We start from the raw sequence: 46,430 nt of genomic DNA on the forward strand, positions 1-46,430 counted from the left end.
CTGGTTCTAACCGCTTAGATTATTTTTATACGCCGCTATGATTGCAAGTTCAGCTACAAAAACACAGATTTTGAGTTTTCACACAGTCTGGGTCGTTAACCGACATTCTATATTTTAGGAAAAAGCATATATTCAAATATATTTTATTTTGTTCTAATATTTTTCCGTACATTCTCAACTGAAACAGATTATTAATTTAAATTTGATCTAGATATTTTCCCCACTCAGCCATTAATTCACATCGCTTTTCGAACAAATCACTTCTCATGTAAGCTGCTTCTGTTTGATTCGGGATGACATGAGCGAGTGCTGCTTCACATACTTCCCTTGAAAAATTTGTTTTATCTCCACACCAATCTCGGAAAGAACTGCGTAACCCATGTACAGTAGCTTCGGAATAGGAAACATTTTTGAGAGTTTTGCTAACTGCAACATCGCTGAGTGCTTTTACAAACACAAGGCCATAGTTTTCTGGTTTAAATTGATTCAGCATGCTAAGTATCTCGGTGCATTCATCGTTTAGTGGCACACGATGTTTACGGCTTGATTTCATTCTTTCAGATGGAATTGTCCATATTTTGGAAGCAAGATCAACTTCATGCCATGTCATTTGTCGTGCTTCTGAGCTTCTACAAGCTGTCAGTATTATCCATCTAACGCAATATGCACTCATGCTGGTTTTAACACGCAATGCCTTCATTATTTCTGACAATTGAGCATATGGAATAGCATTAAAATGTTTAACAGGCGTTACTTTCTTTGGGGCAGCAAAAATATGATCTAAGCATCCTTTCCATCGAGCGGGGTTGCTTTTATCAATGCCTTCATGAAGCAATGCATAATCAATCACAACTTCAATTCGCTGTCTTACCCGTGATGCCGTTTCCGTCTTACCTTGCCAAATAGGATTAAGCACTGCTTTGAGATCATTAATGCCAATATCTGTTATAGGTTTATTACCAATAAACGGAAATGCGTATTGCCTTAAGGTGTTTGTCCATTGACTGGCATGTTTTTTATTTCGCCATCCAGGTTTTTTATATTCAATACACTCGAGAGCGTACTCAGAAAATGTTTTATTTGGCTTTTCTTTTTGTAAAATTTCTTTAGGAGAGTGGCCTCGAGAAATTGCTCGACGCATATCGCTTGCAATTTCACGTGCTTCGGCTAATGATCTGTTGTAAGTTGATCCTAAACCGATTTCGGTTGCACGTCCGTCATGCTTATATCGGAATACCCAACTTCTTGAGCCTGATTCACGCACACGCAATAATAGATTGCCACCGTCGGAGTATGTACCTTTCGGTAGTGTATTAATCTGGATTGCTTTTAGCTTTTTGACTTCCCTTGCCACTTCGTCTTGCCATTCGTCTTTCCCAAAATGATGGATGACAGTATATTTTATAAGACATTGCTGGACAAGAATAAATATTATTTTATTGTTTTATAACAATATTTAAATATTATTGGATATTTGTGGACAATATGTTGGCGGAGAGAGAGGGATTCGAACCCTCGATAAGCGTTTTGCGCCTATACTCCCTTAGCAGGGGAGCGCCTTCGACCACTCGGCCATCTCTCCGATTAAGACAATACAATGTATTAACGGGTGTGTTGATGATGCACTGCAGCAAGCAAGTTAATCTTGCTGGTGTGCTATTGTATAGAAATTACAGCACTTGTTCCAGGCCAAATGCCTTATGTAATACGCGCACGGCAAGTTCCATATATTTTTCATCAACGACAACTGAAACTTTTATCTCAGAAGTGGCAATCATCTGGATATTGATTCCTTCCTCCGCCAAAACGCGAAACATCTTACTGGCGATGCCTGCGTGTGATCGCATTCCTACGCCAACGACGGAAACTTTTGCAATCCTGTCGCCTCCGATAACATCACGGGCACCTATATGCGGCTGGATTTTTTCACGAATGATGCTCATAGTGTTGTTAAAGTCGTTTCGGTGAACGGTAAATGAGAAATCAGTCAGATCGTCATGACTGACATTCTGAATAATCATATCTACATCAATGTTGGCATCTGCTACTGGTCCCAATATTTGATAGGCTATACCAGGATGATCGGGAACGCCTAAAACGGTTATTTTTGCTTCATCCCGGTTGAATGCGATGCCGGAAATTACTGGCTGCTCCATTTGTTCGTTTTCCTCAAAAGTAATCAGTGTACCTGGTCCTTCTTCTTCAAAACTGGATAAAACTCTCAGCTTGACTTTATATTTCCCGGCAAACTCAACCGAGCGAAGTTGCAAAACTTTTGAGCCGAGGCTGGCCATTTCCAGCATCTCCTCAAAAGTAATGCGATCAAGTCGCCTGGCCTCTGGAACAACGCGTGGATCAGTTGTGTAGATGCCGTCTACATCGGTATAAATCTGGCATTCATCTGCCTTCAATGCGGCAGCAAGCGCGACACCCGTGGTATCCGACCCGCCGCGTCCCAGTGTTGTAATGTTGCCATATTGATCTACGCCCTGAAATCCGGCGACTATGACTACATAGCCATTATTGAGATCTGCGTGGATTTTATCCTGATCGATATTCAAAATACGTGCCTTGGTAAAAGCGCTGTCGGTCAGTATTCTTACCTGCGAACCGGTATAGCTTTTTGCTTTGACATTCAATGCCATTAATGCCATAGACAATAAAGCAATTGAAACCTGTTCTCCAGTGGATACCATGACGTCCATCTCACGCGGATCCGGGTTACTCTGAACTCCTCTGGCTAAAGCAATCAGTCTGTTTGTTTCGCCACTCATGGCTGAAACAACCACTACGACCTGATGTCCCTGAGAATGAAACCTTGCTACCCTGCGGGCGACATTCTTGATGCGCTCCGTGCTTCCTACAGAAGTCCCACCATATTTTTGAACATAAAATGCCACAGATTATCGATTCATTCTTTCGTAATGAATCCCCAATAAAAAAAGGCAAGATTCTACACTTTTCTTCGTTGAATTACTAATTTGTAGTGACTGACGCGGTCACGGTCAGACAGAGTTATGTTTTATTTTTTCGAGAATGACAGTTCTATTCAAATGCGGCGCAAACATTTCAATAAAATCGAAAACAAACCGTTGCAGATAATTGTTTCGGCTGATGCCAATGCGCGTTGTGCTGCTATCGAACAGGTGGCTTGCATCAATTGCTTCAAGATGTTTGTCGCGCAATGGATCAAAAGCCATTTTGGCCAGGATCCCGATGCCCAGACCTAATTCTACATATGTTTTGATCACATCTGAGTCAATTGCAGTCAGTACGACATTGGGTGTTAGTCCTTTTTTCTCAAATGCCTGGTTTATTTTAGATCGCCCTGTGAATGCAAAATCATATGTGATAATGGGATATTGGCTAATAGCCTCGAGTGTCAGTTTCTTTTCCTGTAATAACGGATGTTCGGGCGGTACAACGATACAGCGATTCCATTGATAGCATGGCAACATGATTAATTCATGAAAATGTTCGATGGCTTCAGTGGCTATCGCAATGTCCGCTTCTCCCGAAGTGACCAGCGCTGAAATCTGAGTTGGGCTACCTTGGCGCAAAATCAAACTAACTTTTGGATGAAGAGCGGTAAACTGCTTGATTACGGGCGGTAGAACGTATCGCGCTTGCGTATGCGTTGTTGCAATAGTCAACGTACCAGAATCCTCATGAGTGTATTCCTGAGCGGCCTTTTTCAGGTTATCAGCCTCCTGCAGCACCTTTCGAGCAATTTGAATAATAGTATTCCCGGGCGGCGTGATTTGTACAATACGTTTGCCATTACGTATAAAGAGCTGTAGGCCCAGTTCAGCTTCGAGCAGCTGAATCTGCTTGCTGATAGCCGGCTGCGAGGTGTGCAGTTTGTGCGCTGCCTTGGACAGATTCAGTTGATGGTTTGCCACCTCGCACAAATAGCGTAATTGCTGCAATTTCATACAAAATCGATACTTAGTAAATAATAGTTATAATAATGTAACATAATATTATTTTGAATTATATAAAGAACTTGGTATTATGCCGCCTTTCCCAAAAACCAGAAATTAAGAACAGGAAATAAATATAAATGGAATTGGGCTATACGTTATCGGGGCTCGTAGTCGGTTTCATTGTTGGCGTTACCGGTGTTGGTGGCGGTTCTTTGATGACTCCGCTGTTGATTATGGTATTTGGAGTTCAACCGGCAATCGCAGTGGGCACTGATTTGCTTTATGCCGCTCTGACAAAAACGGGTGGTGCCTGGGTACATGGCAGACAAAAAACCGTTCATTGGAAACTGGTTGGACAACTGGCCATGGGGAGTGTGCCGGCGGCTATTGGAACAGTGATCGTTTTGAATGCAATCAGCGTCGATCATGAATTTTTTTCAAAGCTGATAACCAGCACACTCGGTTTTGCTTTGATTCTGACTGCGATGGCATTACTGTTTCGTCAGCAATTAACTAGACTGGGAAGATCTCGTTTTGGGTTCTTGGTAAAATGGCGGGATAGACATATTGTGTCCGCTACGGTAATGACAGGCGCAACCCTGGGCATACTTGTGACAATTTCATCAGTTGGAGCGGGGGCGTTGGGCATGGTAGTGCTATTCATGTTATATCCGCGCCTGCCTGCGGTAACACTGGTAGGAAGCGATATAGCACACGCGGTACCATTGACACTGGTCGCGGGGTTGGGACACGCTTATATGGGTTCTGTTGATTACAGTTTACTAGTGAGCCTGCTGGTAGGCTCTTTGCCAGGAATCTACCTTGGCAGCCATGTTAGCAAGCGTATACCAGACCGTTTCTTGAGGCCGGTACTGGCATCTATTCTGATTATTATTGGAATCAAGCTGGTTGCTTAGTTTTGGTCAAAACACGATTCGGCAATTAATTGTTTTATAATTAAATAAAAACATGAATGTAGTAATAAGGAATAGATTTTTATGAGTACAAATGTTGAAAATAAGCCAAAACAGGTGACCTGGTTCAATGGTTGTGGAGGGCGCATTGGTATAGTTGTTGGAGAGCAGGGCGATTATGCCTATATCGGAATGGCATTAAGGCATGATGAAGACGATGATGTGGATCATATTATGAAATATGGCGCCAAGTTTCCATTGGAAGCTGCAATGTTATTGCCTGTTTCCAAAGATTACACCAAGGCGGAGTCTTAAAATTAAACTGTATTGCCTGAACCTGCAAAACATTCCATTCAATAAACTTTTAAACTTTGGGCAGTGATTCTAAAAAAACATCGAGATTGAGCGAAACGGACGAACGGAGGGATTGAAGATGTATTGTTACGATAAATACGATCAGACAATGGTAGATGAGCGAGTCGCGCAGTTTCGCGATCAGGTGCGCAGACGCTTGGCAAACGAATTAACAGAAACAGAATTTTTGCCGTTAAGGCTGCAAAATGGTTTATATATGCAGGTTCACGGCTATATGCTGCGTATCGCCATACCCTATGGCCTGATCTCTTCAAGGCAAATGCGCATGCTTGCCCATATTGCGCGCAAGTACGACCGTGGGTACGGTCACTTCACAACGCGCCAGAATATTCAGTTCAATTGGCTCAAGTTGGAAGATGTCCCGGATGTACTGGCTGATTTGGCGTCTGTTCAAATGCACGCTATTCAGACATCTGGCAATTGCATCAGAAATATTACTTCAGATGAATTTGCCGGTGTTGCACAGGACGAAATCGTCGATCCTCGTCCCTATGCCGAGATTTTACGACAGTGGAGCACCTTTCATCCTGAATTCGCTTATTTACCGCGCAAATTTAAAATCGCCGTTAGCGGCGCACAACAGGATCGGGCCGCTATACAGGCTCACGATATTGGTCTGTCCATTACAAAAGACTCACAGGGCGCAACAGGTTTTCGTGTGTTTGTTGGTGGTGGGCTCGGACGCACGCCAATAGTTGGAAGTGAGATTTGTGAATTTGTACCGTGGCAGCACATTCTGACTTATGTTGAGTCAATCCTGCGCATATACAACCAGTTTGGCCGTCGTGATAACAAATTTAAAGCGCGCATCAAAATTCTCGTGAAAGCGCTTGGTATTGATGAATTCAGACGACTCGTCGAAGAAGACTGGACGGAAATCAAAGATGGACCTGGTACGTTGACGATTGAAGAGGTTGAACGCGTTTCCAGTTTTTTCACTGGTCCGAATTATGAGGTATTGCCGGAACACGATTCCAAACTGAGTGAATTTAAGGCAGATAATCGGCAATTCTCTAACTGGTTACTCAGCAATGTAAAACCGCATAAGAAACAAGGTTACGCTGTTGTTGTATTGTCTCTAAAAAAACCAGGGGAAGCCCCCGGTGATGCAACTGACGGACAAATTGATGCCATTGCTGATTTGGCAGATCGCTATAGCTTCGGTGAAATGCGCGTTACACACCAGCAGAATATCGTGTTTGCCGATGTGAAACAGTCGGATCTGGTTGAATTATGGCAACAACTGGCGAGACTTGAACTGGCTTCACCCAATATCGGATTATTAACGGATATTATCAGTTGTCCGGGAGCGGAATTTTGCACATTGGCCAATGCCCGTTCGATCCCGTTGGCTAAATCAATTGCAGAGCGCTTTGAGAGCATAGACTTTCAGCATGATATCGGAGAGATTACACTGAATATATCCGGTTGCATGAACGCTTGCGGTCAAAATCATATCGGAAACATTGGTATAACAGGTGTTGAAAAGAAAAATCACGAGGAATGGTATCAGATAGCTATTGGCGGTGCAGAAGGTAACGACTGCTCAATAGGGAAAATTCTGGGTCCTTCCTTTAAATTTCATCAAGTACCTGAAGCAATTGACCGGATTCTCCACGTTTATTTACGTGAGCGCACTGACGAGAATGAGCGCTTCATAGAAACCGTACGAAGAATCGGTCATCAACCGTTTAAAGAATATGTTTATGCAGCTGAATTCGAGGAAGAACCGATGGCCGATGTGTCTGATGAAAAATCTTTAATTCCCGCTCAGTACGATATTCCTTTTTATTCTCCAAGGTTTTGAAGGTTATGATTATTAAGAACAACATGATTGTTGAGGACGAATGGCAGGTTCTGCGTTCAAATGAGCAGAATACAGCTGACGCAATTACTGTACCGGAGGGGAAAGTAATTGTGCCACTTAAAGTGTGGCATGCACAACGAGAACGGTTGTTGCCTAGACAGCAACAAGGTGAAATTGGTGTCTTGTTTTCCAGTGAAGAACGACCAGAAGATCTGAAAAATGACGTACAGGGTTTTCCAGTAATTGCGGTTGATTTTCCGGTATTTTCGGATGGACGCGGTTATTCTATAGCCTACAATTTAAGAGCACGATTGGGTTATTCTGGTGAGTTGCGCGCAATAGGGGATGTATTGCGCGATCAGTTATTTTATATGCGACGTGTCGGCTTTGATGCATTTGCAACACGACCGGACCGAGATATTCACGAAGCAGTGAAAGGATTTGAGGTATTTTCAGAGGTCTACCAGTCATCCGTTAATCAGAAATTGCCTTTGTTCAAGCGCGCACATCGTAAAGGAAAAATGTCTGTTGAGGCACTTAACGACAGAAATCATTGAAAATGGTTGATTTGACGCAAAAAATTGAACAGGTTGTAACAGTACTGGGGAGTGTGGTGCAAGATTATGCACCAGTTGCCTTTGCCAATAGCCTGGGCGCTGAAGATATGGTGCTCACTGATTTGATCGACCGGTACAAACTGGAAATTGAAATGTTCAGTCTGGATACCGGACGGCTGCCTCAGGAAACGTACGACTTGATGCAAACAGTTCGCGATCGATTTCAAACACCTTTGAGAATTTATTTTCCAAATGTTAAGCAGGTCGAAGCATATGTAGCAAAAAACGGTGTAAATGGATTTTACCAAAATGTTGAGTTGCGCAAGGCATGTTGTAATATTCGAAAGGTTGAGCCATTGCGTCGTGCTCTGGTAGGCAAACGAGCGTGGGTCACCGGTATTCGAAGGGAGCAGGCCACCACACGAGTCGATCTGAAGGTTTCGGCATACGATATCAGCAACCGTTTGCAAAAAGTGAATCCTTTACTCGAATGGACGACAGATGATGTGTGGGCCTATCTCCGAAAATACGAAGTACCCTATAACAAGTTGCATGATCACTTTTACCCGAGTATCGGCTGTGCACCTTGTACACGTGCGATTACACCAGGTGAAGATATACGCTCAGGAAGATGGTGGTGGGAAGCGCCAGATAACAAGGAATGCGGTTTGCATACCAATAATGTTATTCCACTCAAGTAACGCTCACGTCGTTTGATAATTCAAATTCATTATAACGTTATTGTTTATCTGCAGATAATATCTGTGTAGTAGATTTTAGATAGTAGAGAGAAAATATATGAGTAATCGCCCATTTGCCCATCTTGATGCATTGGAGAGTGAATCAATCCATATCATGCGAGAAGTGGCTGCCGAATGTGCTAACCCCGTGTTGTTGTTTTCGGGCGGAAAGGATTCGATTGTATTGCTTAGATTGGCTGAAAAGGCTTTTAGACCCTGCCGTTTTCCGTTTCCTTTGATGCATATTGATACAGAGCACAATTTCCCTGAAGTAATTGAGTTTCGCGATCATCGCGCCAAAGAACTGGGGGAGCGTTTGATTGTCCGCAGCATGGAAGACTCTATCAAAAAAGGCAGGGTTATTTTGCGTTCGGAAACACAAAGCCGCAACGCATTTCAATCGGTTACGCTGCTGGACGCAATCGCTGAATTCAAGTTTGATGCATGTATCGGTGGTGCACGTCGTGATGAAGAAAAGGCCAGAGCCAAGGAACGTATTTTTTCTTTTCGTGATGAATTCGGTCAGTGGGATCCCAAGAACCAGCGTCCTGAGTTATGGGATTTGTATAATACGCGAACTCATTCAGGCGAAAATATTCGCGTATTCCCGATAAGCAACTGGACCGAATTGGATGTATGGGAATATATTTTGCGTGAAAATTTGGAGGTGCCGTCTATTTATTTTGCGCATGAACGCGAAGTTATCCGGCGCGATTCCGGGTTGTTGCCGGTTTCTCGCCTTGTACAGCCTGATGTGGACGAACGCAGCGAAAAACTGACTGTCCGGTTTCGCACAGTCGGGGATATGAGCTGTACCTGCCCGGTTGCGTCGAATGCCGCAACGGTGGAAGCAATTATTGCTGAAACCGCCATGACGCGTATTACAGAACGAGGTGCTACGAGAATGGATGACCAGACTTCCGATGCATCCATGGAGTTACGTAAAAAAGAGGGGTACTTTTAACAACCCCAGCTTGCTCGTGGAACGGTTTCTATTGACTGAATAAACACCGCAACAGGTCAGTTTAAACTTTTCCGATAATACAGCACAAAAATTTTGTTTCAGTGCGGTGGAAAAAATTCCAGAAAGGATATCAATGTCTGCAATTGAAAAAATTCCGCTAGAACAGACCGAATTATTACGTTTTATTACTGCTGGCAGTGTGGATGATGGGAAAAGCACTTTAATCGGACGGCTGCTTCACGATTCCAAATCAATTTTTGAAGACCAGCTCAGCTCTATTACAAGTACTACGCGCAAGCGTGGCATGGAAGGTGTCGATTTGTCCCTGCTGACTGACGGGCTGCAGGCAGAACGTGAACAGGGCATCACTATCGACGTTGCCTACCGCTATTTTGCCACTCCCAAGCGGAAATTTATTATTGCCGACACACCCGGCCATGAACAATATACCCGTAATATGGTGACCGGCGCTTCAACTGCCAATCTGGCTGTTATTTTGATTGATGCGCGCAAAGGTGTATTGACACAGTCACGGCGCCATGCCTATCTTGCCAGCCTGGTCGGCATTCCTCATCTGGTTGTGGCGGTGAACAAGATGGATCTTGTTGATTACTCGCAGTCAGTATTTGATGGAATTTGCAGAGACTTTTCTGCATTTGCTGAAAGATTAAATTTGCATCATGTCGATTTTATCCCGATATCTGCGCTTAATGGGGATATGGTTGTCGAACGCGGTGATCGACTAAACTGGTACAAAGGTACAACACTGATGGATTTACTGGAAAACATTTCTATCAGTCATGATGTAAACAAAGAAGATTTTCGTTTTCCCGTACAGTGGGTTTGCCGGCCTCATACTGAAAAGTTGCATGACTTCAGAGGCTATATGGGCCGGATTGAATCAGGCGCTATACAAGTCGGTGACGCCATTACGGTGTTACCGTCCGGATTGAATTCACGGGTAAAAGAAATCGTGCTGTATGAAGGAACTGTTGCTCAGGCTGAAGCGCCGCAGTCAGTTACGCTAACAATAGAGGATCATCTGGATATTTCACGTGGTGATGTTATGGTCAAAACAGGTGACTTGCCTCAAGTTTCCAAAGCTTTCGATGCGATGTTGTGCTGGCTCTCAGAACAACCTCTTGACCCTGCCAGAAAGTATCTGATCAAACATACGACACGTGTTGTCAAGGCAGTTGTGAATCGAATTGATTATCGAGTCGATGTGAATACGATGAATCAAGAATCGTCTGACAAGCTAACCATGAATGACATTGCTCATGTGAATATTAAAGTCCAACAGCCACTCGTTTGTGATGACTATCAGAGAAATCGTGCAACTGGTTGTTTTATCGTGATTGATGAAAGCAGCAACAATACGGTTGGTGCAGGCATGATATGCACTCCAGTTTGACCATAGTGAAATAAAAATTTTTGCGCATAATAGTAACAGTCGCGCAAATGGCACACCCTCTTGATGTTTCGTTTTGTAACTGCACTTGCGGTGCGAATTATCATTTTCAATTCATTCAATCTGAAATTTGCCTGCCTGTATTGACTGATTATTTATTTAGAAATTAAGTTTGAATTTACTATTTTATGAGAACTTCTGATTTAGCACCCCACACAAAGACAATGGATACAACGCCTAATTTTCAATTGGACATTATCATTTCCGATCTATATTCGCGGGAAGGTTTGCTCAAGATTGATAATGCATTTATAAATTATTTGCGTGAGGGTAACGCGGCACTGTGTGAGAAGCTGCTAGATGCCCGTAAAGCGCCTGATTCTCTACAACCTAAGGATGAATCGGCTTTATTGATTGAAATTGCGCCATGGCTGGAAGATTATATTGCACGGTTATTTAATATAGAAGGTGAAGTAAAATCGCTCGCTGCAAAACACCATGAACTGGCGCCGCTCTATTTTTGCAAACGGCAGTTTGTACAGCGTCGCGCCAAAGGAAAAGTTAGTGCCGAAGAATTAGCTGTTATTGATGGATTGGCGTTAGAGAAAGCGTTGGAAGCTGAATTTGGTGAACCGTTCTCAGAATTGGTTTTTGCGAAAAACGTGGCGCGATGGATGGAAAATGAAGTGGATCATGCCGAGCGACTTAAATTAGCGCTGCACTATGCGGCGTGGGCATTAAGAACCACTGAAGGTCAAGCGCACACACATGCTGGTATTTTATTCAAGTCACCAGCCAAGCTAGATTTTCAGAATTTAATATCGCTAGAAACTGATGACACGCAGGGATTTCCACTACATAAGCTCAATCATTTAAGGCAAAGAAACGGTTTTGCATTGACTGATGAGGGTACTGATCTGGCAGGGGCGCTGGATGAAACCAATTATTGCATCTGGTGCCATGAACAGGGCAAGGATTCATGCTCGAAAGGACTGAAGGAGAAAGCCAAATCACCCGATGAAAGACCGGCTTTCAAAAAAAGTGAGCTGGGCGCGCTGCTGGCCGGTTGTCCGCTTGAAGAACGTATTTCGGAATTTCACAAGCTTAAATCACAAGGTGTCGCTATCGGCAGTTTGGCTATGATTGTGCTGGATAATCCGATGTGCGCTGGAACCGGACACAGGATATGTAACGATTGTATGAAATCCTGTATTTATCAGAAACAGGACCCGGTCGATATTCCACAAGCTGAAACACGCACTTTGAAAGACGTGCTGGCATTACCATGGGGTTACGAGATATATAGTCTGTTGACACGCTGGAATCCATTAAATCTGCAGCGTCCTGTGCCTAGGGCTGCGACAGGAAAAAAAGTACTGGTCGTAGGCATGGGTCCGGCAGGATATACCCTGGCGCATCACTTGATGAATGATGGACATACCGTTGTTGGAATTGATGGCCTGAAAATAGAGCCGCTGCCGGAGCATATCTCCGGTGTCAATATGCGTGGAGAGCGTGTTCCGTTTCATGCCATCCAGGATGCAAGCATACTGGAAGAAAATCTCGATGAGCGCATTCCGATCGGATTTGGTGGGGTGGCAGAATATGGTATTACTGTGCGTTGGAACAAGAATTTTCTAAAACTGATACGCCTGCTTCTTGAGAGACGGAGTCAATTTGCTTTATTCGGAGGAGTTCGTTTTGGGGGAACCTTGACAACAGATGATGCCTTTTCAATGGGTTTTGATCATATTGCTTTGGCGGCGGGCGCTGGAAAACCAACTATATTGAATCTGCCAAATGGATTGGCCCGTGGCGTACGTGCGGCATCAGATTTTTTAATGGCGCTTCAATTGAGTGGCGCATCCCAGAGCGACTCAATTGCCAATATGCAATTGAGGCTACCGGTTATTGTAATCGGGGGCGGTCTTACCGCAATCGATACGGCGACAGAAGCGCTGGCTTACTATCCGGTACAAGTTGAAAAATTTCTGCAACGATATGAAATCTTATGCGCAGTTCACGGGGATGAAGCATTGCGAGAAGCATGGGACACCGAAGAAACAGAAATTTCAGAGGAATTCTTACAACACGGTCGTGCCATTCGCGCCGAACGTGAAGCGGCGAATCGAGAAGGACGTGAACCTGACATTCTTTCTTTATTGCAATCATGGGGTGGTGCAACAATTGCTTACCGTAAACGGCTGGTTGACAGTCCTTCTTATACGCTAAACCATGAAGAAGTTGAAAAAGCACTTGAAGAAGGGATCACGTTTGCCGAGGGATTGACTCCGATACGCATCAATGTCAACCAATGGGAACATGTGCAGTCAGTACAATTTGCCATACAAAAGCGCGGCGAAGATGGGCAATGGAAAACTGTTGGTGAAGTTGAATTACCAGCACATGCATTACTGGTTGCCGCCGGTACGCAACCTAATACGGTACTGGCCCGGGAAGATGCAGACATCTATAAATTGGATGGCCGTTATTTTGCCTCGTGCGACGAAATGGGCAATATCGTGGCACCTGAATATGGTAATCCAAAATCAGGCGCATCGGTTTTGTTGGGCCATTACAAAGGTCCCGATGACGGACGTTTTATCAGTTTTTTTGGTGACTTGCATCCTTCTTACTCAGGCAATGTAGTCAAGGCGATGTCGAGCGCTAAGCAGGGCTATCCAATTGTTAGCAGAGTATTGGATCAGATAGCTGTTTCTTCGAACAAAACATCCGAAAAGTTTTTCGCGGAATTTAATAACCAGCTCCGTCCAATGGTACACAAAGTTGAGAGGTTGACTCCGAATATCATCGAAGTTGTTGTGTACGCTCCTTTAGCTGCCAGTCGCTTTCGTCCAGGGCAGTTTTATCGCTTTCAGAATTATGGAATGCTTGCTCCCATTTCCGGGGAAACGCGACTGGCAATGGAGGGAATTGCATTAACGGGGGCCTCAGTAGATATCAAAAGAGGACTGGTATCTTTGATTGCGCTGGAGATGGGTGGCTCAGCTAATTTATGTGCTTCACTGAGACCAGGTGATCCCGTAATATTGATGGGACCGACTGGTACGCCGACTGAAATCGAACCGGGTGAGACGGTAGTGCTTGTCGGTGGCGGATTGGGTAATGCAGTGCTGTTTTCTATTGGTGCCGCGGCACGTGCGGCAGGTTCCAAAGTGTTGTATTTTGCCGGATATAAAAAAATTGTTGACCGGTATAAAGTGGCTGAAATCGAAGCGGCCGCTGACACTGTCGTCTGGTGTTGCGATGAAGAGCCGGGGTTTGAAGCAACCCGACCAGGCGATAAGCATTTCGTAGGTAATATTGTTGAAGCGATGGTTGCATATGGCAGCGGTCAGTTTGGAGAGCAATCGGTACCACTGATGGATGTTGACCGTATTATCGCAATTGGCTCCGACAGAATGATGGCTGCTGTTGGTGCAGCACGGTATAAACAGCTAAAACCATATTTAAAAGCTGATCATTTTGCAATTGGCTCGATTAATTCGCCCATGCAATGCATGATGAAGGAAATATGTGCGCAGTGCCTGCAGCCACACAAAGATCCTGAAACTGGCGAAATAACCTATGTTTTTTCCTGTTTTAATCAGGATCAGCCTCTTGATCAGGTTGATTTTTCTAGTCTGGCATCACGCTTGCGTCAAAACAGTGTTCAGGAAAAAATGACCAGCCGTTGGATAGACCGTTGCTTGGAAAAGAACTAACTGAAATTTATACCGATGTTGAGCTGCGGGGCAAAAAAATGCCCCGCCATTAAACGTTTAAAAATCGTCATTTTTTGTTAGAAGCGTATTTTTTACAGTGCTGTCAACAATAGCGCCGACTTTTTCAAGTGCACGCCTCCCAAGCAGCATAGGGGTAGAAAAATGAGATCGATCGATGAGGTTAACCATAATATTATGTAATTGGCCATCGAAACTGATTTGCATGTTGACAACGGGGCGAGAGTGATGCGTTTCGGCCTTTTGTCCCTCGGAAGCGCGTTTTTTTATCTTTGCATGACGGATAATTGGCAAATCATAACGCAGTGTTTGATCCAATTCCGGATGGGAAAGTTTAAACTTTACATACTCTTTTCCATCCTTTTCATATATTTGTATATCTTGTGCCGATATGGAAGCAGTTTCTGCACCTGTATCCAACTTGGCCGTCAGGGTGATATCGTCTGATGTCAATGTAACCGGTTCAAGATATCCATAGACTGATTTGCTGCTAGCCATAGTTGTCGTTGGAATCAGTGATAAAACGATAATACTCAAAATAACATTAAAATAACAGAACCTGTTTGTTTGTGTTTTCATAATAAGTTTTAGTGAATCAGACTCTTCTGTTTGCTAATTTATTTGTGAAAAGATATTTTTTTCCTGATAAAAAATTACCGATTAGTTTTTTTTAAGCTTTGAGTGGACTTTTAATTCTGGCATGAATACGAATACAAACTCTCGCTTATTCCGCTTTAATTACTAGCAGCAATTCGCCAACATATTCATTTTGTGAAGTATTTTTTGTATGGAAAACAAAAAACACAAGTTAATTAAATCTGTTTTCAAATAAATCCATTTTCTAAAATACATGAAGATGTGATTCGATGCAACGAAACATTCGATTTTGAGACCACATCAATTTTGTAAATTGTTTGATAGTAACCTCCTTGCCTCGGTATGATGTTCTTAATGAATTTGTTATCGGTTTTAAGGAAAACCAGATTTATATTTAAACTGCTTTATTGAGGAAATAAATTCTGTATACTTTTGTCCAGCTTGTGTTTATTAATATCTTTTTGCAGATATACTACTGTCTAAAAGCTGATGCCAGTTTGTAAAACAGACTTGTGAGGAACTTTAAATGTCAGACCATATATATAAAATCATGGAATTAACCGGTTCATCTTCGACCAGTATGCAAGGAGCAATCGAAAATGCAATTACCCGCGCAGCCAAGACTGTCAAAGATATGCGATGGTTTGAAGTTGTTGAGACACGCGGTCATATAGAACAGGGAGCTATTAAACACTGGCAGGTTACGATAAAAGTTGGTTTTACATTGATTGAATAGTGATCAATTTGTGCTCTGCAAGAATCCATCGTATTAAGTTCAGCGGTCAGGACAGCTTTCTCGGTTTAAATGACAAAAAAAGACCAGTATATTAATTCCCCTCATATTATAGGGATTGTCTGAGAGGTTAGACGCTATTCTCGTCGATTAAACAAATCAAATCAAAATATTCGTTAGAATTAATAAATTTATTTCTCGTTATGCTCTGGATAAAGTCCTTTCATATTATTTTCATGGTCACCTGGTTTGCCGGGTTGTTTTATTTGCCGCGACTCTTTGTTTATCACGCAATGTGTGAAGATGCTACCGGAAAAGAGCGTTTTAAAATCATGGAACGCAAGCTTTATTACGGAATTATGACGCCAGGTGCAATATTGACGATTGTCTTTGGAGTATGGTTATGGCTTGGTTACGGCTTTTCTGGAAACTGGCTTTATCTAAAGCTTGCGCTGGTTCTGCTATTAGTAGTCTACCATTATTATTGCGGTCGATATGTCAAAGCATTCAAACTAGATAATAATCTACATGGACATGTTTTTTTTCGCTGGTTTAACGAATTTCCTGTTCTAGTATTGTTTGCCGTTGTAATGTTAGTAGTTTTTAAACCGACACTATTTTAAGTACTGTCTGGTATGTTGAACGTTTATTTTACGGTTGACGTTGAAATCTGGTGTGGTGGCTGGCAGGATCTTGATAGTAAATTTCCCAAAGCTTTCAAACAATATATTTATGGGCATACCCCTGATGGTGATTTTGGCTTGCCGTATAAGCTCAAAATATTAAATGACCATGGATTAAAAGGTGTATTTTTTGTTGAACCTATGTTCAGCTGCAGATTCGGCCGCGACCCGCTTGAGGAAATCGTCAATCTTATCAAAGAAGCCAATCAGACAGTAGAGCTGCATTTGCATACCGAATGGATCGACGAAGCCAGACAGCCAATTTTTCCATCCGTTACACAAAAACGGCAGTTTTTGCGTTATTTCACACTGGAGGAGCAAACCCGGCTGATAACTTTGGGAAAACAGTGGCTTAAAGAATCAGGTGTAGAACAAATTCGAGCATTCCGTGCTGGCAGTTTTGGTTTTAATGTCGATACTTTAGACGCTTTGATTGCCAATGACATTGCAGTGGACAGTAGCTACAATGCAAGCTTTATGGGACCAGAAAGCAATTTTCTGCCTGGTACCGTAGTCACTGAAGCGGTTCATTACAAAAATATTTACGAAGTGCCTATGACAGTTTATTTCGATAGACCAGGCCACTTGCGTCACACTCAATTATGCGCTTGTTCTTTCAAAGAACTGGAAGGGTTATTATGGAAGGCTCTTGAACAGGGCTGGCAAAACTTCACGATCCTGTCTCATAATTTCGAGCTGCTGCATCGATCATTCGAACGTCCAGATAAGACTGTAATTCAACGATTTATACAACTGTGCGAATTTCTCGAGAAAAATAAGGATTGTTTCAAAACGTGTGATTATAACGATTTCCAAGGTACGGTATTTGAAAAACAGCCAACCCCTTTAATTTCACCGCTGTGGAGAACAGGCCAACGCATGTTAGAACAGGTGTGGAGTAAATATGCATGAATAATCAGTGGCTGTCGCAAAATGTTTCTTTGAAATATATGCTGAGTGATATAACGCTTTTTGTAAAAACGTTACGACTCAGAGTGAAACAATTTGAAGTAATTGACCCAAGTACTCCTGCTGCTGAAAAATGGATGCCGCCTTTTGAGCTTGAGAATGATGAACATGGGTTTTTGCTGAGATCGCAGCCACTTGCAGATAAACAGCCGAAGCAATCTGTTAAAGACGGGCTCATTTGTTATATTCCGGCTCAGTTCGATCGATGCTACATTGATTTGTCTTTGCCGTTCGAAGAATATAAAAATAAATTTTCTTCAAAAACCCGTTCTACAATAAGACGGAAAACAAGAAAATTTAATGACTACTGTAATCAGTCCATGCACTTCGAAGTGTATAAAAGCGTAGATGAATTGTGCACATTCTATCAATTGGCCAGACCCCTGTCTCAAAAAACATATCAGGAAAAGCTGCTTGATGCCGGCTTACCAGATAATGATTTGTTTCGTCAGGAAATAATAGATAAAGCGCAAATGGATCAAGCTCGTGGGTATCTATTGTGGAATGGCAATACTCCGGTAGCCTATATGTTTTGTCCGGCTCATAACGAAGTGATGTTGTATCAGTATCTTGGATTTGACCCTGATTATAAAGAATGGTCGGTTGGTACAATTTTGCATTGGTTTGTTTTTGAAGATTTATTTCGTGAATCAAAATTTCGATTTTTTGATTTTACAGAGGGTAATTCCGAACATAAACAACTGTTTTCTACTGGCAGTATATTGTGCGGTAATATTTTTCTTCTCAAGAACACAATTTCAATGCGCTTCTGGGTTCGATGCCACATGATGACCGAAGCTTTTTCTAAAAATCTTGGGAAAATTCTTGATAAACTGGGACTCAAAGCTAAAATTAAGAACATTATCCGATTCAGGTCTGGATAAATGTCAATATTTTATTAGATTTTATTGATAGTTTTCGATTACTGGCCAGTAATCCAACGTGTAAAATATGCCTTATTACGTCAGGTATAAAACAGCTATATCAGTTGGTTGAACAAATATAAAAATCCCGAATGGCCTGGCTTGTAGTCCAGCGACATAAACTTGATAAATCAATTCGATTGGGAGTGGATACTAGATCGTAACGAGTAGCAATGTTGTAGATGAAGTGTGGATGGAAAATAGCTATAATCAAAAACCACCAGAACCGGATAACGATTTTAAAGTGATGTGGCAAAACTGTCGGTCAAAGTACTGATAACTTTTGCTTTGATCAGGTGACTCTGTGATTTTGCTCTCAAATATTCAGTTTGAAGAACAGAATCGACAGGTTGGTTGCGGGGGCTTGCAGCCCGCTTGTCCTATCTAGGCAGGATAAAATGGTTGCGGGAGTACGCAACCAGCTTGTCCTGCTTTTTACGGCAATCGGACTGACTGAACAAAAATTAGCTTCTTAACCTATTGGTATTGCTATTATTTTTGTCATGGTTTTGTGGTCAGTCAATTTCTAGATGGTGTAGAAAATGACAAGCTATAAAGATGATTTTAACGGAAATAAGCCCCTATCTCCGTATTCCATCCGCTTCACGCAAGAAGAACGGCAGAAATTGGAACGTATGGCTCATGGTATTTCCTTGAGCGAATTTATACGTTCCTGCCTGTTCAAGGAGAATGTTTCAATCCGCAGAACCAAGGGTCGCTCCCCTGTGAAGGATGAGCAGGCACTTGCAAGGCTCATAGGGGTGTTGGGACAATCCCGCATCCCCAACAACATCAACCAACTTGCAAAGGCTGCCAATACTGGTTCATTACCGGTTAATCCCGATACAGAAAAACGCCTTAATGAGGCCTACAATATTATTCTCTGGATGCGCCGCCAGTTGATACAGGCACTCGGTTTGAAAGCAGAATAGCATGATCCTGAAAGCATCACAGCGGGGTGGCTCACGACAATTGGCGGCACACCTGCTTAAAACAGAAGAGAATGAACATGTAGAAGTGCATGAAGTACGTGGATTTACATCCAATAATCTAGATGGTGCTTTGCATGAGGCCTATGCCATGAGCCGTGGAACGCGATGTAGCAAGTTCTTATTCTCGGTCAGTCTCAATCCGCCGGAAAATGAGGATGTATCCGTTGATAAATTTGAAAATGCGCTGGATCGGATAGAAAGTAAGCTGGGGCTTGAAGACCAACCGCGTGTCGTTGTCTTTCATGAAAAGGAAGGACGGCGGCATGCCCATTGTGTCTGGTCACGCATTGATACCGATGAAATGAAAGCCGTTCACATGGCCCATTTCAAGCGCAAGCTCATGGATGTTTCCAAGCAGCTTTATTTAGAAAACGACTGGGATATGCCCAAAGGGTATATCGATCAAAACCTAAAAAACCCGCTCAATTACACGAGACAAGAATGGCAACAAGCGTTACGTACCGGGCAAAACCCAAAAGACATTAAATCGGCTTTGCAGGATAGCTGGGCGATTTCTGATAACCGTAAATCTTTTGAGCGTGCCTTGCAGGACAGAGGCTATTACCTAGCCAAAGGTGATAGACGTGGCTATGTTGCCGTAGACCTGCATGGAGAGGTTTACTCCCTATCCCGGCAAATTGGCATCAAGAAAACTGAGCTTTCAAAAAAGCTTGGTAAAGCTGAAATGCTGCCATCTGTTGAAGAAACTAAAAACACGATATCCAGCGATTTAACAAAGCAATTTAAAAGGTTCAATGACGAGCTGAAACTCAAGCATAAGCAGGAAATGGAGCCGCTTATCCATGCGCGCAACGCCATGGTACAGCGCCACCGCAAAGCGCGTGAAAGCCAAAGAATAGCACATGAAAAACGCTGGCAATCTGAGGAGTTGGAACGCTCCGCTAGATTACGAAAGGGTTTTAAAGGGATTTGGGACAGATTAACCGGCTCGCACCAAAGAACCCACGCCCGAAACGAGAAAGAAACGCAAAAAAATCACATGCGCGATCAAAATGAGAAGGAAGCCCTTGTTTCCAATCAACTTGCTGAACGAAGAAAACTCCAGGATCAATTCCAGCAATTACGCAATGAGCAGAATGAAGAGCGCCAAGATTTCTTCCGTGATATGGATCAGCAATATAAAAACATAAAGCGCCAGGAAGAAATTAAAGAACTGTATGAACAGGAAACCCTACGATCACAGCAAACAATCAGCAACAAAGATTCCATGGGGCATGAGCCTGAAATTTGAGACGTATCAAAGTGATATGAAAACAATACTATCCTCTTAACAATCTACTATCATTACATTTTTTCTGTTATTTTTCTTAATTTCTTGTTATACATAAACATAGACATTATTAAAGTTATTGATTTGAAATGGGGAAATAAATGTCTGGTGATCCTGCACGCGAATATGCTCAAAAAACATACGATGTAATTTATGGCGAAATGTTAAATCGCAAGCCGACATCCGATGGACAAAACACGTTGGTCATAATCGGAGAAGAACATGTAGACCCATTCGAATTTAAGGATATGGAACCGGCCAGACAAGCTTTATACGCACACATATCGGCTCTGAGTGCTGCAAAGAACATCGTCGGTTCTGATAATGTAATACTTAGTGTGGAAATGGATGAAGAAACTTTGAAGCATGCTATACGAGGTATTTCACAAGGTATTCCAAACCACCTTCAAGATAGGCCAATGGCGCATACTATAAAATATGCGCTCGATAATAATATACGAATGGTTGCTTCTGATACCCTAGGTTTGCACCCTTCTTTTCAAGAATATGATAATTCCTCTGAACTACGTAATTATGCACAACATAAGAACATTATCGAGACCGCACAAGAGAATTCAGAGGCCTATATTGTTCATATTGGAGGGATGCTACATCTATCTAATCTCCAAGGTTATAGCAATGAAGAGGTTATCGCCGCAAATGGACAATTATCATACGATCCAGAGAAGAGCCCATTTAAAGACCATTATGCGCATCAATTTTTTATAAATGCATCTCACCTATCAGATTATGAGATAAATTCTGCTGAGAGTAGAAGGGAAAAAGAATCAAATCCTTTTAGCGAATTCCACGCATTGCTAGCCGAATTTAATTATGCGAGCAATAAAGACAATGCATTACAAATAAATCCACCTTATTATGCAGAGCATAGACGTGGTGAAGATATAGTTTCGTATATAGAAGATGCGGCAAAACAACAAATGAATAAAGAAAATTCGATTATGAATGGTGAGGACTTGTCTACGACCGCCCCAAATCTACAACAGCCCCGATCCATTATGCGGTTACCTGTACAGTAGGTAAATTATGTATTTGGAGCATTAATTGTTGCCGCTAAGAGTTCACACTTTTAAGTGGCGCTACTTTTTCCGCTCCAGCAACAAAGGCTCTATGGAGCATGTTCCTGAAATATAAAACTTACTACTTCAGGATACAGATGTTGAAAAAGGATTCAAAAACTGTCGTCCCCAGAGCAGTTTCTTATCAACTTCGCTGAGTTTGGCTTCCTCACATACACTATTCCAGTGTTGCTCTATTGCAGCAGTTAATTTCTCAAAAATTTCATGTGCCTGGGTTTCAGACAGCAGGAAATTATGAGCGGTTGCTAAGCAAGTTTTGAGCTGACTCAAATTATTGTTGCCGGATATGAGCATGGCTTGTGAGGCTTCGTTGCCGGTACGGCCTTGCGGGCAGATATCATAGGCTGGTGTCAGGGAGAGCGTTTTACCGTCCCAGAATGCGGCATGGTTCCGCGCATGATCGTCTGTATTGCCGCAAAGAATATTAAAAACCAGCCGGGAAAACAGTTCCTCAAGGGTAGTTCTGGGATTGGTAAAACGGTGGCGGATGATTTCCGCTAGGGTTTCGTAGCTGGCGTAACGCGCCATCATGTCGTCAAGACCCAGTAATGTCAGCGCAGAAACCATGACTTTGCGTGACCAGTCTTGCGCTTTTTGTTCTCTGTCAAAACGCTCGATCAACAGCACATCTTTATTGGCGGCCTTGATCAGCTTTACAGGGGCAACGTTCAATCCAGCCAACGCGGCTAAACGCATGGCGATGTATTCGGCTTTGACTACACTGTAGAGATCGGTGCTCGAAGAAAATTTGGCAATGTATTTTTTACCTTGGTGCCGGATTAAAGCTTTGGGACGTGCGCCACCGATTGAACTGCCATGAAAAAGTGCCTGATCCAGTTCCGGCGTAAGTGGCACGCCTTTTTCAACACGCTCGGCAGATTCAATCAATTCTTCCATGCTGACGTTGTTCGCAAAACGGGGCACATATTCGGTTGGTGAGCGCTGAAAATCCAGTGCGCCGATACGATCAGAGCCGGATTCCAACAGATAGGTGAGTTCATCCAACTCAGCTGTATCTGTGCCCGCACCTTTAAGGCCCAGTTTTTTGTTGATAATCACGCGTCGCCCCCAGGCATCGGGCGCAGCGTCCCGAATACAACCGGGCATACTCAGGCCTTTTGCCAATGGCAATACGCCGGGCTTCAAGGGTAACTCCGGCTCATAAATTGCAATTGTCGGCTTTTTATCGCGCACCCGTTCCAGATAGCTTTTGCCGTAGTTGAACAGAATGTGACCGTTATCGACCTCAAGTCGACCCGCCACAACGGGCTCAGTTTTACCCGGCAACCATATCCAGACATAGGCCTCTTTATCGCTGTTAGAATTCATCATGGACTACTTTGGTTTTTTTGCGTACAGATTTCGGCAACAGCGCCAACTTGTCCTCAGTTTGGCGGATATGCTTGCGTAGGGTGGATTCATCAGTATCGAATAACTTAACACCGACGATGATGGCGACTTCGAACACCACACCAATTTCGCATTTAAGATCACCTTTCTCGATACGTTGCAGCAACCCTCTGGAAATTCCTGCGCGGTCTGCGACCTCCTGCGCGGTTAGTTTGTGTTCTTTACGGGCGGCGCGGATTAGCCCGCTAAGGAGCGAGCATGCTTCACGGGTATATCTTGAGTAGGTTCGTGTAATAGACTTTGGCATTTTTTTATCTTTGATCCATATATAAATCATAAACACTTTTTATGATCCTCATATGAGCCAAACTATCAAAAACCGAGCATTCCGTCAAGATAATTATGGGCTATATATAGATCGCAGTATAATATTATGGTTCATATGTAGATCATAACTTGTGCCTCGGAGAATGATTGTCGACACAGCCAAAATTCTAAAGCCGCAAGAAATCTGCTTTTATAAATTATAAAACTAACTTTTATATTTGAATGAATGCTTATCCAGCAATCCTATGAAGGCAAAGAGCAATGAAAATTATCAGCTACAGTGATTTGCATCTGGAATTTAAATCCGGCTGGAAAATGCCGGAAAATATTGACGCTGATTTAATGATTTTGGCCGGTGATATCATCACGTTTCAGGATTATTTTCCACTAACCGAGTTTCTTACAGGCTGGGAAAAGCCTGTGCTGTATATTGCAGGCAACCACGAATATTACACCCGAACACCAAAAGACAGAGAAGAAGACGCTTTCAAAAAATGGCTTTCCACTAACCATCCGAATGTAACGTTTCTGCGTGATGAGTCTATCAGCATAGATGGCATTCATTTTTTCGGTGGTACGATGTGGACGGACTTTGATGGCGGTAATGAACAGGCCATGAGGATTGCCGAGTACCAGGTCAATGATTTCAAATTGATCAAAAACCCAGATTCTTCACCCTTTAAGCCTGCGGATACGCTCCCACTTCATGGCCGGTACGTCAAGGAACTCCTGAAATGGTTAGAGACTGATCTGACCGGGCCGCGTGTGGTCATCAGCCATCATGCGCCCGTGATGAACCCTCATACAAAATTCACAGGTAGCCCTTTAACACCGGCTTTTACCTCGCTGGACATGCTGGAGATTATCAAGAAATACCAGCCAGCTCTTTGGATTTATGGACATACGCATGAATGTGATGATCAAATGATCGGCAACACGCGGATTATTTCAAACCAGCTTGGCTATCCCAGTTTTTTCGGTGGGTTCGATTGCGCAGGCTTTGATGAAAAAGGTAAGCTGATAAATATTTAAAATGGCGACCAAAAGGAGAGAACAATGACGATTACATTCAAGGGCATTGAGCTTGTAGAGGAAGGAAAATTCGTTCACCTCACGATTACAGGCAAGCTGGAAAAAGAGGATTACGATATTTTCGTGCCGGAGATTGACCAGCAGATTGAGCGATATGGCAAAGTCAATATGCTCGTGGAGCTGGTTGATTTTCATGGTTGGACGGCAGGAGCAGCCTGGGAAGATACCAAGTTTGGCGTGCGGCATTTTAATGATATCGAACGTTTGGCGCTTGTTGGCGATAAAACCTGGGAAAAAGGCTTGGCCTATTTCTGTAAGGTTTTTACGTTGGCCAAAGTTCGCTACTTTGATTTGAGTGAACGCGACAAAGCGGAAGCGTGGACAAGAGGCGCTGAATAATATTCAGCGCCGCCTTGCACGATTTCAGTGACCAGGCCATCCTGTAACATTATAAACAGCCGCCGAAAGCCGACGGGTTTCGGTGGCGCGAATTTTGCCCTTTGACAAGTTCAGCTCGCTCTACACATGCTGAAATTCACCGCTATTTTGTCGCCGGATAGAGAAGCGGAAACCACCTTTCCACGACATCTACAGGAAAGCCTAACCGCACCGGTCCCCTCGGCGTGTCGGAAACCAGCAGTCCTTTTTTTGATAGTGCATACAAAACAGCTCTGGCCGTTCGGTCATTTAGACCTGTAATTTCTTCGACCTTACCACGTTCAAACTCGCCAACTAACAGGGCTTCCCGTAGAAGCGCGTAGCTTCCTTTTGGCAGTTCTTTCAGAGCAATCATTTCCTCAACATGAATCCTCATGCGTTCGGATAATGTTTTAAAATCGAGAAGGCTACGCATATATTCCACTTGATCAATACAGATATTCAGGAAAAATTCGCTGAAATCCACCAGTGCTTTTTGCGATAAACTACCGCGCCCATCCAGATCGCCGCGACGCGGCTCGTCTGCCGCTTGCAGTAACGTTTTATATTCATCTTTTCGACGAGCGAGTCCTCTGGCAACCGACCACAATTCGCTGCCAACATCTATTTTTTTAAGGGCAGCATAGGACATCAAACGAACGACACGTCCATTTCCGTCAAAAAAAGGATGTATCCATACGTAACGATGATGGGAAGCGGCAATTGAAATGATGCGCTGAAGCCTGGAGAGTTTATTTGCGTCATAAGCTTCATCAAAACGTTCTAAGAATCTCGCTAGATTTTCAGGCCGTGGTGGGATATGTCGCCCGACTGCGACCATACCATTCCGATACTTGCCGGGAATAATCTTTATTTTTTCGCCCGTGTCGGGATTTTCAACCCAAAGCAATTCTTCCGGCAGGCGTGTGCAAAATTCCTCGTGAATCCATCGTCCATATTCGGATGATAGAGGATAAAACGCTGGTGTTTTGTCCTCATCAATCAATTTTTGAACGGCGATATGCGCAACGGCTTCCTTTTGCAGTGCCCGTTTTTTTGGCTCGCTGGAATAATCCTCAGCCATAGCGCGATCAATATCGCGCGGGTGTGTATCATGTCCTTCGATCAAATTTGAATAGTAACAATTCATAGATCGAACGAGATTTCCTATGGATTTACTCACGACAGGGTTAAGCATTCCCGCAAAACTGCTAGCTTTAGAGACTAAATCAATCGCAAGATCGTTCAGTTCGCCCGTACCTTCAGGAGGTAAGAGCGGCTCCATTAGCGTGATATTCTCTGTCATTAAGCCACCTTTTCACGCCACTAATATTGCCACTATTTTGGCGTTTGTTTATCAAAATATAACAGATTGTTATCTTAATACACCTTACTTTAAACAACAATTAATTTGCCACTATTTTTGCCACTAATTTATCAGTGTATTGCTGGTCTTATGAAATTCGGATGGTGGATGTGTGTATTCGTGCAGTGTTTATTCTCCGGACTAACGAGCATAGTACAAATGTAGATCGCCGCCGAAAGCCGACGGGTTTCGGCGGCGCGAATTTTTGGCACCTCAAGCAAAAAAAGCGCTGCCAGCTTCAAGCCGACAGCGCTATGGTTTTTTTAGTGATTCCAGAAGATATGAACTTCTTCGTAACCGGTTTCTATGGTGTAAATATCACCGCTTAATTCCATATCCCGACCCATACGCTCATAGTCGATATAGTAAGCCAGGTTTTCAGGAATTTGTGAGGTCTCTTCGGTCAATTCTTCCGCAAAATCGGCCAGTGATTTATAACAGCCGCAATAATTTTCTTCTGCCGCTGTTCTGGCTTCCTCAAGATCGCCGCCGAAATTGTTCAGCAATTCCCCGCCAAAGTCTGGGTATTCCTCAATGAAACAGGCGATTTCATGCGCGGATTGAAGCCCTTCATATTCGCTTAAAGCATAGCCGTCAAAGCCTTCATAATCATGAATGGCGTATTCTTCCGCGAAACCTTCGGGGCTTTCGGCCAGCATTTTATTGACTTGCTCCTGGATATCGTCCAGATCGTCAGTAGCGTTGATCCAAACGCCGTGAAGTTTGCCGTTATTGTAAGCCGCCAAATCTGCAACATAGATTCTGATATCTGCATTCATAGTCTTTCTCCTTAATTCGGTGTTGAGGTTCTAAGCGAAGCGTTTGCTCGCTCATGAACCTCTGCCGACTAGGGCGACTAAGGCGGGCGTGAAAAAGTCCAGAAAAATTGCGGAGGGTCTGCCCCACGCAGTGGATCAGGCGGAAACCGTCATTTTTCTTTACTTTGAGGGGAATAAGAACCCCTTTCATTTGCTTTGAAACGGGCGCACCTTCTGGTGCGGCAAATTTTTTCTTCAATAATTGCAACACTGGCAGGTTTTTACTGCCACGCACTAAAGCAATCAGATTTAACCGCCTTCTATTAAGAAAGGCGCACTGATCTCAACTTTTTATAAATCCAAAAAATTGCACAGACGATAAACGAGAGCTGCAAGCGCCATTGTCGCGCTTCTCCATATATTCCGACCATAGGTGCAGTTTTTCAACATCTGCGCTCCACCGGCCTTATCAAAGGTCGCGATGGGCGCGGCCTCCAATATCAGGAGGTTAAAATGAAACTGATTACAAGATTTGAACTGGCAACAAAAAGCGAAACCGAGCTTTATGCATTATTGAGAGAAGTTTTTAACGAACTTGTCAGAAGCAAGCCCGATAGCCATGAACGCAGAAATGCTCTGGCTTCAATGGAGAATATTCAATCTGAATTGGCTTCAAGGGCACCATAAACTTGAGAACATGGTTAACGACTATAATCAGTCTTCATCGAATTGACGAGCCAATTGAGATGCTTGAAATATTTGGAAAAAAAATGCTTAGGAACATAAATAATGCATGTTAAATTTTCGTGAACATTATGTACGCGTTCTTCGCTTAATGGACTAAAATAAAGTTGGCCACTTGTTAGAGACTAAATAATATGCATCTGTCGCGCATTCGAATTGAAAATTTTAGGAACTTTTCGTTACTAGATGTTCGTTTGTCTGGAAATGTTGTGGTCGTCGGAGAAAATCGGGTAGGAAAGAGTAATCTTCTCTACGCTCTACGTCTAATTCTTGATGCAAGCCTTCCGGATGCCGCCCGACAACTGAGCATTGGTGATTTCTGGGACGGCCTAGAGCCGCCGAGTGTGGATGATAAAATTAGCGTTAGCATAGAGATCACACAATTTGATAATGACCTTGACGTTCTGGCGGTCCTTACAGATTTTCGTTTGAACGATGATCCGAACACTGCAAGGCTTACCTTCGAGTTTCGCCCTAGGCCTGATCTTGAACAAGAACCAGCGACGGACGCGGACTATGAATTTGTTTGTTATGGCGGTGAGGATGAATCACGGCATTTCGGTCATGATGTGCGCCGGAGAATAACGCTTGATGTACTTCCTGCCTTGCGAGACGCGGAAGGGGATTTGCGGTCTTGGAGCAAATCACCCTTGCGCCCGCTTGTTGAAAAGGCCGTAATGTCCATCGGTGCAGATGACCTAACCGCAATCGGCCTCGCTATCGAAGCAGCGGCAAACCAGATTACAGAATTCAAGGATGTGCAGACCCTCGAAGAGAATATTGCAAACCTATTCCTTGAAATGAGCGGAGAAAGTCAGAATGTTAATCCCAAACTCGGTCTCAGCCCTACAGATACATCTCGCCTTCATCGAAACATACAACTGCTTATTGACGACGGACTTCGAAGCATAAGCGATGCAAGCCTCGGTTCTGCCAATCTTGTTTTCCTTACGCTCAAAGCATTGGAGCTACGACAGCTTATAGAGGACAATAATAGGGATCACACCTTTCTGGCGATAGAAGAACCCGAGGCGCATCTTCATCCCCACTTACAGCGCTCTGTTTACAGGCATTTATTCGAGAGTGTTGAGGAAGATGACGATAGACCTCTATCCGTATTCCTGACCACGCACTCACCTCATATTGCCAGTGTCACACCCATTCGCTCGCTTGTGCTACTGAGAAACAAGAAGGAAATCGGCACAACGGGTAAGTCAACGTCCTCTATTCCGCTGGAGGACAATGACGTAGATGACTTGCAACGCTATCTTGACGTCAACCGGGCGGAAATTCTCTTTTCACGTGGCGTCATTCTGGTAGAGGGCGATGCAGAACGCTTTCTTATCCCCGTGTTTGCACAGACAATGGGCCATAATCTTGACAATCTTGGGATCAGCGTTTGCTCCGTTTCGGGAACGAACTTTAAACCCTACGCAAAGTTCTTAGCCGGACTCGGAATACCTTTTTCAATCGTAACCGACTGGGACCCAAAAGAAAATGGTGCACCATTAGGTGTGAATCGCGCACAAAGTCTCATTAGAACAATAGAAGAAATCCGTAACTGCGCGGTCTCAAAGGAACTGGAAGAAAATCTTTCGGATATTGGCGAAAAAGCCCTACGTGGTCTATCGAAGAAATATGGAATATTTTTGAATAATCACACATTGGAAGTTGATTTATTCAAAGACGGATACGAAGACTACATAGCGCAAACCCTTCATGAGCATGGGTTCGGGTCAATCAGAACCGCTAGAATTAATGCGTGGGTCGAAAAACCTGATGAACTCGAGGTAAAGCGGTATTTGTCATTTATTGAGGAAATCGGCAAAGGCCGGTTTGCGCAACGGTTGGCGGCACGGTTGGAGGACATAGAACAGCCAGACTATATCGGCGCGGCGATAGAATTCGTGGCAGATCGTGTCTAAGTCGGCTCTATATCTCAAAGCCGCCGAGGATTTTCGCGATAATCCGGGACAACTTGGTGCTTATGAATCAACTGGCCATTGTGTCGTTCTGGCTGGCCCTGGCAGCGGAAAAACCAAGACGCTGACGGTAAAACTGGCCCGTATGCTTGCCGAGGACGTACATGAACCCAGAGGTGTTGCTTGTATCACATATAACAATGAGTGCGCCCGAGAACTTGAAACGCGACTGGCTGATCTTGGAATTCAGCCAGGATCGCGCGTATTTATTGGTACGGTGCACTCGTTTTCATTGACCCAAATTGTTATTCCCTATGAGAAGCCTGCAGGCCTGAACCTACCAGACAATTTCAAAGTTGCGAGCGTACGCCAACAGAGAGCGGCGATGGAGCTGGCATATGTTCGCACAATCAATGGCCCTGATAACCCACACAGATGGCGGTTGCCGATGGACCGCTACCGAAGGTCAATACTTAATAGAGCAAGCGATGAATGGCAAACACAGGACCCGATGTTGGCCAACCTTGTTGAGGCATACGAGGCTGAACTGCGAAGAAATGGCTTGATCGACTTCGACGATATGCCACTTTTGGCATTACGGGCATTGATCAACCACAAGTGGGTTCGTAAAGCAGTATTGGCGAAATACCCGGTACTTGCAGTGGATGAATATCAAGACCTCGGACATGCTTTACACCATATGGTACTTGGACTATGTTTTAGGACAGGAATCCGATTGTTTGCTGTCGGCGACGCCGACCAATCGATTTACGGCTTTACTGGTGCAAATCCGGAATTGTTGCGGCGACTATCGGCGCGGCAGGATGTGCAAACGCTTAGATTGCCATTCAATTATCGTTGTGGATCACAAATTGTGGCAGCTTCCGAGTATGCTCTTGGAGAGGATCGTGGTTATCAGGCTCCGGACGGTGCAGCAGAAGGTACGATCTACTTTCATCCGTTGACACAAGACTACAGGGTTCAGGCAAACCGTTTATTCACAGAAATTCTGCCTGATGTCATGAACCGGATTCCCGATCTGACCCTTGGACAAATCGCAGTTTTGTATCAAAGTGCGAATATTGGGAACGATATCGCTGATGCCGCAGAAGCATCTGGCATAGAGTATGTACGCACAGATGGCAATGCATTGTACCCCCGATATAGCAGAGTTATGCGGTGGCTGGAATTCTGCGCGATCTGGTCGTGCGGAGGTTGGCGAAATGGAGAACCACGCTTGTCGAAGATAGTCGCAGATGCAATGCGCGTATTTGCAGACTTGCTTGTGTCGGACGATCAGAAAACGCTTTTTCAAGGATCGTTGGTTCAGTTTCTTTGGAGTCACAGAAATGCTGACGAAAAGCTGCATGATTGGATGCAGCACATGAAGGTAGAATTCTTAAATGACCTTTTAAACGCAAGCATTCAACTTGTTGACGAAGTCGATATTCTCAATACCTTTATCGAAAAACTCACATCCGGTGGCCCCATCGAAGACATGACCTTGGGACAGTTTTCCGGCCATGGCCAAGGTACTGATCAAATTACTTTGAGCACTTTGCACAGCTCCAAAGGCCGTGAGTTCCGCGTTGTTTTCCTATTCGGGATGGACCAGGGGGTTATACCATGGAATAACGTTGGAGCAGCTGCGTTGAGAGAATCTCGGCGACTTTTTTATGTCGGCTTCACACGCGCTGAACAAGAGCTTCATATCATACATTCTAAGCATAAGCCATCGCAGTTCGTGGTGGAAGTAGCTGAAAGAATTGGTGTTACATGAATGAGGGTGAACTGACCACAAGGCACGCGTCAACACCTTGAATGCTCAGAACGCCTTCCTTGAACTTGGCGTGTTCTTGTGTTGAACGCGTGTGATCCCATAGAAAGCTGACAAGACGTGCATCCTTGTATTTTGTGTCGGCGTGATAGAGGGAAGCGTCTTCCGCGACTTCACCGATCAGTTTCGAAAAACTCTTCTTGCTGTCTTTACGATACTTGACTTCTATGATCGTATGCAGACCAGGCAGATAAAGATCGGCACGGGGATTTTTCTGTCCAACCTGCTGCAAATTGACTTCATCGGCAATATCATCAAAGATTGGTGCAAGCAGAAGGTACAACAAATTTTGAACATGATACTCGTTCTCGACCAGCCATTTCACCGGTATAGAATTTCGAGTACGTCCTTTTTCTTCTTCCCATGTCCATCGCTTTAGCCCAACCGGGATGCGCTCAAGAAACGTAACGAGATCCCTTAGCAGCCAGCCATTTGGTGGTACTATAGCTAAGTCATTGCTCGCATAATCGAAACAATAGACCATTAACGCTAATAGTATAGGAGAGGTATTGTTTGCAGCATTCAACCGGAACTCTGCCATAAATCTGGAAATCAAATCCTGACGCGTATGTTGCTCGGATAAAGTGAGTATGTCGCAGTAATGCAAAAACAGCGGAAACGTCGCGGTTTTGAAAACGGCAGATGATGAATCCCGAACATACCGAGCAATGTCCCCCTCTAAGTCACTCAGCCTGCCGCTCTTAATCTGTTGGGATACAAATCCATGTACCCATAACTGAAATTGTTCTCCCATCTCGTCATTAAAGTGGTTCTCGATAAGCCATTTGACCGACATTACGCCTACAAAATCGGATACCCAGGGCATCGGTGTGGAGTCAATACGAGACGCCTGACCAAGCAGTCGGGTTAAGTCAGATTCGGAAACAGTATCATCAACGATTTGCAAACCGGAAACGGCGCACTTCTGGTAAAGGGACAGCGAGGCGAAATCGAAAGAGTGGACGGGGCCATCGGACAGACCCAAGAATTGAACAAAGCAAGACTTAAAAGGATCAGACTTAGCGCCATCAAGTACCTTACCCCCGATATACTCACGAAGCTCGTAAGCATTTTCTTTATCTATAGAAACCATTGCGACTGCCCAATTTTTCCGATCATGATTGAGTCACTCCAACCCGGCAATTGGTTGAGCCAACCCAGATTACGAGCAATGAGATCAGAGTAACTGATCGTCACAGGCATCGGGTTAGGAAAATAGCTACGCCAGGAATGCGAAGAAAAGTTGTACAACTGCGTAGTCAGGTACTTGATGTCCTTGAAAGTCGAATCTCTATGAATGTTAAGGAGTAGTCCTCTTGGATGACCGTCGGAGACCTGCTTGAGCTGGCTTTGGCCAATGAGATAGACCAAGGTTTCGTATTTCGACAAATTCAAAAATTTCCCTCGAGGCGGAGCGAATCGCCCTTTATCTTTACTTGCAGTTGCCGCATCGAACATGTGCAAGCCGTGATTTTCAGATATCTTGAGAAAGGCGTACTCCACATGATAATCGCGGTATTTATCAATGACAGACCGAACCGCTTGGATTTCATCTTTGTTGAATTTTTTAACGGACGCGTGAAACACTAACCGAATCGTATCACCCTTCTGCCAATTCATACGTTTTCTTATTTTTGCTATTGTCTCATCGAGGATGGTTGAAAGCGCATCACAGTAAGCATCCGGCGCAACCGCTTTTGATGTACTGGAAACGATATAGCTACCATCACCCGAGAAAACCGTAGTAATCCCCATAATCCTCTGATTGTTACCGCGTCCGTTGCCGATATTTGCGCTTCCAATACCGACAACGAGTTCATGGGAAATAGTTGGTGACGATTTTAGGAGCCACGGTACGCCGCCCATTTTCGCGTAACAGGCTAGAGCCATATTGTTCAACGAGTATCCAAGCGAGTATTCACTCTGATCCAACAATTCAATCGTAAAATCTTGCACTGGAACCTGATGCAGAAAAAATAGACTCTTTCCCCAATAATAGGGATTATCTATAACATTGAGTTTTTTGAATGACTGCCTTACCTGGACGAGCGCCAAATCCCAACGTTCGCCCTCCTCAACTTTTTGCTTGAGCGATCGATCAATGGCCGCCTTGTATCCATCGACATCATCTGAGTCTGTCGTGAACACTTCCACCCGACTTGTCCCAATACTAAACTTTCCTTCAAGACCAGATCGAAAATACTTGCTATTGGGCATACCCTTGAGGAATCTTCTTATGAATTGCTCAACTATACCCTTGTCATGCTTTGAGCAAATCACACAAACGGATGGATCGTTCCTGTCGAAAGTACGTTTCGTATAAGGACCATACTGTGTAAAGCCTTTCTCCGCCCAATTTGCCTCACCATTGTCGTTGAAGACGAATATAGGCCGTTCGAGATTTCCGCACATCCCTTGGATGTTGTTGGCATCTTTAATTCCGATAAGCGTCCCATCTACAAGCTCGATTCCGTTCGACTGGAAGTACCTCTTCAGCAGATTAATTCTGTTATTCTTGTTCTCTCCACCGTTAAATGTGGAGATAGCTATGCGAATGCGTTCAACAACATCTTCTTTCTGAGAACCGTGCGTGTGTTGAATGTAATCATCAAAGTTTTTAATGCTTGCTTCGAGATACGCTTCGCTACTGGCTATTTTGTGCTCGCTCCCATCCAGACCAAAGACACTTAGTTGATCGCCGTTAACTGCGCTTACGTACCCAAGAAGTTTCTTGTAGCCATCAATCTGCTCGACTACGACATAACGATCAATAAGATTAAACCCCTTCGAAAGGAAGTACCGGCAGGTTTCATTCACTTCCCGGCACGTCGAACAATCAATGACAAGGCAAGGAACACCCTTAATTATTTGTGTATCAAGTTTGTACTTAACGACGACCTGGAATGGATAATCTGCGCCGATGATTGGAACAAGAAGATTATCTTCCTTCTTGCTGCTCAGTAGTTCAATCGGGAAGAATCCAGAAACCTGGCGGCCCATCGAAGACAGATGCCTCTTCACGCCATCCTTTGCAAGGAAACAAAACAGTTCGTAATTTTTAGCGAGGTCGAAAGTCTTTATTTTACCCCTTACGGGATATTCACCATTAGGGGAGAAGATTAGGATATCATCGCCAACTCTCCTAATGGTATATGGTTCGCTCTCGTCAGCCTTCAACGCATCATATCGGTCCTTGTCGTAGGGAATGGCGCAGGCTTGTATCTCTTGCTCTTGGTTGGAAGCTTCCAGAGGAAACGCATTTAATGTGATTGGCAAAACGGACTCTCCCTTCTGTCAAACGTTCTGGCGTGTCGAAGGAACTTCCGAGCCACTTTCACCACTATCCTGATATTCTCGGACGCATTTCCCAGTTTTACCCTGCACAATAGTAAATGACGTTTATTGCAGCATCTATTTTTACATTGATAGCTAAAATCGAGAGTTGAACTAGGATTAATAGGAAAAGCGAATAGTTTGTCACTCATGCCGTACCCTTTCCATCATTGGCTGAAAGTTTTTGTGGTTTGCTGATGCAATTAAGTACGAAAATATTGCTTCCGCTTTTTCCGATATCTCTGATGGTGCAAAATTCTCCGGCAATCCAGTTTTGTCATCCCACAAGAAATCTTTGATCTTCACTTTTATTTCATCACGAGTGCTTTGCTTGGCTGAAAAATCTTGTATCCGCGTCAATTCTTTACTGACAACTTTATACAACCCTTCGGCAACTTTCTTTATTTGGTCTATTTCTTTTTTCGATAAATCAGGTTTCAGTAAAAGATCAAACAATGCCAATGACTCTTCTGACAAACCTTCTTTGACAGCTCTCTGTTCTTCCTCGCTCAGTTCATCAACCAGTTTGAGCAAAGCTTCAAATGTTGCCTCAATGGTCACCCGGTCTTTTTCGTTGTTATATTCACTAACGATCTCTTCGTAGTGCTTTTGAAAATCCGTCCTCGTCGGATTTTGCATGAGCATCTTGAGAAGCTTTTTTTCGATAATCTCTTTGAGGCTTTGAACGGTGGTATTTTTAGCCGGGGAACGTTCAAATTCTTTTCTCAAGCGCTCAAAATCTATCTTGCTGATATCGTAAAGTTTGTTTGGCTCATTATCTACGCTATTAGGCTCAATGCTTTCTTCGATAACTGCATGAAGTTCGCGCATAATGTCGGAAATGTCCGCCTTTTCCACATCCTCTTGCAAGCTCTTGTAGATAATATTGATAGCATCATAGGCGGCGCGGTAATTGTTGATTGCTTTGATGGTTAAGCAGGCTTTGAACTTCTTGAAAACTTCGCGGCAAATTATTTCAAAGCGTTTGCGGGTTTCGTCATTCTGATTAACTACTTCCTTGGCATCTATGATGGATTTATTGCGTTCAAAGCCTGATTTTTCCAGCACATCTTCCAGCTTGAAGTCTTTAGCGCCAAGGAATGTACGCACGGCTTCAATAGCTTCTTCTAGATCGGCCAGCAAATCTGCTTCCGGCTTTACTGGATCAAGTTCTGGCGGTGGCTGATTATCACCACCATCTACGCCAGTATGTCCGGCAAACGTAGCAAGAGCTTTTCGTAGGTTCTTCAATATGCCGCAGTAATCAGCGATCAAGCCGTTGTTTTTGCCTTCTGCCACGCGGTTTGCTCTTGCAATAGCTTGCATGAGCGTATGAGCCTTGAGCGGCTTGTCTAAATACAAAGTGGACATGGTAGGCACGTCAAAGCCAGTGAGCCACATGGCACAAACGATAGCGACCCGGAATGGATGCTCTTCTTTCTTAAACGCACTTTCCATGTCGATGCGCTTGCCGTCTGGCGTTTCAAAACCTTCTTTAATCAGCTTACGGTGGGGCGTAATATCCAAATTCCATTTACGGAATTTATCGACTTCGCCTTGTTCTTCACTGACTACCACAGCCATGATGGTTTCGCGCATCCAGTTCAGTTTGCGCTCCATATCCATAATGGCTTGTTCGTCGGCCAACTTAGTGAGTTTCTTTTCAAGCTCGGTGATTTTATCTTTCCATTTATCCAGAATGATTTCCTGCATCCGAACGCACGTAATTTTATCAATACACACCAGCATCGCCTTGCCGTTTTCACCGCCAACGCTGTAATGTTCAACAAAATCCTCAGCGATTTGCTCTAGGCGGCTTTGGGCGGTAATCAGGTGATAATCGCGTTTTAGCTCACGCTCTAGGCGCTCGGCCACATCCTGATCTTCAATTTCGATCTCTTCCAGCTTTGCAGCGATTTTCTCGTTCAAGTCATTGGTGGCAACACCCAGCTTTTCGCCTCTGGCGTCATAATAAAGAGGCACGGTTGCCTTATCCTCGACCGCACGCTGGAAATCATAAGTGGAAATATACTCCCCAAATACGCGGCGCGTAATCTCATCATCTTTAAACAGCGGTGTGCCGGTAAATCCGATATAGCTGGCATTGGGCAAGGCATTACGCAGGTTCAATGACAAGCGGCCATATTGGGTACGGTGCGCCTCATCAGTAATGACGATGATGTCGTTACGGTCTGAGTAAGGATCGTTAGGATCAACATCCTTATTGAATTTCTGCACCAGCGTAAACACATAGGCTTTATGCTGATTAAGCAATTCTTGCAGATGATCGCCTGATCCGGCACGGCATGGGTCTTGATCGTTATCCACCAAGCCACAACCGGCAAAAGTGTTATAGATTTGCTTATCCAAATCCTCACGGTCAGTACAGATCAGGAAAGTAAAATTTCCGCCGAGTTTGCGGTGAATCTTACGGGCAAAGAAAACGATGGAATAGGATTTACCCGATCCTTGGGTGTGCCAAAACACGCCGAGTTTGCCCTGGCGTGCTTCACGATTTTGCACGGCATCAACGGCGCGGTTGACGCCTAAGAACTGGTGGTTACGGGCAACGATCTTGACCAGTTTTCCCTTGCTCTCATCGAAGAGTGTATAGTTTTCAAACAGGTCTAGGAAGTCGCGCTTGTTGCAGATACCCTTGAGCAAAGTTTCCATATCTACCACGCCAGGATCACCTTCAGCCAAACGCTTCCAGTCATTGAAATGCTCAAACTTGCTGGAGATCGAGCCAATTTTGGCATTCGCACCATTACCCAAAATTACAAAGGCATTGTGGTGGAATAAATGCGGGATCGTGTCTTTGTAATCGGAGAGGTTTTTCTCATAAGCATGACGGATGTCTTTGTGAATGGTCTTGCACTCGATAAACATGAGGGGAAGGCCATTCACAAAACCAACGATGTCGGCACGGCGGCGGTAGATATCACCGCGCACCCAAAGCTCACGCACACACAGAAAATGGTTGTTTTCTGGATTGTCGAAATCAAAGACCTTGAGGCGTTTTTTCTCCAGCTCACCCCTAGCATTGCGGAACTGCACCAGTACGCCATTTTTGATCAGCTCGTACTGCTCAAAGTTGATTTGCAGTGTGTTTTCGGTGACAGGCGCTTCGGTGATCTGGCGCAAGGCATCCTGATAGGCCGCCTCGGGCAGGCCGGGATTGAGCTTGACCAACGCTTCGCCAAGATAACGGGTCAGAACAACGTCCTTGTCAGATTGCCGCCCGAGTGTCCCTTCTGCCCCGAAGGTCTCATTGTTGTAGGCGTAGATACTTTCCCAGTCGAGCTGTTCTTGCAGATAATCCGCCGTGGTGGCCTGAACCAGCGTGTCTTCATTGAGGGGTGGATTCAAACGGCAATCTCCCCGCTCATGAGTTTGGGTAGGAGAAGGTCGCGGGCAGTAGCCAATTGCTGAGTTTGTTTAAGGAGTATATTTATCTGCTCAAATACTCCAACAACAACTTCGTCAAATTGTTCTTGAATTGAGGCAGGTGGAACCGGAACTACATATTTATCAAAGCACGAAGGCTGAACCCTTTGTCTACCCGATGAGCCAATCATACTTTTAATAGCATTTCCACGAAAACTTTCTTCTCGTGCTAATAAGTAAGCAAATTGGTTGCTCACCTTGCTCCCTCTCAGAACAATAAACTCGGTTGAGCCACAAGCAACTTCATTTTCATTCAGGAAATTCACAAAAGCAGTTTTACCATTTTCTAGGCATGGTGTTATGCGTGCAAAAAGAGTATCACCGGCTGCGAACTTAACAGTTGTATGCTTTGTTCTTTTTTCAAACATAGAAACATCCACTGTCATTTGAGATTCAGACAAGCTCGCCATTGGAACGTAAGTAATCTCTTTATCTTTCTCAATAGGAGTTTTAGGATTTATAAACAGTGCTTCAGAAGCAACACAACGCTCCCAGCCTTCCGGTACGCTGTCGATGATTTTGACATGCTCATGGCCAGGGAAGCGGAAGCGCACAAACCATTCTTTGTAAAGCTGCCGCGCCGATTCCTCTAACAACTCAATCCGCCGCTTGTTGTTTTCGATGAGGTCGTCGTAGGCTTTTAAAGTTGAAGATATAGATTTTTGGGTAAGGACATCAATATCTGGCAGTTCGATTCTTTCAACATCTTTGGGACTAATGTTTGCTTGGTTCGCAGCTCCCCCAGCATTAAGCGCCAAATCATGCATTACTCTCTCTTGTCTCAGAAAGTAATAGAGAAAATCCTTATCTAAACGCTCAGTATCATTGACTACTATTCTACCCGCACGCTGGTTTAATAATGCCAATCGTTCATGGCGGTACATTGCAACTCTACCGACTACAGAATTGGGTTGTGATATATGCGATCCAGTTAAACATATCATCACGTCTCCAAATTTGACTTTAAATTTGTCATCAATATTCAAAAAATCGGGAGGCAAATACTGAACTCCGTCAAACACGACGTGCTCATGTTTGATATTCGCAATCTTTAAAACTGGTATTCCTTCATCAACAAAGTCTTTTGATTTGAACGCATAACCAGATATGACCTTTGCGCAATCTCCTAACTGTAAAGCTTGTTCAGTCATGCCCCCAGCTCCTCAAAATTCTTTTGGATTTGGGCGGCAAGGATAGCTGCCTCTTCATTGAGGCCTTTAAGCTCAATATGAATATCACGCAACGTTTCTTCGAAGTCGAAGTCTTCGTCTTCTTCCTCCGGTGCAACGCCGACATAACGCCCTGGGGTAAGGCTCCAATCATTGGCTTTGATCTCTTCAATATCAACGAGCTTCACCAAGCCTTCCACATCGCGCAGCTCGGCCTCAGGAAAGCGTTCTTGCAGCCAGTGAGCTTGCTTGAAGATATGACGCACCTGCTTCAAGTGTTCGACGGCGACTTTGCGCTGTTCGTCGAGGTCTTTGGTTAGCTTATTGAAACCTTTCTCACCGCTTTCCTTAGCCTGCTTTTCAACAAATTTATAGAGCTGGTCTATTTGTTTGATCAGGTCTCGACTGGTCTCTGCGATAGGCTCCAGTTTTTCGGCTGCGCTTAGCAAGCCTGCATTGTCTTTTGCCGCGCTGTTCCAGTTTTTATTTTCCGCTTCAATTGTGCTTTCAAATGCTTTGATGTCACTGCCAAGCAGTTCGAATGCTTTGGTGGTTTCATCATCCACCTTGGATAATTTGCCAATCAAGCTATCCAGCGTAGCCACAAATTCGTCCATTGGCGCTTTGGCCGCTTGCGCATCACCCAAAGTGCGCTGTAGATAGCTTTCGACCAGTTCCAAGAATCTCTCCTGCTGGCCACGATAGAGCCATACGATAGAAGTGAGGTTCGCGAGCTGCTCTGGGGAGAAGTCGTAAATCTTGCGCGTGACTTTGCGGTAGACATTACGTGCATCCAGCATCAGCACCTTGTCTTTCATATGCTCAGCTTTGTTCTTGTTAAAGAACCAAAGCTCACACGGCACTGAACGGGTGTAGAAAAAGTTGGAACGGATGGCGACCATCGCGCCGACGTGCCCAGACTCCACCAGTTTACGGCGCACTTCAGCTTCTTGCCCTCCGGCACTAGAGGCTTGCGAAGACATAACAAAGCCTGCGCGGCCTTTATCATTCAAATAACTGTAGAAGTAAGAAATCCACAGATAGTTGCCGTTGGAAACCGCACCTTTCTTATTGACACCGGGCAGGCCAAAGGGCAATCGCGGGTCGTTTTTAATTTTCTCCGCATCCACGTCATCAACGTTAAACGGTGGGTTTGCCATCACGAAATCGGCCTTACCCAGGAAGTCATGTGGGTCTTCGTAATAGGAAATGGCTTTCTGGATTTTGCCTTCCAGGCCATGCACAGCCAAGTTCATCTTGGCAAGTCGGATGGTGGTTGGGTTTTTCTCTGCGCCATAGAAGGTTGCAACGTCCTGCGGGCTCTTGTGCATTTTCTCGATGAAATGGGCGCTTTGCACGAACATGCCGCCCGAACCACAAGCAGGATCAATCACTGAGCCGTGGTCAGGTTCGATAAAGTTTACGATCATCTGCACCAGGGATACTGGCGTGAAGAATTCACCGCCGTCATGAGCGCTTTGATTGGCAAACTGGGTGAGGAAGTATTCGTAGATACGCCCAAAAATATCGCCCGTCGCCTTTTTAAGGGCTGGGTCGTTAAAGGTGCGTAGAAGATTGCCAAGAACATCATTATCCAGCTCTTGATATTCACTCTTGGGTAAAACGCCTTTTAAGGTTTCGTAGTCTGACTCTATGGCCTCCATCGCATTAATGACAGCCTGCGCACGATCATCGCTGTCTTTTAGATTAACCAGATATTCAAATTGCGCTTCTGGCTTAAGGAAAATGGCGCCTTTACTGGAGAAATCTTCTTTCGTTAAAGGGCGTGTCTGACCACCGCGACTGGGCAGTGATGCTTCGATACTGGGCTTAATAAACAAATACCGACTGTAGGCGTGACGAAGGAAAATAAGCCCCATGACCGGCAAGAAATATTCGTTACTGGCGTAATTACTATTAGCACGTAGATTATCAGCACTGCTCCATAGTCTTTTTTCTATTGCTTCTATATTCTCTAGTTGAGCCATCCGACCTTTACTCCGTCTCTTTCTTCTTTTGTTCTTCGATCCAGCAATCGATGTCTTTGCGCTTAAAGCGCCAACTACCTCCAACTTTGAAACCCGGCAGTTTCCCCTCCGCAGCAAGGCGATAGGCCGTTTTTTCAGCCAACTTCAAATACGCCGCAACTTCTTTGAGGGTCATGATTTCGTCGTTCATCACTATATCCACCGTAACGATACGTGAGAGAATAAGGGAAAATCAGGGAATCAACAACCACAAAAATTTTATTGGTATCAGGCGTTTATAGGGTAGGTTGATAAAAGAACCACAGAATTGGGACAAGATTGAATGATGCATCCTCCAGATTTACCATTGATTAAACCAAGTGATGCAAAATCATGGTCACTTTGTGCGCGGCGAGTTTGGCTGGACAATAAAGGCGAATTTGACCTACAGCCTTTAGAAGACGCGTTTGAGCAACTGGTTATTGAACTTGGTTTGGCGCATGAACAAAGCATTTTGCAACGGCTCTCCAATGCAATGGAGATTCACATTGCTACCTCGCCAGAAGATACTTCTCGTCTCATGGCAAATCGAGTGCCAGTCATTTACCAAGCGCAACTCTTGAATGAGATCGATGGGATTATCGGATTACCGGACTTTCTCATTTTGCACGAAAGTGGCCAGTACCAAGCGGCTGACGCCAAACTCTCTCTGAGCGAGGAAAAGAAAGAAATTCAGGTGCAATTGGGCATTTACCGCCGTTTGCTGGGCAGTGGCTTGCCTGCCATCGTATTCCTCGGCGATGGCGACCAAGCGTTCATCGGTGATGAAGCGAACGTCACCGCAAACCAGTTTGTAACTGAAATGCGCGAGATTCTTTCGTCAGAAGACGAGCCACTGGTGCGATACAGCCACAGCAAGTGTCGTGCTTGCCCATATTACACGCACTGCAAGCCTCCATTCGAAGAAAAGGAAGAATTGTCGCTGCTTTACAGCATACAAGGGCGTGCAGCTAACGGCTTGGAAAGCGCAGGCATCGACACAATTAGCAAGCTGGCCAGTAGCGAACCGAATAGCATTCCCGACGTGCCCTACCTTAAGGGCTATGACAAGAAACATAGGGCAGTGCTACAGGCAAAATCCTATCTCTCGGGCAAGATTTTCCAACTCAATCCTGTCGTTTTGCCGGAAGGCCACTGGATACACTTTGATATCGAGGACAATCCGTTGACTGGAAACGGCGAAAAGCACGTTTACCTATGGGGCTTTCTTGTGCCGGACTTCTCTGGCAATAACGGCCATGAAAGCTTCGAATACGTATGGACGGATCGAGATGAAGAAGATAAACAGGGCTGGCATCAGTTTCTCGACCAGATTGAGGGCTATAAGCAGCAATATCCAGACCTGATTCTAGCGCATTATTCCAGCCATGAACGCAGTACAATCCGCGCTTACGCCAAACGCTACGGGATGGAAGACCATCCCACCGTAGCGTATCTGCTTGGCGATGAAAGTCCTTTGTTCGACCTGCAAAAGCCCGTGCTAGACAACCTTGTATTGCCATTACAGGGATATGGCCTGAAGGACATTTGCAAACATCGTGATCTGGTGAATTTTCAGTGGCAGGATGAAGAATCCGGCTCGCAGTGGTCTGTTGTGCAATTCAACCGCTTTTTGGCTGAGCCTGGCGCGGAGATCAGGACAAGGCTGAAGCACGAAATTCTCGGCTACAACCGCGATGATGTGACCGCTACACGACGGCTTGAAGAATGGCTCCGTGCTAATTTCATGAGTTGATTCTCGACCTCTCCTTGCTGTACCGCATCCAAGGATGTTTCCTTGGTCGTCATCCACTGGCGAAACAGTGGTCGTGATTGAGCGGCGAAACGCTCACGGCATCCAACCGGCGGACGGTTGGTCAAGGTTTCCAAAGGGCATTGAAGGCTCTTTGGTCGATGGGGGTTCAGGGGGAGAGCGAAGTCTCCACTTGACCATGGGGGTTTTGGGGGCAGCTCGGAGGCTCTCCCAAATGGTGATTGAACGGCCACACGTTCTCTGGTGCATGATGGCTCGACGCCTTGAATGCGCCACATCAGCGCTTACCTAAAAATTTTGCAGTGCAATATTTGAAGTTTAGCGCGACCGAGAGGGATGCAACGGGAGAGCGGCAGCGTCTCCCTTGCCAAGATGGCGTTGGACGAAAAAATGGAACATTTTGTAGTACAACGCACATCTTGCAGTCATCCTAAACCCACCGGGAGCGGTTTTTATTGTGCGGTTGCTCACATGCGTATAGCTGAGATATTGCAGTGAGCGTTGATGGATGACGGGTATGCAAAACTATGCCTCGATCATAAGAATTTAGCAATAGAGCGTAGGACGTTCCATTTGCGTAGCCACCTGTGGATTTTTCAGGTGGCATGACCGAAAGCGATAAGCTGTAGGTCATGAGGGCGGGTTTAGCGGCCGATTGATTTTCCGTTGCGACATCGGAGCAGAGTTTGAAAATCATTCGGGGCATTAATGCATTTCAAACCAACGTTCCCACATGGGTCGGATGAATTGATCCGGTGTAGTGTTGAGTGCGCGGGCTATTTTGAACAGGGTTTCGTAGCGAGGTTGTTCGGTTCCGGCTTCAATGCGTTGAATGGATCGCGAACTAAGGTCTACTCTGGCGGCCAAGTCTTCCTGCGTAATGCCCGTGTCATTTCGCTGTTTTGCTATCGCATCCCCCAGAGCTTTACACACGTCTGTATTCATTTAGCCTTGTCGATCTATTTAACTTGATAAATAAGATTTCTAAAGCTTATATTGAGGCAACAACACGACATTCAGTGTCGTGTTATCCCACACATGGAAAGGCTGCGGAAATTTTGTTTCTTGCAGCCTTTCTTATGGGGCGATTATTTTCAGTAAGTGCAACCGCCACGTTGCAAAGCCCGTGTAACGGTGCGTGTGCACACGTTCATTTCCTGAGCCAGTTCTCTAATGGTAGTTCCGGGTTCATGATCCAGCTTTTCCCGAATGGTGACGATTTGCTCCAGCGACAGTGCATGAGGCCGTCCCGCATGTTTGCCGCGTTTTTGTGCGGCCTTTAAGCCTTCCTTGGTGCGGCGGCTGATGGTCTGGCGTTCCCATTCGGCCAGTGCCGCCGCGATAACATACAGCAATTTTCCCTCCGGCGTGGTCGTGTCAAAATCCTGCGTCAGCGATTTAAACTGGATACGGCGTTGATGCAATTTATCCAATTCACCCAACGCATCCAGAACGGAGCGAAATGCCCGATCCAAGGACGATACGACCAGCACATCGCCGGGCTGTAGCTGCGTGATCATATTCTCGTACACCGGGCGGTGTTTTTTTACGGCGGACGTGCCTTCCTCGATAAAAATTTCATCGCACGCTTCTTGCAACGCAAGGACTTGCCGGTCGATCAACTGATTGCCGGTGGACGTGCGAATATAGCCCAGACGTTTCATGCCGTTCCTTTCCCTCGCGTGACAATTTCCGTTTTTGACGAAAAATATTGTCCCGTATTTCTGCCGCGTTCGATTCGACAAAAAGGATCGTTTTTGTCCGATGCCGCCCTTCCCAAAATCCCGTTTTTAAATCCCTTGTGAAACAGTTGATTAGGAACAGCCTGCGTTTCAAAAACCAACTTATGAAAATGGTAACAAAAACGATCCTTTTTGCCCTGTAGCACGCCGTTGAAATTTTTTCAAATCCCGGCTTTGAAAAAAGCAAGACAGACATTTTTACAATCAATCAAAATTAGAGGTACGAACGTGAACAACACAGTGAACGGTGCGGTGTGCGCCGGAATTTTGACTTTAGCGGCTGCATCGGTTGATGCGGCTTTATTGTCCCGGCTGGGCGGTCTGGCCGTTTATGATACCGATCGGGATATTACATGGCTGGCCGATGCCAATGCGGCTGCGGGCACGATTTTTGACGATGGGTTTAGCAATAGCGACGGACGTTTGACGTGGAATAACGCCCTTACATGGGTGGATAGTCTGACAATCGGTGGATTTAACGACTGGCGTTTGCCCTTTACACCCGACCCGGACAGCACCTGCATCGGCAATGCAACCAGCCTTGGTGCGGAAGGATTCAATTGTACAGGCAGCGAATTGGGGCATCTGTTTTATGACGAACTTGGGGGTACGGCGTTCGTTGACATTTTAAACAGTACCGATCCCGACCTTGCCCTGTTTTCCAATATTCAGGCGGCGTATTGGTCTGGCACTGAAATCGCGTCCGATACCAGTCTTGCATGGGGAATGTCTTATAAAGTCGGATTACAAGCCGGAACCAGCAAGGTCAACACATCATTCGCATGGGCCGTGCGCGACGGCGATGTCGGCACCGTGTCTGAGCCGTCCATACTGGCATTACTGGGTATCGGTCTGATCGGTTTTATGACGTATGGCAGAAACTGATCATGAAACGTACAGGACTGTTTATCAAGCATCCGTACGCATTTTTATAACCAATATTTCAACGAGGTATCCCCGTGACCCATACGATGCACAAAAATCTGCTGAGGCTTTTTATGCTGATCAGCGTTCTTTCCTCTCTCATCGTTTCATCACCCGGATCGGCACAAAACAATGCCGATATTGAAAATATTTTCAACTGGGCGGAAAACAACTTTGCGCAATTTTTTCCAAACCACCAAATGACATTAAACGCAGAGCCATGGCACTATCGTTTTTATCCCTCAACCGGTATCTATATCGGTGCGCGGGATGAACAGATATTTGTGCTTGGCGGCCCGTTTGGAAACAACGAACCGAGATTTATAATCACTGTTCCCGACTTATTGGCACAGATCGGACGTGACTCGGGCGTACCGGCATGCCGGAATCCGGTGGACGGATTTACGGCCATACAAAATGATCATGTTGTGAATATCACCTCAAACGGGCAATGTTTCAGCCGAGCTATGATTATTTCTGGTGTATGACAAGGGAAGAGAAAGCGGTGTAACCTGTTGGTATAGATCTCGGCAGATCAACCAATAAAAAGAGGAAAA

Annotated in this window: 40 protein-coding genes and 1 tRNA gene; 24 read left to right on the forward strand and 17 right to left on the reverse strand. The window is 44.7% G+C overall.

Annotated features, from left to right (window positions below; genetic code table 11):
- Window positions 1-196: 196 nt before the first annotated feature.
- From BMX44_RS14045 to cysB, 4 genes are all read right to left on the reverse strand, one after another.
- Window positions 197-1,354, reverse strand: a complete 1,158-nt coding sequence (locus BMX44_RS14045; protein WP_090634213.1) for a tyrosine-type recombinase/integrase — start codon at window positions 1,352-1,354, stop codon at window positions 197-199.
- Window positions 1,355-1,489: 135 nt separating this feature from the next.
- A tRNA-Ser gene (locus tag BMX44_RS14050) sits at window positions 1,490-1,582 on the reverse strand.
- An 88-nt stretch (window positions 1,583-1,670) separates the two neighbouring features.
- Window positions 1,671-2,900, reverse strand: coding sequence for an aspartate kinase (locus BMX44_RS14055; protein ID WP_090634215.1), 1,230 nt, complete (start codon window positions 2,898-2,900; stop codon window positions 1,671-1,673).
- 105 nt (window positions 2,901-3,005) lie between these two features.
- Window positions 3,006-3,935: an HTH-type transcriptional regulator CysB gene (cysB, locus tag BMX44_RS14060; protein ID WP_090634217.1), complete on the reverse strand. Its 930-nt coding sequence runs from the start codon at window positions 3,933-3,935 to the stop codon at window positions 3,006-3,008.
- Between the two features lie 128 nt (window positions 3,936-4,063).
- Between cysB and BMX44_RS14065 the strand changes: the two genes are divergently transcribed.
- The 8 genes from BMX44_RS14065 to BMX44_RS14100 all read left to right on the forward strand — a co-directional run bounded on the left by BMX44_RS14065 (window position 4,064) and on the right by BMX44_RS14100 (window position 14,419).
- A complete protein-coding gene (locus tag BMX44_RS14065; RefSeq protein ID WP_090634219.1) occupies window positions 4,064-4,843 on the forward strand; it encodes a sulfite exporter TauE/SafE family protein in 780 nt (259 codons plus the stop codon).
- An 81-nt stretch (window positions 4,844-4,924) separates the two neighbouring features.
- Complete coding sequence (locus tag BMX44_RS14070; protein ID WP_090634221.1) at window positions 4,925-5,155, forward strand: hypothetical protein; 231 nt, start codon at window positions 4,925-4,927, stop codon at window positions 5,153-5,155.
- A 118-nt stretch (window positions 5,156-5,273) separates the two neighbouring features.
- Window positions 5,274-7,022: a nitrite/sulfite reductase gene (locus BMX44_RS14075; RefSeq protein ID WP_090634223.1), complete on the forward strand. Its 1,749-nt coding sequence runs from the start codon at window positions 5,274-5,276 to the stop codon at window positions 7,020-7,022.
- Window positions 7,023-7,027: 5 nt separating this feature from the next.
- Complete coding sequence (locus BMX44_RS14080) at window positions 7,028-7,579, forward strand: DUF934 domain-containing protein (protein ID WP_090634225.1); 552 nt, start codon at window positions 7,028-7,030, stop codon at window positions 7,577-7,579.
- A 2-nt stretch (window positions 7,580-7,581) separates the two neighbouring features.
- Window positions 7,582-8,280 (forward strand): phosphoadenylyl-sulfate reductase, encoded by a 699-nt coding sequence (locus BMX44_RS14085; RefSeq protein ID WP_090634279.1) that lies wholly within the window; start codon window positions 7,582-7,584, stop codon window positions 8,278-8,280.
- A gap of 97 nt (window positions 8,281-8,377) precedes the next feature.
- Window positions 8,378-9,283 (forward strand): sulfate adenylyltransferase subunit CysD, encoded by a 906-nt coding sequence (cysD, locus tag BMX44_RS14090; RefSeq protein WP_090634228.1) that lies wholly within the window; start codon window positions 8,378-8,380, stop codon window positions 9,281-9,283.
- A gap of 133 nt (window positions 9,284-9,416) precedes the next feature.
- The gene (cysN, locus tag BMX44_RS14095; protein WP_090634229.1) at window positions 9,417-10,697 is read left to right on the forward strand and encodes a sulfate adenylyltransferase subunit CysN; all 1,281 of its coding nucleotides are present in this window, start codon (window positions 9,417-9,419) and stop codon (window positions 10,695-10,697) included.
- Between the two features lie 221 nt (window positions 10,698-10,918).
- Entirely contained in the window at window positions 10,919-14,419 is a 3,501-nt protein-coding gene (locus BMX44_RS14100) for an FAD-dependent oxidoreductase (RefSeq protein ID WP_245738948.1), read from the forward strand.
- Window positions 14,420-14,476: 57 nt separating this feature from the next.
- Here the strand turns inward: BMX44_RS14100 and BMX44_RS14105 are convergent, their stop codons facing one another.
- Window positions 14,477-15,016, reverse strand: coding sequence for an ATP-dependent zinc protease family protein (locus BMX44_RS14105; protein ID WP_090634233.1), 540 nt, complete (start codon window positions 15,014-15,016; stop codon window positions 14,477-14,479).
- 544 nt (window positions 15,017-15,560) lie between these two features.
- Here BMX44_RS14105 and BMX44_RS14110 point away from each other — a divergent pair.
- The 7 genes from BMX44_RS14110 to BMX44_RS14140 all read left to right on the forward strand — a co-directional run bounded on the left by BMX44_RS14110 (window position 15,561) and on the right by BMX44_RS14140 (window position 21,665).
- Window positions 15,561-15,770 carry a dodecin gene (locus BMX44_RS14110; protein WP_090634236.1) on the forward strand — a complete coding sequence of 70 codons (210 nt, stop codon included), beginning with the start codon at window positions 15,561-15,563 and terminating at the stop codon, window positions 15,768-15,770.
- A gap of 200 nt (window positions 15,771-15,970) precedes the next feature.
- On the forward strand, window positions 15,971-16,390 hold the full coding sequence (locus BMX44_RS14115) for a CopD family protein (RefSeq protein WP_090634238.1): 420 nt from the start codon (window positions 15,971-15,973) through the stop codon (window positions 16,388-16,390).
- 12 nt (window positions 16,391-16,402) lie between these two features.
- Window positions 16,403-17,362: a polysaccharide deacetylase family protein gene (locus BMX44_RS14120; RefSeq protein WP_090634240.1), complete on the forward strand. Its 960-nt coding sequence runs from the start codon at window positions 16,403-16,405 to the stop codon at window positions 17,360-17,362.
- Window positions 17,359-18,303, forward strand: coding sequence for a GNAT family N-acetyltransferase (locus BMX44_RS14125; protein ID WP_090634242.1), 945 nt, complete (start codon window positions 17,359-17,361; stop codon window positions 18,301-18,303). The genes BMX44_RS14120 and BMX44_RS14125 overlap by 4 nt, the downstream gene beginning before the upstream one ends.
- A gap of 581 nt (window positions 18,304-18,884) precedes the next feature.
- On the forward strand, window positions 18,885-19,274 hold the full coding sequence (locus BMX44_RS14130) for a plasmid mobilization protein (protein ID WP_090634244.1): 390 nt from the start codon (window positions 18,885-18,887) through the stop codon (window positions 19,272-19,274).
- 1 nt (window position 19,275) lies between these two features.
- The gene (locus BMX44_RS14135) at window positions 19,276-20,586 is read left to right on the forward strand and encodes a relaxase/mobilization nuclease domain-containing protein (RefSeq protein ID WP_090634246.1); all 1,311 of its coding nucleotides are present in this window, start codon (window positions 19,276-19,278) and stop codon (window positions 20,584-20,586) included.
- Window positions 20,587-20,726: 140 nt separating this feature from the next.
- Window positions 20,727-21,665 carry a hypothetical protein gene (locus tag BMX44_RS14140; RefSeq protein WP_090634248.1) on the forward strand — a complete coding sequence of 313 codons (939 nt, stop codon included), beginning with the start codon at window positions 20,727-20,729 and terminating at the stop codon, window positions 21,663-21,665.
- Between the two features lie 126 nt (window positions 21,666-21,791).
- Here the strand turns inward: BMX44_RS14140 and BMX44_RS14145 are convergent, their stop codons facing one another.
- On the reverse strand, window positions 21,792-23,054 hold the full coding sequence (locus BMX44_RS14145; protein WP_245738949.1) for a type II toxin-antitoxin system HipA family toxin: 1,263 nt from the start codon (window positions 23,052-23,054) through the stop codon (window positions 21,792-21,794).
- A complete protein-coding gene (locus BMX44_RS14150; RefSeq protein WP_090634281.1) occupies window positions 23,044-23,382 on the reverse strand; it encodes a helix-turn-helix domain-containing protein in 339 nt (112 codons plus the stop codon). Before BMX44_RS14150 ends, BMX44_RS14145 begins: the two co-directional genes overlap by 11 nt.
- A 281-nt stretch (window positions 23,383-23,663) precedes the next feature.
- Here BMX44_RS14150 and BMX44_RS14155 point away from each other — a divergent pair, with 281 nt between their 5' ends.
- Window positions 23,664-24,434 carry a metallophosphoesterase gene (locus BMX44_RS14155; protein ID WP_090634251.1) on the forward strand — a complete coding sequence of 257 codons (771 nt, stop codon included), beginning with the start codon at window positions 23,664-23,666 and terminating at the stop codon, window positions 24,432-24,434.
- 24 nt (window positions 24,435-24,458) lie between these two features.
- A complete protein-coding gene (locus BMX44_RS14160) occupies window positions 24,459-24,833 on the forward strand; it encodes a SpoIIAA family protein (protein ID WP_090634253.1) in 375 nt (124 codons plus the stop codon).
- Between the two features lie 142 nt (window positions 24,834-24,975).
- Here the strand turns inward: BMX44_RS14160 and BMX44_RS14165 are convergent, their stop codons facing one another.
- Together BMX44_RS14165 and BMX44_RS14170 are read right to left on the reverse strand one after the other, a co-directional pair.
- Window positions 24,976-26,157, reverse strand: coding sequence for a Fic family protein (locus tag BMX44_RS14165; protein WP_218143981.1), 1,182 nt, complete (start codon window positions 26,155-26,157; stop codon window positions 24,976-24,978).
- A 323-nt stretch (window positions 26,158-26,480) separates the two neighbouring features.
- Window positions 26,481-26,996: an antirestriction protein ArdA gene (locus tag BMX44_RS14170; RefSeq protein ID WP_090634255.1), complete on the reverse strand. Its 516-nt coding sequence runs from the start codon at window positions 26,994-26,996 to the stop codon at window positions 26,481-26,483.
- A 492-nt stretch (window positions 26,997-27,488) separates the two neighbouring features.
- On the opposite strand from BMX44_RS14170, the gene BMX44_RS16915 reads away from it, so the two are divergent.
- The 3 genes from BMX44_RS16915 (at window position 27,489) to BMX44_RS14180 (ending at window position 31,421) form a co-directional block, all read left to right on the forward strand.
- Entirely contained in the window at window positions 27,489-27,662 is a 174-nt protein-coding gene (locus tag BMX44_RS16915; RefSeq protein ID WP_177167774.1) for a hypothetical protein, read from the forward strand.
- Between the two features lie 191 nt (window positions 27,663-27,853).
- Window positions 27,854-29,644: an ATP-dependent nuclease gene (locus BMX44_RS14175; protein WP_090634256.1), complete on the forward strand. Its 1,791-nt coding sequence runs from the start codon at window positions 27,854-27,856 to the stop codon at window positions 29,642-29,644.
- The gene (locus BMX44_RS14180; protein ID WP_090634258.1) at window positions 29,637-31,421 is read left to right on the forward strand and encodes an ATP-dependent helicase; all 1,785 of its coding nucleotides are present in this window, start codon (window positions 29,637-29,639) and stop codon (window positions 31,419-31,421) included. Before BMX44_RS14175 ends, BMX44_RS14180 begins: the two co-directional genes overlap by 8 nt.
- On the opposite strand, the gene BMX44_RS14185 is transcribed toward BMX44_RS14180, so the two are convergent.
- From BMX44_RS14185 to mads1, 6 genes are all read right to left on the reverse strand, one after another.
- Window positions 31,414-32,571: a PD-(D/E)XK nuclease domain-containing protein gene (locus tag BMX44_RS14185; RefSeq protein ID WP_090634260.1), complete on the reverse strand. Its 1,158-nt coding sequence runs from the start codon at window positions 32,569-32,571 to the stop codon at window positions 31,414-31,416. The two genes, BMX44_RS14180 and BMX44_RS14185, sit on opposite strands and share 8 nt — an antisense overlap.
- Complete coding sequence (locus tag BMX44_RS14190; protein ID WP_090634261.1) at window positions 32,559-34,754, reverse strand: argonaute/piwi family protein; 2,196 nt, start codon at window positions 34,752-34,754, stop codon at window positions 32,559-32,561. The genes BMX44_RS14185 and BMX44_RS14190 overlap by 13 nt, the downstream gene beginning before the upstream one ends.
- Window positions 34,755-34,955: 201 nt before the next feature.
- Window positions 34,956-38,180, reverse strand: a complete 3,225-nt coding sequence (locus BMX44_RS14195; RefSeq protein WP_090634263.1) for a type I restriction endonuclease subunit R — start codon at window positions 38,178-38,180, stop codon at window positions 34,956-34,958.
- Window positions 38,177-39,409, reverse strand: coding sequence for a restriction endonuclease subunit S (locus tag BMX44_RS14200; protein ID WP_090634264.1), 1,233 nt, complete (start codon window positions 39,407-39,409; stop codon window positions 38,177-38,179). Before BMX44_RS14200 ends, BMX44_RS14195 begins: the two co-directional genes overlap by 4 nt.
- Window positions 39,406-41,415 (reverse strand): N-6 DNA methylase, encoded by a 2,010-nt coding sequence (locus BMX44_RS14205; protein WP_090634266.1) that lies wholly within the window; start codon window positions 41,413-41,415, stop codon window positions 39,406-39,408. Before BMX44_RS14205 ends, BMX44_RS14200 begins: the two co-directional genes overlap by 4 nt.
- Before the next feature lie 7 nt (window positions 41,416-41,422).
- Window positions 41,423-41,605 (reverse strand): methylation-associated defense system helix-turn-helix domain-containing protein MAD1, encoded by a 183-nt coding sequence (gene mads1, locus BMX44_RS14210; RefSeq protein ID WP_090634268.1) that lies wholly within the window; start codon window positions 41,603-41,605, stop codon window positions 41,423-41,425.
- A 132-nt stretch (window positions 41,606-41,737) separates the two neighbouring features.
- Between mads1 and BMX44_RS14215 the strand changes: the two genes are divergently transcribed.
- Entirely contained in the window at window positions 41,738-43,189 is a 1,452-nt protein-coding gene (locus BMX44_RS14215; RefSeq protein WP_090634269.1) for a TM0106 family RecB-like putative nuclease, read from the forward strand.
- Window positions 43,190-43,912: 723 nt separating this feature from the next.
- On the opposite strand, the gene BMX44_RS14220 is transcribed toward BMX44_RS14215, so the two are convergent.
- A complete protein-coding gene (locus BMX44_RS14220; protein WP_090634271.1) occupies window positions 43,913-44,152 on the reverse strand; it encodes a helix-turn-helix domain-containing protein in 240 nt (79 codons plus the stop codon).
- Between the two features lie 149 nt (window positions 44,153-44,301).
- A complete protein-coding gene (locus BMX44_RS14225; RefSeq protein WP_245738950.1) occupies window positions 44,302-44,829 on the reverse strand; it encodes a recombinase family protein in 528 nt (175 codons plus the stop codon).
- Here BMX44_RS14225 and BMX44_RS17315 point away from each other — a divergent pair.
- The 3 genes from BMX44_RS17315 (at window position 44,746) to BMX44_RS14240 (ending at window position 46,361) form a co-directional block, all read left to right on the forward strand.
- Window positions 44,746-45,012 (forward strand): hypothetical protein, encoded by a 267-nt coding sequence (locus tag BMX44_RS17315; RefSeq protein WP_245738951.1) that lies wholly within the window; start codon window positions 44,746-44,748, stop codon window positions 45,010-45,012. The genes BMX44_RS14225 and BMX44_RS17315 overlap by 84 nt on opposite strands.
- Before the next feature lie 165 nt (window positions 45,013-45,177).
- Complete coding sequence (locus tag BMX44_RS14235; protein WP_177167775.1) at window positions 45,178-45,834, forward strand: Lcl domain-containing protein; 657 nt, start codon at window positions 45,178-45,180, stop codon at window positions 45,832-45,834.
- Window positions 45,835-45,920: 86 nt separating this feature from the next.
- Complete coding sequence (locus tag BMX44_RS14240; RefSeq protein ID WP_090634277.1) at window positions 45,921-46,361, forward strand: hypothetical protein; 441 nt, start codon at window positions 45,921-45,923, stop codon at window positions 46,359-46,361.
- Window positions 46,362-46,430: the final 69 nt, after the last annotated feature.

Origin of the sequence: Nitrosomonas marina (genome assembly GCF_900110145.1) — a bacterium.
In the GTDB taxonomy this organism is placed as follows: domain Bacteria; phylum Pseudomonadota; class Gammaproteobacteria; order Burkholderiales; family Nitrosomonadaceae; genus Nitrosomonas; species Nitrosomonas marina.

Coding starts and splice junctions, on each gene's coding strand:
- cysB (WP_090634217.1), bottom strand. CDS start 3,935: ATGAAATTGCAGCAATTACGCTATTTGTGCGAGGTGGCAAACCATCAA.
- BMX44_RS14065 (WP_090634219.1), top strand. CDS start 4,064: ATGGAATTGGGCTATACGTTATCGGGGCTCGTAGTCGGTTTCATTGTT.
- BMX44_RS14070 (WP_090634221.1), top strand. CDS start 4,925: ATGAGTACAAATGTTGAAAATAAGCCAAAACAGGTGACCTGGTTCAAT.
- BMX44_RS14075 (WP_090634223.1), top strand. CDS start 5,274: ATGTATTGTTACGATAAATACGATCAGACAATGGTAGATGAGCGAGTC.
- BMX44_RS14080 (WP_090634225.1), top strand. CDS start 7,028: ATGATTATTAAGAACAACATGATTGTTGAGGACGAATGGCAGGTTCTG.
- BMX44_RS14085 (WP_090634279.1), top strand. CDS start 7,582: ATGGTTGATTTGACGCAAAAAATTGAACAGGTTGTAACAGTACTGGGG.
- cysD (WP_090634228.1), top strand. CDS start 8,378: ATGAGTAATCGCCCATTTGCCCATCTTGATGCATTGGAGAGTGAATCA.
- cysN (WP_090634229.1), top strand. CDS start 9,417: ATGTCTGCAATTGAAAAAATTCCGCTAGAACAGACCGAATTATTACGT.
- BMX44_RS14100 (WP_245738948.1), top strand. CDS start 10,919: ATGGATACAACGCCTAATTTTCAATTGGACATTATCATTTCCGATCTA.
- BMX44_RS14105 (WP_090634233.1), bottom strand. CDS start 15,016: ATGAAAACACAAACAAACAGGTTCTGTTATTTTAATGTTATTTTGAGT.
- BMX44_RS14110 (WP_090634236.1), top strand. CDS start 15,561: ATGTCAGACCATATATATAAAATCATGGAATTAACCGGTTCATCTTCG.
- BMX44_RS14115 (WP_090634238.1), top strand. CDS start 15,971: ATGCTCTGGATAAAGTCCTTTCATATTATTTTCATGGTCACCTGGTTT.
- BMX44_RS14120 (WP_090634240.1), top strand. CDS start 16,403: ATGTTGAACGTTTATTTTACGGTTGACGTTGAAATCTGGTGTGGTGGC.
- BMX44_RS14125 (WP_090634242.1), top strand. CDS start 17,359: ATGAATAATCAGTGGCTGTCGCAAAATGTTTCTTTGAAATATATGCTG.
- BMX44_RS14130 (WP_090634244.1), top strand. CDS start 18,885: ATGACAAGCTATAAAGATGATTTTAACGGAAATAAGCCCCTATCTCCG.
- BMX44_RS14135 (WP_090634246.1), top strand. CDS start 19,276: ATGATCCTGAAAGCATCACAGCGGGGTGGCTCACGACAATTGGCGGCA.
- BMX44_RS14140 (WP_090634248.1), top strand. CDS start 20,727: ATGTCTGGTGATCCTGCACGCGAATATGCTCAAAAAACATACGATGTA.
- BMX44_RS14145 (WP_245738949.1), bottom strand. CDS start 23,054: ATGAATTCTAACAGCGATAAAGAGGCCTATGTCTGGATATGGTTGCCG.
- BMX44_RS14150 (WP_090634281.1), bottom strand. CDS start 23,382: ATGCCAAAGTCTATTACACGAACCTACTCAAGATATACCCGTGAAGCA.
- BMX44_RS14155 (WP_090634251.1), top strand. CDS start 23,664: ATGAAAATTATCAGCTACAGTGATTTGCATCTGGAATTTAAATCCGGC.
- BMX44_RS14160 (WP_090634253.1), top strand. CDS start 24,459: ATGACGATTACATTCAAGGGCATTGAGCTTGTAGAGGAAGGAAAATTC.
- BMX44_RS14165 (WP_218143981.1), bottom strand. CDS start 26,157: ATGACAGAGAATATCACGCTAATGGAGCCGCTCTTACCTCCTGAAGGT.
- BMX44_RS14170 (WP_090634255.1), bottom strand. CDS start 26,996: ATGAATGCAGATATCAGAATCTATGTTGCAGATTTGGCGGCTTACAAT.
- BMX44_RS16915 (WP_177167774.1), top strand. CDS start 27,489: ATGAAACTGATTACAAGATTTGAACTGGCAACAAAAAGCGAAACCGAG.
- BMX44_RS14175 (WP_090634256.1), top strand. CDS start 27,854: ATGCATCTGTCGCGCATTCGAATTGAAAATTTTAGGAACTTTTCGTTA.
- BMX44_RS14185 (WP_090634260.1), bottom strand. CDS start 32,571: ATGGTTTCTATAGATAAAGAAAATGCTTACGAGCTTCGTGAGTATATC.
- BMX44_RS14200 (WP_090634264.1), bottom strand. CDS start 39,409: ATGACTGAACAAGCTTTACAGTTAGGAGATTGCGCAAAGGTCATATCT.
- BMX44_RS14205 (WP_090634266.1), bottom strand. CDS start 41,415: ATGGCTCAACTAGAGAATATAGAAGCAATAGAAAAAAGACTATGGAGC.
- mads1 (WP_090634268.1), bottom strand. CDS start 41,605: ATGAACGACGAAATCATGACCCTCAAAGAAGTTGCGGCGTATTTGAAG.
- BMX44_RS14215 (WP_090634269.1), top strand. CDS start 41,738: ATGATGCATCCTCCAGATTTACCATTGATTAAACCAAGTGATGCAAAA.
- BMX44_RS14220 (WP_090634271.1), bottom strand. CDS start 44,152: ATGAATACAGACGTGTGTAAAGCTCTGGGGGATGCGATAGCAAAACAG.
- BMX44_RS14240 (WP_090634277.1), top strand. CDS start 45,921: ATGCACAAAAATCTGCTGAGGCTTTTTATGCTGATCAGCGTTCTTTCC.